Genomic DNA, 56,002 nt, shown 5'->3' with positions numbered 1-56,002 from the left:
GTCCCTGCGACTATCTACGTGCCGCATGGCAATTCGGTCGAGAAGAACCGCGCCATGCGCGCCTTCGGCGCCGAACTGGTCGAACACGGCGAGGATTTTCAGGCGGCGCGGGAGGAGGCGGTGCGGCGCGCCGAGAGCGCGGGCCTGCACATGGTGCCGGCGTTCCATTCCGACCTGGTGCTGGGCGTTGCGACCTATGCGTTGGAGCTGTTCAAGGCCGCACCGGACCTCGACCTGCTCTATGTGCCGATCGGGCAGGGCTCCGGCATCTGCGGCTGCATCCGTGTCCGCGATCTCCTCGGCCTGAAGACCGAGATCGTCGGCGTGCAGTCGACGGAGGCGCCGTCCTATGCGCTGTCGTTCGCCGCCGGCGCCCTCGTCACCACCGAGACCGCCAACACCCGCGCCGACGGTATGGCGACCCGGATTCCCGAGGCCGATGCGCTCGCGATGATCCGCAAGGGTGCCTCCCGCATCGTGCAGGTTAGCGACGACGAGGTCGGCGCCGCCATCCGCTGCTACTGGACCGATACGCACAACCTCGCCGAAGGCGCCGGCGCCGCGCCGCTCGCGGCCGCGCTGCAGGAGCGGGACAAGATTCAAGGCAAGCGCGTCGGCCTGGTCCTGAGCGGCGGCAATATCGATTTCGACCTGTTCCGCCGGTGGGTCGGGACGGACGCCGCCATCGCCGAGCGGGCGATGGCGTGACAGAGCAATCCTTGAGGGGACGACCATGAACCAGCCCGCATCCGCCTACTTCCTCGAAGAGCGCCACGATCCGAACGAGTCGCACACGCTCTCTGTGCTCGTGCAGAACGAGCCGGGCGTGCTCGCGCGCGTGATCGGGCTGTTCTCCGGCCGCGGCTACAACATCGAAAGCCTCACCGTCTCCGAGACCGAGAGCCAGAAACATCTTTCGCGCATCACCATCGTGACCACGGGCACGCCGATGGTGATCGAGCAGATCAAGCATCAGCTCGACCGCATGATCCCCGTCTACCGCGTCGTCGACATGACGCTGTCGGGACGCTCGATCGAGCGCGAGCTCGCAATGGTGAAGGTGCGCGGTACCGGCGACCACCGCGTCGAGGCGCTGCGGCTCGCGGATGCGTTCCGGGCACGGGTCATTGATGCCACCACCGAGAGTTTTGTGTTCGAGATCACAGGCAATACCGCCAAGATCAATCAGTTCATCGACCTGATGCGCCCGCTCGGCCTGGTCGAGGTGTCACGCACGGGCGTCGCCGCGATCGGACGCGGGCCGGAAGGGATGTGAACCATGTTGGCGCGCGACTGGTACTACACGCAAAGACGTAGGGTCGGCATCGATACCGCGGTCGCCTCGATCTATGGCCGCGATGACGACAGCGACGTCCGCGCCCGCCAGACGCTCAACATGCTCGGCGTCAAGCCGGGCTGGCGCGTCGCCGATATCGGTTGCGGCAACGGTGTGCTCGCCTGCGAAGCGGCGCTGATGGGCGCCGACGTCGATGCGATCGACATCTCGCCGGCGATGCTGACGCTCGCCAATATCTATGCACGCGAACGCAGGGCGCGCATCCGCACCCAGCCGGCGGGACTTCTCAGCTTCGCCTATCAGCCGAGTTCCTATGACCTGATCGTCAGCGAATTCACGCTGCATCATTTGCCGGATTTCTGGAAAGCGGTGGCGCTGTCGCGGATCTTCAACGCGCTGAAGCCGGGCTGCGAGTTCTATCTGCGCGACATCGTGTTCGTCAGCATGCCCGACGGCGTCGAGCGCGACGTCGAGGGCTGGGCCGATTTTTCCATCAAGAACCATGATTTCGAGCGCGAGGGCGTGGTGACGCACATGCGCGACGAATATTCGACCTTCGGTTGGGTGATGGAACGCATGCTGACCGAGGTCGGCTTCACCTTGGTCTCCGCCGACTACCACGCGCCGCTGCACGGCACCTATCTCCTGCGCAAGCCGAAGCCGGAACAGAAGAGCTAGCGCGTGATGAATTTGGATCGAACTCTGTCCGCGACCGAACTGCGCCCCCTCTCCCGCTTGCGGGGGAGGGCTGGGGTGGGGGTGTCTCCGCGATTGACACTCTTTGAGTGGAGAGAGCCCTCACCCGGCGCGTACGCGCCGACCTCTCCCGCAAGCGGGAGAGGTGAACGAGTTCGACAATGAAACCGGCCGACGTCTGCATCGCCGTCATGGTCGCGGTGATCTGGGGGCTTGCCTTCGTCGCCAGCCGGATCGCGCTCGACGAATTGCCGCCGGAACTGATGACGGCGCTGCGTTTTGGGATCGCGGCGGTGCCGTGCCTGTTCCTGCGCAAGCCGAAAGTGTCCTGGCCGCTTCTGATCGCGATCAGCCTGAACCTGTTCCTCGGCCAGTTCCTGGCGCAGTCGATCGCCATTGCGCATGGCATGCCGGTCGGGCTCACCAGCGTGATCGTGCAGAGCCAGGCGCTGTTCACGATCGCCTTCGCCGCCGTCATTTTCGGCGAATGGCCGAGCCGGATGCAGATGGTCGGCATCGGCATTGCCGCGATCGGCCTCTTGATGATCTCCGGCACCGTCGGCCATGATTTCAGTGCCGGCGCGTTCGCGATCCTGATGATCTCCCCGATCTGTTTCGCAGTCGGCAATCTCCTGCTGCGGCCCGCGCAGGGTGCGCGCATGTTCGATCTGTTCGCATGGCTGTGCCTCTGCGCCGCCGTTCCCCTGTTCGCGCTGTCGCTGGTCACCCTCGGGGTGAAGCCGACCTGGCAGGCGCTGTCGCAGATGTCGATGGCCGGTATCGCCTGCATGCTGTTCGTCGGCGCCGTCTCAACCAGCATCGCCTATTGGCTGTGGGGTCGGCTCTTGCGCGACTATCCGGCGGCGCAGGTGGTGCCGTTCGCGCTCCTGGTGCCGTTCGTCGGCTCCGCCGCCTCCAGCATCGTGTTCGGCGAACGGTTCGGGCCGCTGCGGCTAGCGGGCATGGCCGCCGTCATCGGCGGCATCGCCATCATGCTGCTCTCGCGACGTCCGCAACCCCAGACGAAGATCGCATGAGTGGTGTCATGTCGCAGTCGGTTCTGATCGCCTTCGTGATGTTCGCCGTGGTGATGTTCTTCACGCCGGGGCCGAACAACATCATGCTGCTGTCCTCGGGATTGACTTACGGCTTCCGCCGCACGGTGCCGCATATGGCGGGCATCACGGTCGGATTTGCGTTCATGGTCGGCGCCGTCGGGCTTGGCCTCGGCACCGTCTTCATCGCCTATCCCGTGCTGCAGACCATCCTGAAATATATCGGCGTCGCCTATTTGATCTATCTTGCCGCCGCGATCGCGATGGCCGAGCCATCCTCGCCGGAGTCCGGTGACGGAAGCGGCCGCCCGATGACCTTCTGGGGCGCGGCCATGTTCCAATGGGTCAACGCCAAAGGCTGGGTGATGGTGATCGGTACCATCACCGCCTATGCGGCGATTGCCGCATTCCCCTGGAATATCGCGATCCAGGTCGGCTTGAGCCTGATCCTCGGCACCTTGTCCTGCATCGCCTGGGCGCTGTTCGGCACCGCGCTGCGGCCGATCCTGACCTCGCGCCAGGCGGTCCGCGCTTTCAATATCGTGATGGCGATCCTGTTGCTCGCCTCGCTCTACCCGGTCTTCATGGACGCATGATGCCGCACCGCGCCATGCGAGAACAGGGTTTCCCCTGACGGGAAAAATGCTCTAGACCACGCCGGAAATTCGCGGGCGCCGGCGGTCTTGATCCACCTGCAAGCCCAAATCCATCGGCCGATGTTCGGCCCCCTCAAGAGGAAACTACGATGCGAGTTTATTACGATCGCGATGCCGACCTGAACCTGATCAAGGGCAAGAAGGTCGCCATCGTCGGCTATGGCAGCCAGGGCCACGCCCATGCGCTCAACCTGAAGGATTCCGGCGTCAAGGAAGTGTCGATCGCGCTGCGTCCGGGCTCGGCCTCGGCCAAGAAGGCTGAGGCTGCCGGCTTCAAGGTGCTGAGCGTTGCGGATGCCGCCAAATGGGCCGACCTCGTGATGATGCTCACTCCCGACGAATTGCAGGGCGACATCTATCGCGAGCACCTGCACGACAACATGAAGAAGGGCGCCGCGCTGGTGTTCGCGCACGGCCTCAACGTCCACTTCAACCTGCTCGACCCGCGTGCCGATCTCGACGTCCTGATGATTGCCCCCAAGGGCCCCGGCCACACCGTGCGCTCCGAATATCAGCGTGGCGGCGGCGTGCCCTGCCTGATCGCGATCGCCAAGGACGTCTCCGGCAACGCGCATGATCTCGGCCTGAGCTACGCCTCCGCGATCGGCGGCGGTCGCGCCGGCATCATCGAGACCACATTCAAAGAGGAATGCGAGACCGATTTGTTCGGCGAGCAGGTGGTGCTCTGCGGCGGCCTGGTCGAGCTGATCAAGGGCGGCTACGAGACGCTGGTCGAAGCCGGCTATGCGCCGGAGATGGCCTATTTCGAGTGCCTGCACGAAGTGAAGCTGATCGTCGACCTGATCTATGAAGGCGGCATCGCCAACATGAACTACTCGATCTCAAACACTGCCGAATACGGCGAATACGTCACCGGTCCGCGCATCGTGACGGCCGAGACCAAGGCCGAGATGAAGCGCGTTCTCGCCGACATCCAGGGCGGCAAGTTCGCCCGCGACTGGATGCTGGAGAACAAGGTCAACCAGACCTCGTTCAAGGCCACCCGCGCCAAGCTCGCACAGCACCCGATTGAGGAAGTCGGCGCCAAGCTGCGCGACATGATGCCCTGGATCAAGAAGGGCGCGCTGGTCGACAAGACGAAGAACTAAGCCGCGATCAAGAAGTAAGGTGGGCAGAACGCAAGTATGCCCACCTTCAGCACTCCGCTCGTGATGGTGGGCACGCTGTGCTTTGCCCACCCTACGGCTTCTGCGAGTGCTCTGTGCCCTCTCCACGTCATTGGGAGCGCAGCGAAGCAATCCATGCCTCCACAAGCGGTGAGATGGATTGCTTCGCTGCGGTCGCAATGACGGCGCCGTTGCGGTTTACGGCGCAGCACGCCCTTCCGCCGGCTTCTCGATCCGGTTGTGGAGCTGCCAGAAGCGCACGGTGCGCTGGGCCGTCTCGATCGACAGACGGCGGAAATCGCGCTGGGCCTGCTCCATGGTTTGCGCCGAGATCGGTTGCGCGGCCGGCCGGTTGCTCAGGATCGTCTCCACCGTCGGCCAGTTCAGCCTGGCTGCGCGGCAGGGGATCAGGATCAGGTCGGAGCGGTGCCCCTCCATCAGCCGCGCGATCATCTCGGGCTCGACGTCGTTGAGCAGGGCGATCGCGACGATCACCTCGTCGAACTTGCCCGCTTCGGCAAACTTGAATACCGCCGCATCATCAAGCTCGTTCAGCTCCTTCATCAGCTTGACGAGCTGTTCGGCAATGCCAAAGCTGCGTCGCGCCGCAGGCTCCTCGCGCGCGATCTCGTCGAGCACCTCGCGGATCTCCTCCTGCAGCGCCGGCGGCGCGATCGAGAGTAGGCGGGCGCGCACGGCATCCTTGGCGCGGTGCAAGAGCTCGCGCAGGAACTTGGTCGGAAGATCGATGCGCAGTCCCAGGATTTCGACCAGCTCGTCGTCGCTTTCCGCGCGCGCGACGATGCCGGAATAGCCGGCCTCCGAGAAGCGCGCGCCGGCATTGTTGGCGAGCCGGCGGATCACGCGCACCTCGCCGCGATCGACGATCACGTCGGTGACCTCCTCGGGGAGGCTCGCGCGGCCGGAGATCGCAAGCAGGTGGTCCTGCCCCTTGGTGCTGGCAACCTCGACCAGGGTCTCCGTCGAGACGCGGATCGAATGCGCCAGCACTTCGCCGGCGACCTCGATCTTGTCGTCCTTTGCCAGGTGCTGGATGACCTCGAACGGCGCGTAGTCGATCGGCGCGAGGCGCTTGCTGAGCTCGGCTTTGGCCCGGCTCTCGACGCGCGTGATCAGGAGGCACAGGACGTCGTCGAACACCTTGACCTGTTCGTCGCTCAAGCGTTCGCCGTCGTGCAGGAAGAGATCGGTCACCCGCCGAAGGGTCTTGATCCGCTTCGCCGACGAGCCGTCTCTCACGGCTTCCTCGAGTTCGGCGATGATCGAGTGGGCCGGCTGTTGCGCCATCATTGGAATTGTTCTTGTTGCAGGTTCTCTGGTTGGTCCGGAAGATGGCAAGCGCGACCTTACGCCTGCGTTAAGCTGGAACCCGGTCCTGGGCGGTGCTCGCGGAGAAGGTTAGCAAGACGTAACCAATTCAACTCAAGATCGCCGGATCGTGCCAGCCGCTCGGCTGGATCAAGCATGCAGCGTTTTCTTCACGCGAAGCCGGCATCCACTTCGCTCGAAAACGCTGTAGGTGTCCCCGGGAACATCAGGGGAGACCAGGTCATGAGATCGGTCGTGATCACCGGCGTGTCTACCGGCATCGGCTGGGCGACGGCCAGGTTTCTGCTCGACCGCGGCTTCCGCGTGTTCGGCAGCGTGCGCAAGCAGGCCGATGCCGACCGGCTCACAGCCGAGTTCGGGGCCAATTTCACGCCGTTGATCTTCGACGTCACCGATGAGGCTGCGGTATTTGCTTCCGCGCGCCAGGTTCGCGACGCGCTGAATGGCGAGACGCTTGCGGGCCTCGTCAACAATGCCGGCATTGCCGCCGGCGAAGATCGCTGAGACCATCTTCAATGCGCTGACGGCGCCGAACCCAAAGGTGCGTTACCAGATCGCGCCGGACCGGATGCTGCATATCGTGGCGTCAATCCTGCCGAAGCGTACGCTCGACCGGATCATCGCCAAGCGCCTCGGCCTCATGCCATCAACGTGAGCATGCTGGCGACATGCCCTTGCCGCATTCGCCCGTCACGAGAGCTTGCATGTCCACCATCGGCAAGACCCCTGCGGAACTGACCGCAATCGCCAATGATGCGCTGCGCAGCCAGCCCGGCTGCGAGACAGCGCAGGTTGTCGCCGTCTCCAATCGGCCGCATGCGAGTGCGGGCCGCAATTGGGAAATTCCGACCGTCGTCCTCGGCGACAGCCTGATCAGCGACGTCGACCGCGCCGTCATCACCGTGCATCACCAGCTCGGCCGCAGATTCCATCTCGTTGGGGGCGAGTGAATCCCGGAGGGGACATCAGCCAGCAGACTACCTCCGCTCAATCGGTCGAAAATGCCCCCAAAGCTGCCTAACCGACGAGTCGGCTCTCCGAGCTAGTTTGGACAGCCATGCTTTGGCGGATAGCCATCGCCGCACCGGGATTAGGTTGCACTCACGACAGCTGGTTGCTTGGCAACGTCTGGCGCGGCGGGAAGGCTGAACTCAAAAATCGCGCCGCGAGGCACATTGGCCTTCGCGGACAATCGGCCCCCATGCGCTTCGATGATCGAGCGACAAATCGACAGTCCCAGTCCAAGACCGCCGGGCTTCGTCGTGTAGAAGGCGTCGAAAAGCTGATTGAGAGTCGCTGGTGCCAGCCCTGGTCCCGTATCTCGCACCTCGACAAGAACGACGTCACGTTCCGTTTGCCGGGTGCTGATGAGCAACTCTCTCGCGTCCTCGCTGGTAGCATTCATAGCTTCGACTGCATTCATCACGAGATTCAGCATCACTTGTTGGAGTTGCACCCGGTCGCCTTCCAACGGTGGTGTGCCTTCTGTTAGAAATGTGTGCACCGAAATGCCATTCTTCATCGTCTCGCCGCGAACGAGCTCGATGACCTCGCGGACTGCATCATTGATGTTCAGGAGTTGCTTCCTCGGTTGCGCTTTCTTGATCATGTCCCGGATCCGGTCGACGACATCGCGCGCCCGCATACCATCGCTAACGATATAACCGAACGTCTGCCAGGCTTTTTCCAGATTTGGCGGTTGAGCGCTCAGCCAGCTCAGTCCGGCCTGCGCGTTGGTCACCATCGCGGCGACCGGTTGCTTCACTTCATGTGCGATAGAAGCTGCGAGTTGGCCCATGGTGGCGACGCGATTGGCGTGCGCCAACTCTGTCTGCATCTCGCGGTATTTCTGTTCACTTTGTCGCGCTTCTGCTTCGGCCTGCTTGCGCTCGGTCAGATCGAGTACGAAAGCGACGCCATGGCCTCGTTGTTCGTCGAACGCGGCCGAGCCAATCAGTATCGGCACTCGGCTGCCGTCCTTTCGGAAATACTCCCTCTCGTACGGTTGGACCGTTCCGGTCTTCTTTAGCTCGGTCACCGCCTGCTCATCGCGGTCGCGCCATTCCGGTGGCGTGAGGTCCGCCCAGCGAACGCTACCCGCGACGAAATCCTCCTGGTCGTATCCCACCATCTGTAGGAATGCGTCGTTGGCCTCCACAATGCGACCTTCAAGATCAAAAATGAAGATGCCAATGATATTGGCGTCGACCAGACGCCGTACCTTCGCTTCGCGTTGTGCGAGATCGCGGTTGGCGTGCGCAAGCGCCAGCGCGCGTTGCTTCTCGGCTTCGAGCAGGCGCACGTTTTCGATCGCGATCGCCGCCTGGTCGGCGAAGGTCTCGAGAAGCGCGATCTGGTTGTCGGAGAATGGTCGGACCTCCCATCGCCGGAACAGAATTACTCCAATGGGGGTGCGCTCGCGCAGCAACGGTGTTCCGAGCGTGGTGCGATGGCCCTGGCGTTTTGCGTCACTGCTGCCCAACGGGTACTCGCTATCCTCGGCGGCGAGATCGTGGACATGGACCGACCGCCGATCACATACAGCTCGTCCTATCACCCTGTCGCGATTTGCGGGAAATCCGCCACGGGCTTGAATATGCACCGGAAGTTCTCCGTATGAAGCCACCAACCGGAGAACGTTGTTATCCAGGCGATAGATCTCGGCATTATTCGAGTCGCACAGGCGTGCGGCATGTTCGGCCACCGCGTCCAGCACCGACTGAAGCGGCGAATCCGAGATGATGCGCAGCATCTCGGAGGTGGCAGTTTGCTGCTTCGTAGCCTCGACTAGGCGCTCCCGCGCGTTAGCGATCTCCTGTTTGCATGTTTTAAGCTGTCGTTCGAGATCGGCGCGGCTTTTGCTAGCTCGACCAGCGCGCGCCTTCGCGCCGGTCGAACGAAGCTTGCGACCTCGCGTTCGACTCTTTGCCCAGTTGCGCACCAAGATCACCTCCCGTGCCAGACGCCGTCCAATGCTGGTCGTCGCAGCCGGGGACGGGCCTGCGCTGAGAATATCAGATAGCCCAGAGTGCGCATCACCATATATGACCGCCTTCGACAAACGGTGTCACCGCCCTTCTGGTGGCGCAGGTAAGAAGGCCAGCCCCTCCGGCCATGTCGCCTTCTGGCCCATCGCGTCATTTCGCTGTTGCGCAGTAACTGCGTCGCTTTTAGTGGCAAGCGGACATTAGCTTCGTTGCGTCACGCTTTATGAGCGTGGTTTAAGCTATCGGGCCTCGATGGCGCGCGGCGTCCGCCTTGATGCCATCGCGATCATTCGCAAGCCGAACACCGCTATGAGCGGGATCAGGAACAGCGCATAAAGCGGCATCTCCGGAATCCGCTTGCCGAATGAGACCGTGAACTGCACCAGAAGATAATAGCCGCCGACCAGGTGCAGCGTCCGCCAGGCGCGTGCGCCGAGTGCAGCCGCGGTGCGGTCGAATGAGGTTGCTGTCATCGCGATGATGAAGGCGTAACCGATGCCGCCGAAGATGTAGGACGCGGCCGAGGTCGCAGCCGCATAGCCGGCTGGGTCCATCAGCGCGAAGCAGCCGATCGCCGCAGCATGGATGGCGTGCGACGCCGCGAAGCTGACGCCGAGCGCGCGGCGGTTGCGGCGCTGCCAGCGCGTCCATGCGTTCGGCCAGAGCTGGGCCAGTGCGGACGCCGAGAAGGCAAGGCAGAACAACAGCAGCGAAGTCCGCGCCGTGAAGCGGATCACCATCCTGACGCCGTCGACCTCGAACTGTCGCATGCCAGCGATCCAGAGGCTGAGCGCGACCAGGATCGATGTGAGGATGGCGAACAGCCGCCACCCTTCGAACCAGCGTGGCCCCATCGGCATGTTTCGCCTCCCTGCTGTTGTTTAATGTAATCACTGGTTACATTTCCTGCCGAGATGTGGTCAATCTGTGTAATCACCGCTTACATTCACGAGCCGGTGATGTTAGGGAAAGGCATGCGCCGCGCCACGAAATCCTCAGCCGCAAAGCCGCGCCGTCGCAATCCGTCCGCGGCCGTCGCGAAGCCCTATCACCACGGCGACCTCCGGCACGCGCTGGTCGACGCCGCGCTGCAATTGGTGGACGAGGGCGGGCCGGACGCCGTCAGCGTGCGCGAGGCTGCGCGCCGCGCCAAGGTTTCGCCGGGCGCCCCGTTCCGGCATTTCGCGAGCCGCGACGCACTGATGAGCGCGGTGGCGGAAGAGGCGCAGCGGCGTTTCCGGGCCGAGATCCAGGCGGCGCTGGATACTGTTTCGGCCGGCGACCCCTTGGCGCGGTTTCGCGCGCTCGGATTGGCCTATGTGCGCTGGGCGATGAAGAACCCAGCCCATTTCGAGATCATCTCCAGCCGCCGCTTTTTTGATCATGACCGGTCGGGCGGGGTTTCGCGCGACAATGCCGAGCTGATTGCGCTGACTGAACGGACGTTGGCGGAAGCCTTTGTCCAAGGCCAGCTCCGCGCGTCCGACCTGAAGCAGGTTCAGATCGCCGGCCGCGCGCTGGTCTATGGCTTTGCCCGCATGAACATCGACGGTCATTTCCCGCGCTGGGGCGTCGCGGATGACGATGCCGAACGTACCGCGGAGGCGATCATCGATCTCTTCATCGACGGGATCGCGAAGCGCTGAACCGCGCGGCGTCACGCCGTCGCCGCAAATTCATTGCGCATTCATGACGCTTACATTACGGTTTTGTGACACGACGCGGGTTCCGGCTGCGTCGTCCCGCCTCCTGGTCACCTCCAGCCAAGGCGGACTACCGCGCCGGGGAATGTTGCGTCGTCACCCATGGCGCCCGCGCCAAATCAAGGCTCTTCGATTGCTGCGATCGCGGGCGGCCTGGCCGCGATCGGCATCTGGCGGCTGCTCGCCGTCGCTGCGCCACAGATGGCGGCGCTCGGGATCATGGTGCAGACCGAGACCGATTTCGGCTCGCGACTCTGCTTCCTGTTGTCCTGGGGCATCCTGAACTTCTTCTTCATCGCGCTGCTGCGGCGGCCGGCGCTATCGGGGGCGCTGTCGCTGACGCTGGTGGTGGCGCTGGTGCTGCTCTCGCGGTTCAAGCACGAAGTCGTGCAGATGACTGCGAACTTCGTCGACCTGATGGTGGTCGACCACGACACCGCGTCCTTCCTGCTGACAATCTTCCCGAACCTGCGCTGGTCGTTGATCGGCGCAGGCGCCGTCACGCTGCCCTTGATGTACGCGCTGTGGTGGCTCGATCCGTTCCGCGTCCGCCGCCTGCCGGCGCTGGCCTGCAAATTGGCGTGCCTTGCCGCACTGGCAGGATATGCCGTCACCTGGCCGGACGAGGATTGGCGCGGCTATTACGACGACGGCTATCTCTCGAAATTCGCCCGCTCCGCGGTCACGGCGGTTTCCGATTTCATCAACTATGGCTTCATGGAGTCGGACGCGGTCGCGAGCGAGCACCTCAAGATTCCGCTGGTGGACTCCTGCCATCCGGCCGGCCGCCGGCCGAACATCATCCTGATCCACGATGAATCGAGCTTCGATATCCGCGCGGCCGAAGGCGTCAAGGTGCCGCCGGGCTACGGCGCGCAGTTCAGGTCCTATGACGGCGTCGAGCGAAAATTCCTGGCCGAGAGCAATGGCGGGCCGAGCTGGTTCACCGAATACAACGTGCTCGCCGGGCTCTCCTCGCGCTCCTTCGGCCGTTTCGCCTATTTCGTCACCCGCATCGCCTCCGGCCGCGTCGAGCGCGGGCTGCCGCTTGCGCTCCGCCGCTGCGGCTACAACACGCTTTCGCTCTATCCGGCGTTCGGCGCGTTCATGAGCGCGCGCAGCTTCCAGGCCACGACCGGCATCCAGCGCTTCTACGATGCGCGCGATCTCCGCGCCAAGGATGTCGAGCCCGACCGCTTTTTCTACGACAAGGCGCTGCGGCTGATGGCCGAGCAGCCGCCCGGCGCGCCGCAGTTCACCTTCGTCTATCTCGCCGCCAACCATTTCCCGTGGAAGACGGCGTTGCGCCCCGACCTGACGCCGTTCTGGCGCCCGCTCGGCAACGCGCCCGTCATTGATGAATATCTGCGCCGGCAGGCGATGAGCGCGACTGACTACGCCGCCTTTGTCGCGGGACTGAAGAAGAAGTTTCCGGCGCAGCCGTTCCTGATCGTTCGCTACGGCGATCACCAGCCGGAATTCGCGCCGCATCTTCTCGACCCGAGCCTCGATGCGGCCGGCATCGGCAAGAAGCTCGAGACGTATGACCCGCGCTATTTCGCGACCTATTACGCGATCGACGCCATCAATTTCGAACCGGTGAAATCAGCGGCCGTGATGGACACGATCGATGCGGCCTATCTGCCGCTGGTGATCCAGGAAGCCGCCGGCATTCCGCTCGATCCCTCGTTCGAGGAGCAAAAGCACATCATGCTCCGCTGCAACGGCCTGTTCTATGCCTGCAAGGACGGCGCCGAGGCCCGCCGCTTCAACCGCCTCCTGATCGACGCGGGTGTGATCAAGGGGTTGTAGGGCACGCAGCCGCGTAGGGTGGGCAAAGCGAAGCGTGCCCACCACTCCTAGCGGAGTGCTTGATGGTGGGCACGCTGCGCTTTGCCCACCCTACAATGCTACAGATCCTCACTTCCCCCCGATCCGCTCCCACAGCCAGCGCGCGACGGCGTCCGGCGAGGACGAGCCATCATTGCCGGCGGCGCGCAGATTCGCTTCCCGCATCGTCGCGATGTCGATCCGCCCGAGCAGTGGTTGCAATGCCGCGCGCAGCTTCGCATCATCCTTGCGCTTCGGAGCCAGCAGCATCACTGCGTCATAGGGCGGGATCGCGTGTTTGGGATCGCCGAGCACCGTGAGATCGTATTTCGCGATCAGCCCGTCGCTGGTATAGCCCGCGATCACATCGACCTCGCCGGAGGCGACGGCGGCATACATGAAGTCCGGCTGCATCTGTCGTTGCGTGCGGAACGATAATCCATAGGCCGCTTTGATACCGGCCCATTCCGGCCGCGAGAAGAATTCGTAGTCGCCGGCGATCGACAGTGACGGCGCGAGCGCGGCGAGATCAGCGATGGTATGGATGCCGAGCGCTTCCGCGCGCTGCTTCGGCATGATGAGAGCGTAGGCGTTCGCAAAGCCGAGGTCGCCGAGCAGGGTGATGTCCTGTTTCGCCAGGATCGACTTCAAGTCGGCGAGCAGCTCTTCGCGCGGCCGGATGTCGGTGTGGTGGAACTGGTTGGCCCATAGCGTGCCGGAATAGTCGACATAGACGTCGATATCGCCGGCTTTCAGCGCATCGAAGATCACGCTGGAGCCGAGGCCTGCGCGCGTGGTCGCGGAAAGCCCGTCCGCGTTCAGCCGCTGCGCGATCAGCGCCGCCAGCACATATTGCTCGGTGAAGGTCTTCGCGCCGACGACATAGCTCGATGCCGAGCGCGCCATCGCAGGCACCAGCGTCGCTGCGACAAGCGCCGCGATGCCCACGCCGCCGAGCGCGGCACGCAGCCGGCTGCGGTGGCGCAGGCCGTTCTCGATCAGCGCCAGCAGCTGGTCGACGGCGAGCGCCAGCGCCGCGGCGGCGAGGCAGCCGAACACGACGAACACCCAGTTCTGGGTCTGCAGTCCCGCAAAGATGTAATTGCCGAGGCTGGTCTGCCCGATCGGCGTCGACAGCGTCGCGGTGCCGATCACCCACACCGCCGCGGTGCGGATGCCCGCCATCATCACCGGTAGCGCCAGCGGCAGCTCCACCATGAACAGCGATTGCCGTTCCGTCATGCCGACGCCCTGCGCCGCCTCCGTCAGCGCCGGGTCGACGCCCGACAGGCCGGTGATGGTATTGCGGAGTACCGGCAGCATCGAATAGAGCGCGAGCGCCAGCACCGCGGGCAGAAATCCGAAGGCGGAGAAATCGAAGCCGAACCAGGACAGCGTCAGCGCCGCGAGCACCAGTAGCAGCGGATAGAACAGCGCCAGCAGCGCCAGCCCCGGCACGGTCTGCACGATAGAGGCAAAGCCGAGCAGCGCGCCGCGCAGCACCGGCCGGTTGCGTGCGAGGATCGCCAGCGGCAGGCTGACGATCAGCCCGAGCGCGAGCGCGGCGAGGCTTACGCGCACATGGTTGCCGAGATAATCGGGCAGATGCGCGAGCGCTTCGCTCCAGCGCGGATCGGAAAACAGGTTCATGCGGCGCCGTCCCGCGGCAGCAATTTGCCGAGCCGTTCCGCCTGCCGCCGCGGCGTGTGCAGGAGTTTTTCGACGTAAGGATCGTTGCTTTCGGAAAGCTCCGCCGGGGTGCCCTGCGCCAGCAGCCTGCCCTCGTGCATGACAGCGACGCGGTCGGCGAGCAGCAGCGCTTCCGTCATGTCATGGGTGATCATGATCGTGGTCAATTTGAGCCTGCGATGCAATTCGCGGAAATCATCGCCGAGCGCGTCGCGGGTGAGGGGGTCGAGCGCCCCGAACGGCTCGTCCATCAGCACGATGCGGGGCCGTGCGGCCAGCGCCCGCGCGACGCCGACGCGCTGCCGCTGCCCGCCGGAGAGCTCGCTCGGCAGCCGCTCCCGATATTGCCCGCCGTCGAGTTGCACCAGTTCGAGCAGTTCGTCGACGCGTGCTGCGGTCTCCGCCGCCGGCCAGCCGAGCAGCTTCGGCGTGATGCCGATATTGGCGCCGACGGAAAGATGCGGAAACAGCCCGCCGCTCTGGAAGACATAGCCGATGCGCCGCCGCAGGCCGATCGGATCGACATTGCGCACGTCCTCGCCCTCGACCGTGACGCTGCCGCGGTCGGCCTCGATCAGCCGGTTGGCGAGCCGCAGCAGGGTGGTCTTGCCCGAGCCGGAGCCGCCGACGATGGCGAGGAACTCGCCCTCGGCGACATCAAGCGAGACGTCGTCGACCGCGACCACGCCGCCATTGGCGAAGGTCTTGCCGACCTTGGTGTAGGCAATGAGTGGTCCGTTGGACAATGCCGGTCAAACCTCGCGCTGCGCCCTGCCTTAAGAGATCACAGATCAACTAGCATGTCGCGATGCTGCGTTGAACTTGTCCGCACGAGAGGCTAAGGCATCCTCCCGAACAGGGAGGGAACGTGGTGGACACGGCCAGGCCAACAGCGGTGGCGCTTCAGGACGCGACGGTGGCGTTTCGCCTCGCCGATGCCCGCGTCTATACCGCGGTCGAGAAGGCGCGCCTTGCGGTCGCCCATGGCGAATTCGTCGCGATAGTAGGTCCCACCGGCTGCGGCAAGTCGACCTTGCTGAACGTGGCCGCCGGCCTGCTCAAGCCGGCCGCGGGCGCGGTCAGGATCTTCGACCAGCCGCTCACAGGATTGAACCGCGACGCCGGCTACCTGTTCCAGGCCGATTCGCTATTCCCCTGGAAGACCGCGATCGACAATGTCGCGATCGGGCTCGAGATCAAGGGCACGCCGCGGGCGAAGGCGCTGGAACAGGCGCAGGCCTGGCTGACCTCGGTCGGGCTTGGCGCATTCGCAAACCGCTATCCGCACATGCTCTCGGGCGGCCAGCGCAAGCGCGTCGGCCTTGCGCAGGTGCTGATCCGCGATCCAAAGATCCTCCTGATGGACGAGCCGTTCGGCCCGCTCGATGCCCAGACCCGGCAGGTGATGGGCAATCTGCTGCTCGAACTCTGGACTGCCGACCGCAAGGCGGTGCTGTTCGTCACCCATGACCTGGAGGAGGCGATCGCGCTCGCCGACCGCGTCGTCATCATGTCGGCCGGCCCTTCCTCGCGCATCATCGGCGACTGGCGCGTGGAGCTGCCGCGCCCGCGCGACATCTTCGAGGTGCGGCTGGACAAGCAGTTTCACGAACTGCATCGCGAAATCTGGGGCGTGCTGAAGGAAGAGGTGATGAAGGGTTACGCGCAATCATCGCAAGCTGCGGGAGCCGAGTGATGTCCCGCGCTGCGCTCCTGCTCTGCCAGGTCCTGGTCGCCGTCGTCGCGCTGGCGCTGTGGCAGGTCTTTACCACAGTCCCGCTGTTCGGCCGCATCCTGCTGCCGCCGTTCTTCTTCTCCAATCCCATCGACGTCTTCGATCAGATCGTCAAATGGTTCTCGACCGGCGTGATCTGGAAGCATCTAGCGATCACGCTGTGGGAATCGATCCTCGCTTTCGTGATCGGCTCGTCCCTCGGCGTTCTGGTCGGCTTCTGGTTCGCGCGCCAGCCGCGCGTCGCCGCGGTATTCGATCCTTACGTGAAGATGACGAACGCTCTGCCGCGCGTCGTGCTGGCGCCGATCTTCGCGCTATGGTTCGGCCTCGGCATCTGGTCCAAGGTCGCGCTCGGCGTCACCCTCGTTTTCTTCATCGTGTTCTTCAACGTCTATCAGGGCGTCAAGGAAGTGAGCACAACCGTGCTCGACAATGGCCGCATGCTCGGCATGAGCGAGCGGCAATTGATGCGGCATGTATATTGGCCGTCGGCGCTGTCGTGGATGTTCTCCTCGCTGCATACGTCCGTCGGCTTTGCGGTGGTCGGCGCCGTCGTCGGCGAATATCTCGGCGCCGCTGCCGGCCTCGGCTATCTGATCCAGCAGGCCGAGGGCGTGTTCGACGTCGCCGGCGTCTTCGCGGGCATGTTCGTGCTGTCGGCCTTCGTGATCCTGATCGACATGGCCGTGACGCTGGTCGAACGACGCCTGCTGGTCTGGCGACCGACGGCGGCAGAGGGTAGGGGATAACCCTGCCGCCTTCTCAATGCCCGCCTGCTGCTTTATCCTGCACCCGACGGAACGGAGACAATCATGAGGAAACTGTTCGCCCGCCTCACCGGCGCGCTGCTGGCGCTGGTGCTGACGTCAACTCTTGCCGCAGCGCAAAGCAAGGTCACGATCGCGGTCGGCGGCGGCGCCTGCCTGTGCTATCTGCCGACGGTGCTGGCCAAGCAGCTCGGCGAATATGAGAAGGCGGGGCTTGCGGTCGAGCTGGTCGATCTCAAGGGCGGTTCGGATGCGCTGAAAGCCGTGCTCGGCGGCAGCGCCGACGTCGTCTCGGGCTATTTCGATCACTGCGTCAATCTCGCCGCCAAGCGGCAGGAATTGCAGGCTTTCGTGGTCTATGACCGCTATCCCGGCCTGGTGCTGGTGGTGTCGCCCAAGCACACCTCAGAGATCAATTCGATCAAGGATCTCGCCGGCAAGAAGATCGGCGTCAGCGCGCCCGGCTCCTCGACTGATTTCTTCCTGAAATATCTGCTCAAGAAGAACGGGCTTGATCCCACCAGCGCCTCCGTGATCGGCGTCGGCCTGGGCGCGACGGCGGTCGCGGCGATGGAGCAGGGCCAGATCGATGCCGCCGTGATGCTCGATCCCTCCGTCACCGTGCTGCAGGGCAGCCATGCCGACCTGAAGATCCTGAGCGATACCCGCACCCAGCACGATACGCTCGCGGTGTTCGGCGGCGAATATCCGGGCGGCGCGCTCTATTCGACCGCGGCCTGGGTCAAGTCGCATGAGAAGGAAGCGCAGGCGCTCACCAACGCGATCCTTGCCACGCTCGCCTGGATCCATTCGCATTCGGCGGAAGACATCATGGCCAAGATGCCCGACGAGATCGTCGGCAAGAACAAGGCGCTCTATCTCGCCGCGCTGAAGAACACGATCCCGATGTATTCGGAGACCGGCAAGATGGATCCGAAGGGCGCCGACGCGGTGCTGGCGGTGTTCAGCGAGGGTTCGCCGGAAGTCGCCAAGGCCAATATCGACGTCAGCAAGACCTACACCAACCGACTGGTCGAGCAGGCGAAGACCACAGGGCAGGGTGCGAAGTAAGCCCTCGTCAATGACGCCACCTTCCATTCATCGCGTTACCGCGCTCGATCTCCAGGTGCAGCCATGGGCGTGGCCGTTCGCACAAGAACGCCGCGCCGAGATCGATGCGCATTTCGCCGAGGCGCAGCGCGAGCGGCCAAACCTCTGGAACGGCCGTGTTCTGCTGGGCCGCAGTGCCACGTTCGAAGGCGAGCGCCTGAGCGCGAGCTATTTCGAGACCGATTTTGCGAGCTTCCTCGCCTGGCGCGACTGGGGCTTTCCCGATAGGGGCGTGTTCAACGGCTTTGGCATGGGCGCGCTGCTGGCAAGCGACGGCGCGTTCGTGCTTGGCGAAATGGGTCATCACACCTCCAACCCCGGACGGGTCTACTTCCCGTCGGGCACGCCTGATCTCGATGACATCAGGGGCGAGACGCTCGATATTGCCAGCAGCGTCGCACGCGAGGTGGAGGAGGAGACGGGGCTCACCGCTGCCGACTATCGTCCGGATGCGCATTGGGATTGCGTCTTCACCGGCGTCGCCATCGCCATGATGCGGATCCTGTATGTCGACATGTCCGGCGATGCCTTGCGCGCGCGGATCGAAAACAATCTCGCCTCGCAGGAAGACCCCGAATTGGCGGCGATCCATCTGGTGCGGGATTTTAGCGACCTCACTGCCGCGATGCCGCGCTTCGTCACCGCTTTCATCGAGATGCATCTGAGCAGGTAAGAAAGGGCCCATGGGCAAGAAATCGAAGCTGCTGGCTGACGAGCTGAAACCTTTTGTGTCACCGTTCCGCATCGACGGGTCGGAGCAGTTTCACCTCAAATCGCTCAAGACCAATGAGAAGGGCGGCATCGACAAGGCAGCGGGTGAAGAGATCATCGAGGCCAATCGCAGGCGGCTGAACGATTTCCAGGAGAAGCTCTACGCCCAGGACCGCTGGTCGCTGCTTCTGATCTTCCAGGGTATGGATGCCGCGGGCAAGGATTCCGCAATCAAGAGTGTGTTCGAGGGCGTCAATCCGCAGGGCTGCGAGGTCACCTCGTTCAAGGAGCCGTCGTCCAAGGAGCTCGACCACGATTTCATGTGGCGTTCGATGATCGCGTTGCCAGAGCGCGGCCGCATCGGCATCTTCAACCGCTCCTATTATGAGGAATGCCTGGTGGTGCGCGTGCATTCCGAAATCCTCGCCAAGCAGAAGATTCCGCCGCGGCTGGTGACCAAGAACATCTGGCGCGAACGCTTCGAGGACATCTCGGCGATCGAGCGCTACCTCTCGCGCAACGGCATCGTGGTCCTGAAGTTCTTCCTCAACGTCTCCCGGCAGGAACAGCGCGCGCGCTTCCTGGAGCGGCTGGAGGAGCCGTCGAAGAACTGGAAGTTCTCGATGGCCGACATCACTGAGCGCGCGCTGTGGCCGCGCTATATGGCCGCCTACCAGGACATGATCCGCCACACCGCAACCCGCGCCGCGCCCTGGCATGTCGTGCCGGCCGACCACAAATGGTTCGCCCGCGTGGTGATCGGCTCCACCATCGTCAGCGCACTCGAGAAGCTCGATCTGCATTTCCCGAAGGTCGACGAGTCCGAGCGCAGCGAATTCAAGCGCGTCCGCGACGCCCTGCTGGCGGAAGGCAAGGGCGGGGCGGGGAAGAAGGCGAAGGCAGGAAACAGGGCGAAGTAGGTCTCAGCCGTCATGGCCGGGCTTGTCCCGGCCATCCACGTCCTTGCCGTGGCAGCAAAGAACGTGGATGCCCGGCACAAGGCCGGGCATGACGGAGTACGATGGCTTGACGGCTACGAAGCCGCGTGGCGGCGGAGCCCGGGCATTTAGGTCAGCCCCACTGACCATCTTTTTACCGTTGCGGCCGGCCGCTCTCTTCGTCTAGAAACGGCCCGCGGAGGTGGCCTCGGCAACCAACCATCAATGGTTTTGACCGAGGATTTGGGCCTCCAAAGGGTACTGGCAATGCTGATTCGCAGCGAAATCGATGGAATTCTGACGGGAACGGCGCAGGTCGCCCCCGCGATTCCGGCTGCGTCGCTGCCGACCCTCCTTCTTGGCGGGCTTCTGCTTCTTATCGGCCCCTGAGGGCCGTCTGGGCGGTTGCGCCTGGGCACTCAGGGGTTGCGTGAGAACGACAGAAACCCTTTAGCGCTCAGTGATAAGATAGCGCGATCGACCCAAAGGAACTTTGCAGATGACCACCGCCAACAAGTCCGAGAAGGACCGCGTAATCATTTTCGACACCACGCTGCGTGACGGCGAGCAGTGCCCCGGCGCCACCATGACCTTCGAGGAAAAGCTCGAGGTCGCCGAACTGCTCGACGATATGGGCGTCGACGTCATCGAGGCCGGCTTCCCCATCACCTCGGAGGGCGACTTCCAGGCGGTCAGCGAGATCGCTCGCCGCTCCAAGAATGCCGTCATCGCCGGCCTGTCCCGCGCCCATCCGAAGGACATCGACCGCTGCGCGGAAGCGGTGAAATTTGCCAGGCGCGGCCGCGTCCACACTGTCATCGCGACCTCGCCGCTGCACATGCGGGTCAAGCTGAACATGACGCCGGAGCAGGTGATCGAGACCTCGATCGCCAATGTCAGCCGCGCCCGCAACCAGATCGACGATGTCGAATGGTCGGCCGAGGACGGCACCCGCAGCGAGATGGATTTCCTCTGCCGCATCGTCGAAGTCGTCATCAAGGCCGGCGCCACCACGGTGAACATCCCCGACACCGTCGGCTATACGACGCCCGACGAGTACACCCACTTCATGCGCACGCTGATCGAGCGGGTGCCGAACTCCGACAAGGCGATCTTCTCGGTCCACTGCCATAACGATCTCGGCATGGCGGTGGCCAACTCGCTGGCCGGCATCGTCGGCGGTGCGCGCCAGGTCGAATGCACCGTCAACGGCATCGGCGAGCGCGCCGGCAACGCGGCGCTCGAAGAGATCGTGATGGCGATCAATGTACGCAACGACAAGTTTCCGTACTGGAACAGGATCGACACCACGCAACTGACGCGCGCCTCCAAGCTGGTGTCGGCGGCGACCTCGTTCCCGGTGCAGTACAACAAGGCCATCGTCGGCCGTAACGCGTTCGCGCATGAGAGCGGCATCCACCAGGACGGTGTGCTGAAGGACGCCTCCACCTACGAGATCATGCGGCCCGAGATGGTCGGCCTGAAGCAGTCGTCGCTGGTGCTCGGCAAGCACTCCGGCCGCCATGCCTTCGTCCACAAGCTGGAGGAGATGGGCTATAAGTTGGGCCCGAACCAGCTCGAGGATGCGTTCGCGCGGATGAAGGCGCTGGCCGACCGCAAGAAGGACATCTACGACGAGGACATCGAGGCGCTGCTCGACGAGGAGATCGCGGCCGCCCACGACCGTATCAAGCTGACCTCGCTGACCGTGATCGCCGGCACCCATGGCCCGCAGCGCGCGACCATGAAGCTGGATGTCGACGGCCAGACCCGGATCGAGGAAGCCGAGGGCAACGGCCCGGTCGATGCCGTCTTCAACTGCATCAAGCGCCTGGTGCCGCACGACGCCAAGCTGGAGCTCTACCAGGTGCACGCGGTGACCGAAGGCACCGACGCGCAAGCCGAAGTCTCGGTGCGCCTTGCCCACGACGGCCGCTCCATGACCGCCCGCGCCGCCGACCCGGACACGCTGGTGGCCTCGGCGAAGGCCTATCTCGGCGCCCTCAACAAGATTGTCATGAAGCGCCAGCGCGACATCCCGGCGGCGGTTGCGGGCTAAGAGAATCGTAGGGCGGATTAGCTTTGCGTCTTCGCTCGAAGAGCGAATGCGCAAGGCGTAGTCCGCCATCCCTTCCGCCACGCCCACCGCCGTCATTCCGGGGCGCGCGTCAGCGCGAGCTATGATGTGCAATTGCACATCAGAGAATCCATCGGGCCTCAAGCGCAGGCGGAGGAATGGATTCCGGGCTCGATGCGGAGCCTGTCATCGGGCCGCGCTTCGCGCGGACCCGGTGGCATCGCCCCGGAATGACAGAATTCAGAACCGAAAATGCGCGGCGCATAAGCCGATATCCCGCGGCCGGGAACTTGTGGTAATCTCCACCAGGTACCTCCTGAGGAGGACTAGGCGTGGAGCGGGAGCGAGTCCGACGAAGACTCGCGGCGATCCTGGCTACAGACGTCGCGGGTTATAGCCGTCTGGTCGGCGCCGACGAGGAGGGCACCCTTGCCCACTTCAAGCTCCTCCACCGTGAGCTTGTGGCCCCCAAGATTGCTAAGCATCGTGGCCGGGTCGTGAAGACCACCGGGGACGGCCTGCTGGCCGAGTTCGCAAGCGTAATCGACGCACTCCGCTGCGCTGTTGAGGTCCAACGGTGCGTTGCTGAGCGAAATGCCGGGCTACCCCAAGACAAGCGCATCGAGTTCCGGATCGGTATTCATCAGGGAGATATCGTCATCGAGAGAGGCGACATCTTCGGTGATGGGGTCAACGTGGCTGCACGCTTGCAAACGCTCGCCGAGCCTGGAGGCATCTGTGTGTCCGCCCGCGTGCAGGAGGATGCGCGGGGCAAGTTCGACATTCCATTGGAGGACACCGGCGAGCAGCAGCTCAAGAATATCGCTCGGCCCGTGCGCGTCTATCGAATACGGCCGAGCGATCCAGCGACGAGCTCACCGTGTTCGTCGCCGCTCTCCGACACGCCGCCGATGGTTTCGTCTCCGATTGCTGTCTTTCCGTTACGCCTGCGGCGGATGCTTGGTGCACGGCACGTTCGAGCGGCTCTGATGACAGCACTGGTCCTTCTCATGACCAGCGGCGGTGCGGCTTATTGGTATCTTCGGCGAGGCGAGCCGCAGCCGCAGGAGCATCGCTTGTCCATTGTCGTGCTGCCATTCACAAATTTAAGCAACGAGCCCGAGCAGGATTACTTTGCGGAAGCCCTCACTGACGATCTGAGCGCCGATCTCTCACGGATCCAGGACAGTTTCGTGATCGCACCCAACACAGCCCGCGCCTACAAGAACGTCGACCCAAAGCGCGCTGGCCGCGAACTTGGCGTTCGTTATGTTCTCGACGGCAGCCTGCGCAGGACCGAGACGATGGTTCGAATCCATGCCCGGCTGATCGATGCCCGGACCGGCGCCGAGGTCTGGTCGGAGCGCGTCGACGGCGACTGGTCAAAGTCGATGCAACTTCAGGACATCATCACCGGACGGCTGGCCCGGCGGTTTGATCTTGAACTGATTAACCAGGAAAGCCGCGACGCGGAGCTTGCGCGACCGAACAGGCCGGACGCAGTCGATCTCACGATGCGGGGGTGGGCTGTGCTGAATCAACCCTATTCGCGCGAGCAGTTGGCGCAGTCTCGCACCCTTTTCGAGCGCGCGCTTCAGATCGATTTCGGCTTCCCCAAGGCGTTGGTGGGTCTGGCAGATGCTCTGGCCATGGAGGTCAACTATCGCTGGAGCAATGCGCCGGCGGACCAACTGCAACGTGCCGAGAACGCTGTGGGGCAGGTCCTGTCAAAGTTTCCCAGTGACGCAATGGCACATTTTGTAAAGGGAGAAATCCTGCGGGCCAGAGGTCGGAACGTCGAGTCCGCCGTCAGTGAGTACGAAGAGGCAATCGCAATCAATCCCAGCCTCGCCCCGGCCCATGGTGCGCTCGGTGCCGCCAAGATCCGCGTCGGGCGTTCCGCGGAGGCCTTTGCTCCGCTTCAAATGGCAATTCAACTCAGCCCCCGTGATCCGCTGCTGAGCACGTGGTACTTCTACATCTGTCATGCGCACAGCCATCTCGGGCAATATGAAGAGGCGATTGATTGGTGCCGCCGCTCCATCGCGGTGAGCGCCCTCTGGATTGCCTATGCAGACCTCGCTGCCGCCAGTGCGCTGACTGGACACGAGCGCGAAGCTCGAGCTGCCGTCACCGAGCTCCGTCGGCTCAGGCCGAATTACACTGTTGCCCTTTGGTTGCAGGATGGGAACGGGTGGTCCGACAATGTCACCTTCCTTGCCGAGTTTCAGCGCATTGCCGAGGGTTTGCGCAAAGCGGGCCTGCCGGAGTGAGAGGTATGGCTGCGATCCTTGCGTGACGACCCTCACCGCAAGTTAAGGGATCTTTATTCTTTGTGGCAGGCCATTGTTCCAACAGGCTACCTCCCAGACCTGCGTTAACCCTACTCCAGATCTTTTCCGATCAAGGTCCCGGCTGGGTTCACGTCCGCCGCCAAGCCGCCTCATTGGACCCTAGCAATTGCACTTGCATTCTCGGGACCCATTCCTACCCGGCGTGATCGAGGACTTTCGTTCGGAAAGCGCGAGATCAGATGAGGGCGGCTCTCATCCTTGTTGGCCTCGGTACGCTTGCGGTGATGGAGATCCAGACTCCGCCGCGCGCGACAAAGTCTGTCGCGACGGAGCTTGCTCAGGCAACCCTGAGCTTCGCCGCCCCTGGCGATACGCTGACCGCAGCAGATCGGCTCGAAATCCCGCACGCGCAACAGCAGGCATCGGCTCAGCAGATATTCTCGCCCGAACCAATCGCGCCGCCGGTTCAATCCGCCGCGGCGGCGCCGGAACCCGCGCCGATCGTTGAGCCGCCTGCGCGCGCGGTCCCAGCCGCAAAACCCGTTGTCGTGCTGCCGAAACCTCGACCCAAGCAACTGTCCAAGCACGAGATTGCCAAAGAGACGGCAAAGACCACGCGTTCGAAACCAACTGTCGAGGCCAAGTCCTGTCAGCCCGGCGCCTTCGACGGGCTGTTCAAAGCATTGAGCCTGCCACTGGGATGTCAAACCTAGCGCAACAATCCTTTGCCTTCGAAGGGGTGGCTGATACCGGGCCGCGGCGCCCCATGCTCAGATCCATGCCTACGTCCATGCCCATGTCGAAGCCGGAAGGCCGTGCTGACGAAATCAGGCCGCCTGATCCGGATGAACGTCGGACCATCGTGCCGGCGCGGCAGTGGTGGTCAGTGGAAGCCATTGCCATCCTGCTGGCGGTCGCGATCGCATTCGCGGTCACGGCAAGCCTGTTGTTGTTTCGCGACGTTCCGTTGAGGGACGAACCGATCGACCAGGCCGCGATCAGGGCGCTGGTCGAGCGCATCATCACGGCTGAATCAAACGGCGATGCGAATGCGAAGAACAAACGCTCGAGCGCGACCGGAGCCGCTCAGTTTCTCGACGACACCTGGCTTGAAGCCGTTCGAAGACACCGACGCGATCTGGTCCAGGGACGCAGTGACAAGGAAGTGCTGGAGCTGCGTCGGGATACCGGGCTTGCCCGGGAAATCACCGCACGCACGATCGAGCGAAATGCCGCAATGCTGAGCAAGCGGGGCCTGCCGATCACGCCGGGTTCTCTCTACCTCGTGCATTTCGCCGGACCGGCAGGTGCGGTGGCGTTGCTGACCGCAGCAGAAAACGCCGACGCGGCTTCGCTGATGGCCGCCGCCGACGTGACAGGCCGCACCACCCGCGAGAAGCTGGTCACCGCCAATCCGTTCCTGAAGATGTTGACGGTGGGCGATCTCAAGCTTTGGGCCGATCGCAAGATGGCAGTGAGTGGTTCACCCGGGCGCTCGTGAGACTTGAATAAAACGGCGCTCGGCCTCCAAACACCTACCGCTGTCATTCCGGGGCGCGACGAAGTCGCGAACCCGGAATCCATTTGCCCACTTACGCAAGCGGCAAAATGGATTCTCTGATGTGCAATTGCACATCATAGCTCGATGCTATCGCATCGCCCCGGAATGACTGAGGGACGCATTGCGCAATCCTCTCCTCCGTCATGGCCGGGCTTGACCCGGCCATCCACGTTCTCTCCCGCGCACGGAGGCAAAGGACGTGGATGCCCGGGACATCTGCGCGAAGACGCGCTTCGCGCTTTTGCCCGAGCATGACGGCGTCGTATCGTTCGCGCGATTTTCCTTAAGCCAATCAACGTGATTTGCCCCGTCCAGCCCTCGCGCGAAAAACATTCCGCTTTCGCCGTCGGGCAAATCAGTGATTTAACTCCGCGCGTCTCACGGCGGATGAGGGGCGGGTCGCGATCGTCACGAACGTTGCGGTGAGATGCGGTGGACGCGATGCGTGCGACTGACGAGCGCAGGTAACGCGGACGGCGAAGTCGTGTGGTCCTGGCGCCCCGACGCTGGCGCTAAGTTTTTCGCGTGAACACGTTCGCGCGAGAGATGACGGTGGCAAAAAAGCCCGGTCACCGGGGAGAGCACGAAGGAAACCGTAACACCATCGCGCAGGGAAAGCCGGAATGCTTCGGTTGAACCTGTGGTCCTACCCCCGTGCTTTTTGTTGCACGGGACCCACGGGTGCAACCAGCACCCGGCTTTCCCTGCGCCCTCTGTTCAATGAGAGGGTGAAACGAGACGCAAAGCTCGGGCAATACATGCCGCGAGAATGCCGACTCACATCCTCTCTGCTGTTTGAAATTTGAATCGTGATCTCTCCTCTCGTCGTCCCGGGCTTGACCCGGGACCCATAACCACAGGCAGATGTGATGTGCTCCGCTGCAGCCGCTTGCTCGCGCCACAACAACTCCCTGTGGTTATGGGTCCCCGCCTTCGCGGGGACGACACCGATGCGAGGTTCGGTGAAATCGTAAGATGGGTAGAGCGAAGCGAAACCCATCATTCGTGAGGCTTGCTTCATCGCGATGGGTTTCGCTGCGCTCTACCCATCCTACGACCGTCTTTCGACGGACGACGGTGGGCAAGACGCGACAGCACGATGGCCAATGAGCGCATGCCGGACAGAACGTCGCATTTTTGCGGCGCAGCATGCGCCCATCATCGGGCCCCTGCTAACGGGCAATGGCAATTTGGCCGGCTTCTCTGTATTGGTGGCATACAAGAACTTGGGGCGGGTGATTGGCGCGCCCCGCAATGAAGCGGGAGGAACCATGCGTAAGTGGATGTTGGCTGCGGCATCGGTCGTGGCGATTGCTTTTGCCGGGCCGGCGGCGGCGGACGATCCGATCGTCATCAAGTTCAGTCACGTCGTTGCAACCAACACGCCGAAGGGGCAGGCGGCCGAGAAGTTCAAGGAACTCGCCGAGAAATCCACCAATGGCAAGGTGAAGGTTGAGGTCTACCCGAACTCGCAGCTTTACAAAGACAAGGAAGAACTCGAGGCCCTGCAACTCGGCGCGGTCCAGATGCTGGCGCCGTCGAACTCCAAGTTCGGCCCGATCGGGGTCAAGGAGTTCGAGGTGTTCGATCTGCCCTACATCCTTCCCGACCTCGCCACGCTGCGCAAAGTCACCGACGGTCCGCTTGGCGCGAAACTTCTGAAATTGCTCGAGCCGAAGGGCATGATCGGTCTCGCTTACTGGGACAACGGCTTCAAGCAGATGAGCGCCAACAAGAAGCTGATCGAGCCGGCGGACTACAAGGGCCTGAAGTTCCGAATCCAGTCGTCCAAGGTGCTGGAGGCGCAGTTCCGAAGCCTCGGCGCGATCCCCCAGGTGATGGCGTTCTCCGAGGTCTACCAGGCACTGCAGACCGGCGTGGTCGACGGCCAGGAGAATACCTGGTCGAACATCTACACCCAGAAAATGCACGAGGTGCAGAAGTACATCACCACCACCAATCACGGCTATATCGGCTACATCGTGGTCGTGAACAAGAAGTTCTGGGAGGGCCTGCCGCCCGACATCCGCGAGCAGTGCGACAAGGCGATGAAGGAAGCCACCGCCTACGGCAACGGCCAGTCGCAGAAGGAGAACGACGACGCGCTCGCCGAGATGAAGAAGACCGGCAAGAGCGAGATCATCGCGCTGACGCCGGAGCAGGATGCGGCGATGCGCAAGGCGATGGAGCCGGTCTACAAGGACGTCGCCAAGCGCGTCGGCCAGGGCTTGATCGACGAATTCGTCAAGGAGACCAAGGGGGCGACGAACTGAGACGTGTTGATTGGGGCGTACTCTTCCGTCATGGCCGGGCTTGACCCGGCCATCCACGTCTTTGTGGATGCCCGGGCGGCCTGCGCGAAGACGCCTTTCGCGCCTTAGCCCACCATGACGAATTCACTGTAGACGGGGGGAACATTGATACTGCTCCGCATCCTCGACCGGCTGGAGGAGATATTGATCGCGACGCTGATGGCGGCCGCGACTCTCATCATCTTCGTGGCGGTGTGCCATCGCTATCTGATCGGCATTCCCTTGCTTTATCCGATCCTGTTCCCGATCAACCTGTCCTGGGCGCAGGAATTATGCATCTACATGTTCGTGTGGATGGCGAAGTTCGGCGCGGCCTATGGCGTGCGCACCGGCATCCATGTCGGCGTCGACGTCGTCGTCAACCAGCTCAGATCGCCGTGGCGCAACATCGTGGTGCTGTTCGGTCTGCTCTGCGGCGCCTTCTTCACTGCCGTGATCGGCACCATGGGCGCAAAGTTCGTCTACGGCCTGATGCAGACCGACCAGGTCTCGCCTGATCTCGAGATACCGAGCTGGTTCGTCTATCTCTGCATTCCGCTCGGTTCCTATTTGATGTGCTTCCGCTTCCTGCAGGTTGCCTGGGCTTATTTCCGCACCGGTGAACTTCCGCATCACGATCATGCCCGCGTCGAGGGCGTCGAGGTCGATGCGCCCGCGATCGGTGCCGGCGAGGTGACGCGATGACGAGCCTCTTCATCTTCGGCCTGCTGATTGTCCTGATGCTGACGGGCATGCCGATCTCGATCGCGCTCGGTCTGACCGTGCTCACCTTCATCTTCACCATGACCAACGTGCCGACGGAATCGGTGGCGCTGAAATTGTTCACGGGCATCGACAATTTCGAGATCATGGCGATCCCGTTCTTCATCCTGGCTGGCAATTTCCTGACCCATGGCGGCGTCGCCCGCCGCATGATCGCTTTTGCGACCGCGATGGTCGGACATTGGTATGGCGGGCTGGGGCTCGCCGGCGTCATGGCCTGCGCGCTGTTTGCGGCGGTGTCGGGCTCGTCACCGGCGACCGTGATCGCGATCGGCTCGATCATGATGCCGGCGATGGTGAGCCATGGATTTCCGAAGCGCTTCGGCGCGGGCGTGATCACGACTTCCGGCGCGCTTGGCATCCTGATCCCGCCGTCGATCGTGATGGTGATCTATTGCGTGGCGACCGGCGGCAGCATCGCGCTCGATCCGGCCGGCCATCGCGTCTCCTCTGCGTCCGTCGGGCAGATGTTCATCGCCGGTGTGATCCCCGGCTTGATGCTCGCCGCGCTATTGGGGATGACGACATTCTATCGCGCCTGGCGCAACGACTATCCGCGGCTGCCGCGCGCAAGCTGGGCGGAGCGGTTCACCGCGTTCCGTCGCTGCGTCTGGGGATTGCTGCTGATCGTGATCGTGCTCGGCGGCATCTACGCCGGGATGTTCACGCCAACGGAGGCCGCCGCCGTCAGCGCGGTGTACGCCTTCGTCATCGCGGTCTTCGTCTATCGCGATATGTCGCTGAAGGACGTGCCCAGGGTGCTGCTCGGCTCGGCTAACATGAGCGCGATGATCCTCTACATCATCACCAATGCCGTTCTGTTCTCCTTCCTGATGGCGAACGAGAACATCCCGCAGCAGATCGCGGCGTGGATCACCGGAGCGGGCGTCGACTGGATCATGTTCCTGCTGGTGGTCAACCTGCTGCTGCTGCTCGCCGGCAATGTAATGGAGGCGTCCTCGATCGTGCTGATCATGGCGCCGATCCTGTTTCCGGTGGCGGTCAAGCTCGGCATCCATCCGGTGCATTTGGGCATCCTGATGGTGGTCAACATGGAGGTCGGCATGTGCCATCCGCCTGTCGGCCTCAACCTCTATGTCGCGTCCGGCATCGCCAAGATGGGCATCACGGAACTGACGATCGCGGTGTGGCCGTGGCTTTTGACCATGCTGATCTTCCTCGGCATCGTCACCTACGTTCCCGAGATCTCGCTGTGGCTGCCGCGTGCGCTCGGCATGTTGTGAACGCTTAACGATGGCGGATTACATCTTGGTAAGGGAACGCTCCCTGTCCAAACTGTAAGTTGCGGGGCGGGCAGGGCGGTCTCATCTTCAGGCAACCTTCAAAGGAGGTTCGCATGAAGAAAGTTCTGCTCGCCGGCGCCGCGGCGCTCGCCATCGCCGGCTCCACCGTCGCCTACGCCCAGCATCGTCCGTGGATGCATGGCCAAATGCAGATGAACCCGGAGGACCGCGCGGCCTTCCTCGATGCACGGATCGCCGCGGTTCATGCCGGGCTGAAGCTCACCGCCGACCAGGAGAAGCTGTGGCCGCCGGTCGAGGCCGCGGTGCGCGATTTCGCCAAGCTTCGGGTCGACCGGGCCAATGCGCGGATGGAGGCGGAGAAGAACGCGGATGCGCAGCAGAAGCCGGATCTGGTTGCCCGGCTCCGCGAGCGCGCCGACAACATGGCAGCCAGCGCCACCGCGCTGAAGAAGATCGCAGACGCCGCCGATCCGCTCTACAAGACGCTGGACGACAATCAGAAGCGCCGGCTCACCCTCCTGACCCACATGGACCGCCGCTTTGGGGGTGAAGGCTGGCGCCGCCACCGCTTCGACCGCGGCTTTGACCGCGACGATCGGGGTGACCGCGACGGCTCCGGCCGGCTCTGACCCCGCCGGTTGGTGACCTAACCATCGGGAAAACCGCCGGAATCCGGCGGTTTTTCATGTTCCCGGGCGGCCCACCAAAGCACGGGAAAACCTCATCCAGCTTGCTGGACATCGCGGGGGCGCTTTGCTAAACGACGGCCCTCGCAACGAGGTCTTCCGGACCCGTTCCGGGCGCATAGCTCAGTTGGTAGAGCAGCTGACTCTTAATCAGCGGGTCCCAGGTTCGAGCCCTGGTGCGCCCACCAAGCTTTTCAAAGACTTGGCCAGACCTCGCGCAGAACGGACCTTTCGGTTGGGAGGTCAGTTGGGAGTTTTTGTTCGGTTTCCGTGCTCATGGGCACCGCCGATCTGCTCGACGCATGGCGGGATGGCTGCGCGTTACCGCAGCCGCTATCTCGTCTCCGGCGGCGTGGAGCGCTCTCTCACAGTAGCCTTGGCGACCGGTGAACGCTTTCACCTGGAATCCATCCACATCCCCAAATCCTATTTCTGCTCCTAATCGTAGACCACGCTAAGCTTCTTGATTGCTGACTCCGCAAGTTCAACACGCCCGCCAAGGTAGTGTGCATCGAGTATCTGCTGCACCGTGGCCATCGAGTGTCCGGTAATCGCAGCGATTTCAGGGGGATACCGAGAGCGGGAGCGGCGGCGCGCGCCGCGTCCATATCCTCGTCAAGCCGACCCGCGCATCGATCGAGACCAACCTCGTCGTCAATACCGACCGGCGCACCTACCTGATCGAGCTCCGCTCCCGCGAGCGGCCATACATGCCATCCGTCGCTTGGTACTATCCGGAAACAGTACGTGACCGTTCCCGTGCAGTCGCGCTGAAACCCTTTCTTCCGGATCCGGCGCAACGTATCTCTCCCGCTATGCCATCGAAGGGGACAGTCCTCCTTGGCGGCCGCTCGCCGCATATGACGATGGCCGCAAGGTCTATGTCGAATTCCCGCAAGGCATCGTGCAAGGCGAGATGCCACCGCTCTTTGTCATCGGCTGTGATGGCAAGACCGAACTCGTCAACTATCGCGCCTACGGCAACGTGTTGATCGTCGATCGGTTGTTTGCGGCCGCCGAGCTCCGGCTCGGCGGTGAGCACCAGCAGAAGGTGAGGATTGTCAGGACCGACGGGAGGCCGTCGTCATGAATACCCAAAATGGAAACGATCACGATCAAGCGATACCGCAACAGACCCGAGACGAGCAGTCTCAAAACTTCCGCCTGAGAGCAGAGCATCCACGCGTGACAAGATTGTCGCGGAAGGTCTTGGCCGGCGGGAGCGCGTTTGCCCTGCTTGTCATTGGCGGAGCGGTGCTGTGGTCGCTGCAAAACGACCGCCCCCGAAATTAGGCGGCCGATGAGCTTTACAGCACCGACCATCACAATGTTGCCGACAGCATTACGGCCCTGCCGAAGGACTATGCTGGCGTTCCACAACAGGCAATCCCGCACCTTGGTCCGCCGCTCCCCGGGGATCTCGGCCGACTGATCCTTGCCGCTCAGGGCCAGTCGCTAACGACCGGAGCTGATCCGGACCAGCAGCGCCGGGATCAAGAGACCGAGGCAGCCCGCATCAGCCATCTGTTCGCTGCAACCAGTGGAGGAGAAATGCGTCCGCCCGCTGCTGCAGCTGTTGGAAGCTATCGCGTCGTCTCACCGAACGCAACGAGCACTGGGGTCGACGGATTTACGCAGAACGGCCAGGACCGAAAGCTTGCCTTCGTGAACGCCTCTGTGGACCATCGCACGGTCAGCCCTGACCGCGTCACCAAGCCGGCTTCACCATACATCGTGCAGGCTGGGACGGTGATTCCAGGGGCGCTGATTACCGGGATCCGATCGGACCTGCCAGGCCAAATCACCGCCCAGGTAACCGAGAATGTCTTTGACACGCCGACCGGCCGCTTTCTGCTCGTGCCTCAGGGAGCGCGTCTGATCGGGATCTACGATAGCCAGGTTACTTTCGGCCAGTCCCGTGTCCTGCTCGTCTGGACGCGCCTGATCACGCCGAATGGACGTTCTATCGTTCTCGAGAGATAGCCAGGCGCTGACAGCGCTGGGTATGCAGGCCTCGAAGACCAGGTCGACAATCACTGGGGTGAGCTATTCAAGGCTGCGGCTCTTTCGATGTTTCTGGCTGTCGGGACCGAACTGGGGGCTGGCTCGGACACCAACAGCAACGACAGCGCAATCATCCAGGCATTGCGGCACGGCGCCTCGGATTCACTGAACCAGACCGGACAGCAGGCGGTTCGGCGCAGTCTCAATATCCAGCCCACGCTAACCGTGCGACCTGGTTTCCCAGTCCGCATTCTCGTCAATCGCGACCTCGTACTTGTGCCTTACGGAGGATAGGGAATGCCCAAGCTGAGAATAGGAGTGCTGCCAGACGATAAGCCGGTCAAGGTCAGCACGAGCTTCCAGCATCAGTTCATCGCGACCTGGTTGCCTACGCAGAGGCTTTGACACGCGAAAGTGGGCAGCCCATCGATCCGGCGAGGCTAATCGCGCCTATGGTGGCGCGTTTCATGGCCACGGACCGTGGATTTGCAAAGGCGAGACGAGCCGGTCGCACTCCGAGAGCCGGCGGAGGTGAGGGATAGCGTTCTGCCAAGAGCCTGAGGAAACGCTTCAGAGCCGGATTCTCATTGTCGCCGCGCCAATGCGCGTAAAAGTCCACCCGGCTTGGCCCCCTTTCATCGTGCAACTCCCGGTACACCAGACCAGCGAAACTTGCGCCGATATCCGATTCCATCACCAGACTGACGCCCAGGCCCATTGTGTGTACCGAAAACCTCATTCGAGTTGATGACGTGATGGAATCGCCTAAGTTGGCGGAATGATCGGGCTGTTTTGCTTCGTTCTTTCCGCCCTGGCCTCGCCATTCAAGTCGAAGTTGCGGCTTGAAGCCGAGAACGCGGTGCGGCTTCGACATCAGTTGATGGTCTTGAGGCGTAGGCTGCATGGTCGCGTCCGGCTCACGAACTATGATCGCTGGTTCTTTATCCAGCTGTATCGCTGGTTTCCATCAATCCTGAAAGTTCTTACCATCATCCGGCCCGAGACGCTTGTGCGGTGGCATCGTGCCGGCTTTCGCTGCTACTGGCGTTGGAAGTCGTGCGCACGGGGAGGGCGACCGAAGATCGACACGGAGCTCCGCGCGTTGATCCGGCGGATGAGGGCGACAATCCGCTCTGGGGCGCACCACGTATTCACGGTGAACTGCTCAAGCTCGGGTTTCAAGTCGCACAGTCAAGTGTCGCGAAGTACATGGTCAAGCGGCGTGGGCCGCCACATCAGGGATGGCAGGCCTTTCTGCGAAACCACGCTCCGGACATTGCCGCCATGGATCTGTTCGTGGTCCCGACCATTGGCTTCAAACCGCTGTACGGCTTCGTGATCGTACGGATTGACCGTCGAGAGCTGATCTGGATCAACGTCACAACCAACCCCACGGCGGAATGGATCGCACACCAGATCACCGAGGCTTTTCCTTGGGATGGGGCTCCTGGTTATATGATCCGTGATCGCGATCGGATCTATGGCGCCGTCGTCACACGGCGATTGCGCGCCATGGGCATTCGAGACAAACCGATTGCACCGGCTTCACCTTGGCAGAATGGCTTCGCCGAACGGCTGATCGGATCGATTCGGCGGGAATCTCTAGACCATATCATTGTCCTGGGCGAGGTGCATCTGCGCCGCATTCTGAAATCTTACGCCCATTGCTATAATGGCACGCGCACTCACCTATCCTTGAACAAGGACGCGCCGATGTCACGTTCCGCCGAGGCAGCAGGACGCATTCTGTGCCGTCCGATCCTGGGTGGACTGCATCACCGATATGCTCGCGTTTGATTTGCGGTAGGCACAGGCCGTTTCGATCATGCTAGGGGCTGGCGTTGGGCACGCCCAGGACGGCACGTCGGCGCAGCGCAACGCCTGCAAGCCGGACGTGTTTCGTTTGTGCGCCGAGTTCATCCCAAATCGCGACACAATTACAGCTTGTCTCCAGCGCAAAGTATCAAAGCTCAGTCCAGCGTGCCGTGCCGTCTTCGAAGGCAAGAAGTAGGTCGATGAGTGCGTAAGTGTTCAGCCTTGGCGAATTTCGTGCTCGAACGTCAAACAGCTTGAGTGCCGTCGCTCATTGGAAGGCGATTCTCAGAGCGTGCGGGCTTGCAGTAGCATTGGTGGTCCACAGTGCACCTGCACAGCAGGCCTGCGCCGCCGCCCCCAATCAGCAGATCTCTGTGCCCGCTAAAGCTCATCCGCAGCTCTGCAGCAGCATCAGAGTGCAAGATCTGAAGGATGAACTCGCGGCATTTCGCGCTTCGAGAGCATCTCTCGGCGAAGCACTAATTGCAGCGCAAAGGCTTCATCCCGGTGGGAGAGTGGTGGACATCTCATTTGATCAGGATAAAGGCGTTCCCGCCTATCTTGTGAAAACGCTCCAAAGTGATCGCCTCTGGGAAGATGCCATAGACGCAAACGCGGGCGACCGTTTTAGGTCAGACAATCGGAACGCCCCTCAGCGAGCTCGACAAGGGGTACAGACGCGACCTTGCTGCATTCAAGCGCGTTCGCTAAGAGATCATTGATGCGGTGCTTGTTGCCGAGAAAAGTGCATCGGAAAAGGCGATCAGCGGAGGACTGGTGAACGATAATGGCGGGCTAAGCTTCTCGATCGTCGTGATTTCCGGAGATGATCTCAAGCAGGTCATTCTTGAGCCGCTGTCAGCAAGAGATGCACGGCCTCGCCGGCGAAAGCAGCGATGACCTAATATCCCAGCTGGGTGTCGGCACTCGCGCGCGGGCTACTTGGCGGCGCCAAGCGTCCGCTGCTCAAATGGCTGCCATCAGCGAATGTTGGTATCTGTAGCTACGCGTCCGGGATTCGGACCCATGAGCGAACTATCTCGAGCGGCGATGAATAGTGCAGGAACGGCGGCTCTTGTCGGTCTTTCGACGCGCCGCCTCGCGAGTTAAGCTACCCTCCGGTAGGAAAACAGGGCTTCCGAAATAGTGGGTTTAGCGACGTGGCGGACCCCCGCTGCCACGAGCTACGATTTTTCTACGCAAACAACGATTTTCCGCAACACGTGCGGCAACGACGTAGTCGGAACGGCCAATACTGGTAACAGCATTCTGCAAAAACTGGGGCCCTTGTGATGAGAGACGCCGCGAATACCGGAGGCACGCGCCCCTCGCAAGATCTGGACGCGAGGCATCCCATATAGAAATTTGGATGCCTTTCAGAGGCGAAGGCTCATCAGCTCACTCTAGATCGCATCGCTTGCTCATGTGCGGCTCGGAACGGCGAGACGATGCTTGGCAGTGTCTTCACATAGGAGGTGGCGCGGGGGTGCCCGAGAACACATGTGAATCGCACGCCGCCTTACGACTAGGCCGCCGCAAGCGCGCTCCCATTCGAGCTTCTGCGATATTGGTTGCTCACCGCCGATACCGAAGGTCGCGGCCTTCCAAGATTTGCGCTGCGCGCTTAGAGCGGTTCACGGATTTATTGAATCGGAAGGGATTCCGGATCTGGAGCGAGTATGATTCAAGATGCTGGCTGGGCTGGAGGCCAGCATCCGATGGTGCGACCAATTTCCAATGATCTGCGCAAGCGTGCGGTAGCGGCTGTTGCGAAGGGTGAGAGCTGCCGCTCGGTGGCAGTGCGGTTTGGGGTTGCGGTGTCGTCAGTGGTGAAGTGGTCGCAATGTTATCGAGCGACCGGCTCGGTGGCGCCCGGCAAGATGGGCGGTCATCGCAAGCCCGTCCTCGAGCCGCATCGCGCCTTCATCAAGGAACGGATCAGCCAGACGCCGCATTTGACGCTTCACGCCCTCAAGGACGAACTCGCCGCGCGCGGGATCAAGGTCTCCCACAATGCCGTTTGGCTGTTTCTACGCCGCGAAGGGCTGAGGTTCAAAAAAACGCTGCTCGCTCTCGAGCGAGCCCGCTCCGACATCGCGCGTAGACGCCAGCGCTGGCGTTCATGGCAGGCCAAGCTCGATCCCCGACGCCTGGTCTTTATCGACGAGACCTGGATCAAGACCAACATGGCCCCACTGCGCGGATGGGGGCCAAAAGGCCAGCGGGTGCGGAGTTTCACGCCACACGGTCATTGGAAGACGTTGACATTCCTTGGCGCCTTGCGCTGCGACCGCCTCACTGCACCTTGCCTGTTCGACGGCCCAATCAACGGAGAATGCTTCCGCGCCTATGTTCAGCAGGTTCTCGTCCCGCAGCTTCAGCCGGGCGATATCGTCATCATGGACAATCTCGGCAGCCACAAGTCTGCTGCCCTGCGCAGCTTGATTAAAGCCGCCGGCGCAAGGCTCTGGTACCTGCCGCCATATTCCCCCGACCTCAATCCGATCGAACAGACCTTCGCCAAGATCAAGCACCGGATGCGCTCCGCCCAGAAGCGCACCATCGACGACATTTGCCGCCATATCGGCGGCCTCGTCACAACCATCCACCCCAACGAATGCAGCAACTACTTCGGAAACGCCGGATACGCTTCTATCAAAACGTGAAACGCTCTAGAACCTTCGCTAGAGTCGTTTGCGCGCCGCTCAAGCGGATGCTTGAAGAAGGTAGCGCAAGTTGGTCGAGTGTGGGGAAAGGCGGTAACGCTCCCCCGCGACCAAGGAAAATAGGGTCTCTTTCGCCCTTCCCCCTCCGGCGCGTCCAATTTCCGGCTCGGTCTGGCGGGACGTCCAGCGATGGTTGCGTAAACGATGGTTGCTTGGTCTGGCAATCGCGGCCGCTTCCGCTTGTTTCAGCCAGCAACCCGTCGAAGGCTTCGGGGTTATGATGTTGCTATAGCCCACCCAAGATCACGAAGTCCGACCGACACTGGCGAGCTCCCTCCCAAACTAGCGGCGGAGCGCGTGATAGAGGCTTCGATTGGGGCATCCATGGATACGAAGAGGATCTCATCCGCGTCACCAGCATCGAGCTGGGCGCTGTGAATGCCGGACTCATTGCGAGGATGTGCGCGACAGCGCTCAGCGCCGGCTCGGCGACATGGAGCAACTCGAAGCCGCAGATGTCGCCAATGCCGTCCTCTATGTAGTGACACAGCCGCGGCACGTGAACGTTAACATACAGCAAGCGTAGTACCTGACCACCCTCGACATTGAATCAGTTTGAGGCCTCTGTCAGTGTCTCAAGGCGCGTGTTCGTGTCACATCATACGCTTGGGCAAAGCGGCCGCCAATGCATCCACTGCGAGACGTACCTTGAGGGGTAGGTGTGGCGTTTGTAGCCACAGAGCATGGCAGTCGTAAGGAAATGAAGGCTGATCCACCAATAGTGGGACTAGCGTGCCTGCCCGAATGCGTTCGCGGATCAGCCAGTAGGGAAGCCAGGCCAAGCCCATACCGCTGACCGCTGCATCGGCTATCGCGTCGAGGTCATCCAGTCTCAACCGATTAACGGGAGTAATCTCCACCGGGGCTCCGTGCTTCCTCGGCAAGATCCACGGGCGAATGCGGCCTGACCGACGATAGATGATGGCATTGTGCTTGCCGAGATCCTCGATCTGCTGCGGCGGACCGTTCATCTCAAGATAGGACGGCGATGCGCAGACGATCATGCGCTGGCGCGCGATACGCCGGGCAATCATCCCGGCTTTGTTGTCTAAGTCGCCGGTCACGGATGGCAAGATCATAACCATCTTCGGCGAGGTCGACGAGGCGGTCGCTGAAGGATATGTCAAGCTCCAGAGCGGGATACTTCTGCGCAAGCGTCAGTAGAATTGGAGTCACGCACCGTCGGCCAAATAGCACGGGCATAGTGACACGTAGCTTTCCACAGGGTTGGGATAGCTGATCCGCCGCCAGTGCGTCCGCAGCCTCTGCTTCGGCCAGAATCGTCCGGCAGCGTTCATAGTAGGCGCGCCCGAATTCGGTCAGGCTCTGGCGGCGTGTAGTCCGGTTGATGAGGCGTACACCCAGACGTTCTTCGAGAAATCGGACGTGTTTGCCGACCATCGGCCCAGATAGGTCAAGCGCAGCTGCTGCAGCCGCGAACGTTCCTAACTCAACGGCTTTTACAAACGCGGCCATGCTAGCAAGACGGTCCATTTCGAAACTCTCAGTTTCTACTGTTTTGCCCAGCATCCTATTTATTTGCGCTGGGTCTGCTGGCAAGTCTCAGTTGACTCAACAATCTTGGGGTACGCTAGAATGGCGCGCGTTATTCGATTCCACGAGCATGGGGGTCCTGAGGTTCTTCGCATCGAGAACGTCGATGTTCAGCCGCCAGGTCGGGGTGAGGTCCAAATTCGCGTTAAAGCACTGGGCCTTAACCGGGCTGAAGCGAACCTGCGCAAGGGAGCATACATTGAAGCGGCAACATTACCGTCCAGCCTTGGGCTAGAAGCGGCTGGTATCGTCGAACGGCTCGGAGAAGGCGTAGACGGCTTCGTGGTCGGTGACGCGGTTAGTATCATCCCTCCAATTTCAATGGTTCGCTGGCCCACTTACAGCGAGGTCGCGACGTTTCCCGCGGATATCGTAGTCAAGCACCCGGCCTCGCTCGGCTTCGCCTCGGCGGCCGCCGTGTGGATGCAGTACCTAACTGCCTATGGTGCCCTTATCGAAGTGGCCAAGCTGACCAAGAGCGATCATCTCGTCATTACGGCCGCTTCGAGTAGCGTTGGAATTGCCGCGATCCAGGTCGCGAAGACCGTTGGGGCGAATACAATAGCTATCACGAGGACTTCTCGAAAGAAGCCAGCTCTGCTCGAGTTGGGCGCATCGGAGGTGATTGCTTCAGAAGACGAGGATCTGGAGCAGAGACTGAAGGATATCGCTGGCCCCGGAGGGGTACGCGTTGTTCTCGATGCCGTCGGAGGGCCGATATTGAATCCTCTAACCGCAGCAATGTCGCGGGGAGGTATCCTCCTCGAGTACGGCGGACTCAGTGCCGAGCCGACCCCGTTTCCATTGCCTGCCGTGCTGGGCAAAATGCTCACGCTCCGCGGCTACCTCGTCCATGAGATCACCGGCAATAAGGCGCGATTGGAGGCGGCAAAGAAGTTCGTCCTAGACGGCCTCGTCTCAAGCTCGCTAAAGCCGGTGATCGCCAAGACCTTTCCGTTTGATCAGATCGTCGAAGCGCATCGCTTTCTGGAGTCAAATGATCAATTGGGCAAGGTCGTCGTGACGGTTTGAGCAAGCACTGATTAGACTGCGGGTCGCCATCCGGCATTTCGTGCCAACTCGACTGGCAATCGCAAATTTGCGAGCCGTGGTGGATCGAAGCAGGCGAGCGAGCTTACTTTGAAGGCTTTGTGCGTCGATCATGCCTGCGGGTGAGATTTGAAGTGGTAGCATGCTCGGCAAGCCGCGCGTTGGCTAACGAGACGATCGCCTCGCGGATCCAGCGGTGACCGCTATGCCCATGGGTGCGTTCGTGCCAGACCATGCCGACCGAGAATCCCTCGACAGGAAATGGACTTTCAATCAATCGCAACATCTCGGTCCGTTCGTACACCAAGCGTTCCGGCACCAAAGCAACGAAATCGGAACGTGCCACAATGTCCGGGACAAACAGAAAGGATGCCGCGGACAGTACGACGTTACGTCGAAGTCCCAAGGCTGCTAACGAGATATCCACGGGAGTAACAAAGTCTCCCCGGCGAAGGGATACAATTACGTGCTCGAGTTCCGTGAACTGCTTGATCGATAGTCGGTTCGAAAGGCGAGGGTGATCTTTCCGTCCAATAAGTATGTATCGGTCATGGAATAAGTGTCTGGTGCGGAGGTTGGCGGGCGCGTCTGTCGGAGTCATCAGAGCGAGATCGACATCGCCCCGCGCCATCTGCACTTCCAGTTGCGGAAGATCGAGGTTGCGGATAGCGATCCGCACCCGGGGCGCCGTTTTCCTTAATTCGAGGACGAGCGGCTCGACCAAAGCATATTGCAAGTAGTCTGTACAAGTGACCGTGATGGTCATCTCAGCTCTGGCGGGATCGAAGTTTCTGTGGCGTGAAACGGTGGATCGAACCTGGTCGAGCGCTTGGCGCACGGGTTCAAGCAATTCGAGCGCCTTGACGGTCGGTGTCATCCCGCGCTGTGCCGGGATCAGCAAGGGGTCGTCAAATACCTTCCTGAGGCGGTTAAGTTGAGCGCTGACCGCAGGCTGACTCAGGTGCAGCCTGGCGGCAGCCCTCGTCACGTTCTGTTCGATTAGAAGCGCTTCGAGGGTAACCAGAAGGTTGAGATCAAGCCGCTTGCTATCCATGACATGAATAGTAGCCGAGCAATTACCCGATTTCAAATATAGCTAAAACCGGTGTTCTCTGTCGGACGAAGATTCGCTGTTAATGCCTCGGAGTTCGATCTATGAAAGTGGTGCTGGTTTTTGCCCATCCTGAACCGAAGTCGCTCAGCGCGTCCCTCCGGGACGTTGCAGTACAGGAGCTGATTGGGCAAGGTCACGAAGTTCGGGTGTCTGATCTTTACGCCCAGGAGTGGAAGTCTGAAGTCGATCGTGCAGACTTTCCGAACTGGCCGGTCGAAAAGCGTCTCGTTGCGGGCGCGGCATCAAGCGATGCCTTCCACGGCGACGCGCTCACATCGGATGTCAAGCGCGAGATCGATAACCTTGTCTGGGCAGACATGCTGATCCTGCAATTTCCACTCTGGTGGTACGGCATGCCCGCGATCCTTAAGGGTTGGGTCGATCGCGTCTACGCGAATGGCTTTGCCTACGGCGTCGGGGAACATAGCGACAAGCGATGGGGCGACCGCTTCGGAGAGGGAAATCTCGCGGGTAAGCGAGCGATGTTGATCGTAACAGCCGGCGGTTGGGAGGAGCACTATTCGGATCGAGGAGTGAACGGTCCAATTGATGATTTGCTGTTCCCGATCAATCACGGGGTTCTATTTTATCCAGGGTATGAAGTCCTGCCGCCCTTCGTTGCCTACCGGGTTGATCGCTTCAGCGAGGCCGATTTCGAAGCAGTCGCGACGCAGCTCCGGGACAGGATGCGTGCTATCGAAACAACTGCGCCGATAGCCTATAGAAAGCAGAATGGTGGCGACTATTTCATCCCCAGCATGAAGCTGAAGCCTGGGCTAGAAGGTGCTGGCGCGTCCGGCTTCTCGCTGCACGTGAGCAAATCTAAAGCAGCCCCGTTTTGACGACCGGGGTCTGCGGCGCGCAAGAAGATCAAGCCAGCCGACAATTCCATCACTTGTGATCCAGCAGTGTTTCTTGGATCATTATTTCGAGGCTGCTTGCTGTGACGCCGAGAAGTTGCTCGGTGTCGCTTGCGTCGACGACAAGTGGGTTATCAAACAAGTAGCGCATCTCCACGGCTTCGTGGAAACCGATGGCCTGCAATTCCTCCGTTGTGAGCTCACGTAATTTAGGCGTCTCAAACTCGAGAGCTGCGGCGAATTTTTCGGTGAGTTCGCGGACTGACACATGCTGGCTTGGAACGTGAAACGCACGATTCCACTCTCCTGTATAGTGCGCCGCGGACACAAGTGTCTTTGCCGTGTCTTTGGTGAATGACCAAGCGTGGATAGCATCCAGATTACCTGGAAATGAAACCGTCTCCTGCTTCAGAAGGGAGGGAAGGGCAAGTAGCGAAAAATAGGTAATAGCTCCGTTGCCCAGGTAATCGCTTGCACGGACTTCGATCGCGGGAACCTTCGATCTGGCCGCACGCTCCCACATAATGCCCCTCACTGTGCCTTTTCTGCTGGTCGGATTGAGCGGCGCCAATGGCGAAAGTGGGCTTGTGGCACTTTCGCCGTATCCATATAGGTTGCCGAGCACGACGATCTTGGCGCCAGTCTCCTCAGCGGCCTTGACCGTGCCGTCCATGATTGGAAAGAAGTCAGTCGGCCATCTGTCATAGGCCGCCATGGCGCACATGAAGATCGCTTCAGCGCCCTTGCTGATCTCAGCCAGCTGAACGGCGTTGGTCGCATCTGCCGAAATGGTGCGTACCGCTCGCGCTTCGATCATGCCAGGATTTCTGCTCGTCAGGACTACGCTATGTCCCTCTTCTGCCAGAAGGCGAGCCGTTTCGCGTCCGACTGGGCCTGCTCCCACCACGACATAGTAACTCATGTGCCGATCTTCATTTGCTGTTCGGAGTATTAGCTTTTTGGATTTCGAGCAGTTGAAAGTCGAGCACAATTGGCCAAATCTTGAGTACGTTCCGCCAAAGTTCGAGATTGCCAAATGCATTTTCAGATCGGTTCGGCGCTGCCCCTCGAGGCCACGTTAAGGCTTGTTGAACCAGGCGCCTGCGTACTCCCCCCCTATTGATGCCCACAGAATTGTCGTACACCTAAGCCGTGTCACCCGCACTTTTTGTCGAGAGACTGGATTTGCCGCTTTGCGGGAAATCGGCGACATCGATCTCATTCCCTCTGGAGACACCGGAGGCTTCGACGCAGAAACGGCTTATCAGTCCCTTGAAATCCGTCTCGCTCCGGTGGTGCTGGACCGTGTAAGGGCCGAGATCGGGCGAACCACAACCGCAAACGGATTTGAAAAACGCCATATGCTTCGTCACGATCGGATCTTTAATCTGGCTCGATCTATCGAGCACGATCTTTCAGTGAAATCAGTAAGCGATCTCCTATATGCCGAGAGCATCGGGATCGCGCTAGCAATTCAATTGCTCGGGCTGCGTGACGAGCCGCTCGACCCGCAGGCTCGTCTCTCGCCAATTCAGCTCAAGCGAGTGTTGACCTATATCGATGAGAAACTGGATCAGCCCCTTACGCTCGAAATATTGAGCCGGGAGGCGGGCGTCAGTAATTCGCATCTGCGAACATGGTTCAAGGTCGCCATGGGATTGACGGTTCATCGCTACGTATTGCGGAGGAGGGTGGAACGAGCGCGTTTCCTTCTGCTGCAGGGAAAGTTGGGCCCAAGCGAGGTCGCGTTGGAGGTCGGCTTTGCCCACCAGTCACATATGGCGCGATGGATGCGTCGAGAGCTTGGTTGTAGTCCAGGGGACCTACGTCGAACGGCTATCAATCGATAGTTTCGACTTTGCTCCGCGCCCGATTGTCGAGCCCGCGAGCCTCCAATTCAATTTGATCGGCCGTGATCGATAAGCAAGCCTTTCCCAGGCTTTGTAGACAGATCGATGTGTTTGCGGGATCGGAGCCTATATGCAGCAATTCAATTTTCTGAATTGATTTTGCCGATTTGAGTTTGCGCGGCTCAACTGTCACTAACTCCTCGACACCAGCTCCCAAGCTCTCGTGAGGAAGTTCCTTGACAAAAGTCGCGCAAGTCCAGGCGCCCGGCCTGAACAGAAGGCAAATTGGCGATTACACCGTAACCGCGGTTGTGGATGGTATCATTGATGTGCCGTTCGAACTGCTGACCGGGATCAAGCCGACCGAAGCTGAAGAAATGATACTGGCGGCAGGGCGTCCGCGCTCATCTGCAATGACGGTTTCGGCTTACATCATCGAAGGCGGCGGCAGGACGATTCTCATAGACGGAGGGGCCGGCGGTATCAACGGTTGGGGTGGGCGGCTCCAGGTTGCGCTCGCTGCTGCCAACATTGATCCGCGTCAAATTGATCACGTGTTTCTTACGCACGCGCATCCGGATCACGTCGGAGGCCTGGTTGGGGCGGCGCCGTCGGCCGTCCAATTTTCCAATGCAGAGCTCGTCCTCCACGAGGAGGAATACAAATTCTGGAGTGATGATGGCAATTTGAGCCGTGCGCCGGAGGCTGCGCAGCCATTTTTCCATCTCGCCAGAAGTGTCTTTGCCGCTTACGGAAATCGGCGGCGGACCGTCACTGCGGGTGATGTGATACCCGGTATCGATCTCGTGCATCTACCTGGCCACACGCCGGGACACAGCGGTTACAGAATAAGTTCAGGGGCGGAGACCCTTCTCATTTGGGGTGACATCGTTCATTACCCCAATATACAGGTTCAAAAGCCGGCAGTAACGATAGCCTTCGATGTGGACTCCGCCGCCGCCTCGACGACGCGCCGTGCGGTATTGGCTATGGCGGCCGCCGAGAATCCTCTTATTGCTGGCATGCACCTGAATTTCCCCGGCTTTGCCCGTGTGCGAGCATTGGGCGAGTCCTACGCCATCTTCGATGAACCGTGGAGCCCGAGCTTGATCTAACTGAGCCGCGCTTCGGTGCCGGTATATCCTCTGCATTCTTCGCGCGACCTGTAGTCGGTGCTTAGCGTTGGAGTCCAGAGTTGGCGGTCCCGGACACGTCTCGACGGACTAGCAGTTGTCGGGATCGAGCAGGTCGTTGCGGGGCCGCTTTGTACGCCAGCTTGTTGACGACGCTGCTGCGGGGTCTTCAAAGTGAACGATAGAACGTGATTCCACTCGCATTCTGAGAATGGAGTGTGCGGCAAAGCAGCTACCTTTTCTGGTACACCGGGATGAGAAATCAGTCCGCGCAGATCAGGCGACGTTTGCTCGGGGGATTTACGGCAGAGATCGCGCAACGTCAGCAATTGCTCCCCGAAACCAGATCATGCCTGGGTCCATATGACTGGAGGCATGCCACACCACAGAAATCTGAAAAGGCGCTACCTGAAACGGCAGCGGGCTCACTGCGAGACCGTGCGCTTTGGCTGCACTCCTCCCGAATAGCCGTGGAACCGTCGCTACTGCCGCAAGAGATTCGAGTAGCTCTGGAAGAGCGTGAGCGTGCGGAGTGGACACTACGATCTTCCGGCTCAGTTTCTTCTGTTCGAGCGTATCGTCGACCAGTCTGCAAGCTCTTTCCTTCAAGTCGACTGCTACGTGTGGAAGCTCGAAGTAGGTTTCAAAGGTAATTGACGGGACTTTTTCGAGGAGGGCCAAGCTGTGTAGGCAAACATAGTTATCGTCGAACAAGACCTTGCGTTTGTGCAAAAGACCCCCATCCGAAACATTTCCGACGGCGACATCAATTTCACCTCTATCCAACATGTCCGTTGCCTTCTGATGCTCGAGCGAATGAAGTTACAGCCGCGCATGAGGCGCCGCCTCTAGGCAAAATCTTGCCAAGGGCGGGACAAGTACACTTTCCAGATAGTCCGGAATGCCAAGCTTGAATACCCGGCTGGTCTCGGCAGGAGAGAAGGCGATCGCATTGAGCAGATCTCGATCGATATGGCGCAGTATCTCCGATGCAGTCTTGGCGATTACGGCCCCGCGGGGTGTCGGAGACATGCCTGCGCCGTTTCGGACAAAAAGCTCGTCACCGAAAAGTTCGCGCAACCGGCCGAGTTGATGGCTGAGTGATGACTGGTTTATGCGGAGCTTGCCTGCTGCTTTCGTAACGCTACCGGAAGAGCTGATAGCATCCAGCGCGACCAAAAGATTCAAGTCGATCTCAGCAAGCCGGGCATGATTGATTGTGGTTTCCTGCATAGATATTTCCGCGGTCAAGACTTGCTTGGTAGGGGCAATCTAGGAGCCGTATTGCCGAGCGCACTGAGATCCAAGAAACTCGACGCAGGCGCCCTTGTTCGAAACGAACGGCGAGTGCGCGATCGATACGATCATTCCAAGGTTTACACGTTGGGCGCGAACAATCTTCACCTTATCTTTGAATTCTGCGGTGATTTTGCCTCGCGGCAGAATGCCTATACCTGCTCCCTTGTGGATCAGCGATACCTGAAGTTCGACGTCGTAGACTTCGGCCGCCAGGCGAAACCGACCTCCATCGCGCTCGATCAAAGTCTGCAGAGCGCGTCGCGCGCCGCATGATTTGTCGGGGAGCAGAACCCAGGGATATTGAGAAAGTTGCTTTAGATTCGAATGTCTCGGCAAGGGGAGATCTTTTGGAGCGACGATCACGATCTCCTCCTTACCGACGACTTGTCCAACGGGAGTCGGAAGATCCGGGTCGTTGCCGGCGAACACCAAAATAGCCGCGTCGAGACGGCCGCCTTCGACTTGATCTACAAGCTCCGGGGTCCACCCGCTGGCCAATGACAGCTCGAGCCTCGGATAACGAAGGCGCAGTTGGTGCATCATTTCGGCCAGACCAGCATCGGCAAGCGAATGTGACACCCCGACTCGAAAGGGACCGGAAGGATCGGCGTCAGCGGCCACGGTTTGCTTGAGGTCGTCAATCGAAGCGAGCACGGCGCGAGCGCGATTTAGAACCACTAGCCCTGAGGCAGTTAGCGCTGGAGGCTTTACGCGTCGATCCAGAAGATCCGTCCGGAGCAAATGCTCGAGCCGCTGTATCTGCCGCGTTACGGCCGGTTGGGTGAGCCGAAGGCGTTCGGCGGATCGTTTAACCGACCCCGTGTCCGCCAGAAGAACAAAAGCTCTCATTTCGTCGAGCATATAAATTCTCGGCATTATCATCGTACAGATTATGCATTTGCATACAGAAGGGGCACGGTCAATGTAGTCGCCGGCGCCGCTTTGTGCGCAGGCAGAACCGGGAGCGATCAATGAAGGCGATTACCATCCAACGTCACGGCTTGCAGGGGTTGGCTCCAGTCGAGCGCGAATATCGCGCGCCTCTCCGACGCGAGGTCCGGTTGCGGATGCGCGCCGTCAGTTTGAACTATCGTGATCTGGAAATCGTCTCCGGGACGTTTGCAACAGCTTACAATTTGCCATTGATACCGATCTCGGACGGCGTCGGAGAGGTCGTCGAGGTCGGTCAGGACGTCGCGCGCCTCAAGCCGGGAGATCGTGTCTGCTCGGCTTTCTGGGGCGAATGGAACGACGGCGGCTTCGATATCGCGAAGGCGGGGAAGTCTTTGGGCGGTCCCGGAGATGGCTTGCTGCAAGAACAAGTCACACTGGACGAGCAGCGATTGGTGAAGGTTCCCGACGCGTTATCGACGGCGAGGCTGCCGCCTTTCCATGTGCCGGCTCCGCCGCTTGGCAGGCGCTCGTTTCGTTCGGCCAGATCCGGCCGGGAGATGTAGTTGTCGTTCAAGGCACGGGAGGGGTCGCACTATTCGGCCTTCAAGTGGAGTTGATGGTCGGTGCGAAGGTGATCGTTTTGTCGAGCAGCGACAAAAAGTTGGAGCGAGCAAAGGCTCTAGGTGCTTTTGCGGGAGTTAACTACCGCGGAACGCCAGCCTGGTCGGACGAGGTCCTTGAGTTGACGGCGGGGCAGGGGGCCGACCATATTCTCGAAACTGGCGGACCTAGCAGCTTTGCCCAATCGCTCAAGGCAGTCCGTTCCGGGGGACGAATTAGCGCGATTGGATATCTGGGAGGGGCGCAGGGCAGTATCAATCCGCTGGATATCTTTCGTAAGCAAGCTGCGGTCCAGGGCATTCCGGTCGGTTCTCGTTCGTCGCTTGAAAGCCTGCTGAACGCCATGGCCGCGAGTTCGAGGCGGCCCGTCCTCGACAGCACGTTCGACTGGAACGATGTTGTCCCTGCGCTCGAACGCCTGCATTCAGGTGATCATTTCGGAAAAATCGTCCTTACCTTTTGAGCGCCGCCCACCAAATCTGGCAGGGCGGAGCCATATGTACCGCTGCCAATGGTCATATGGCGTCAAAAATACTTTCGATCACCGATGAATTTTGCTCGCCACCCCGCTCCTCCGAGCGGAGCAAATTTCACCAGAACCGAGAACATCAAGGTTTCGAATGTTCCTTAGCGGCGGCAAACAGACCGGGGATGCTGCCGCTTGAGAGACTGCGCTCGCGATTGTTTGGTCGCCATCGCCCCTTCGCCCATGAAGCGGATCACAAAATAATCGTGCGGCACCGATGAGTTTTGCCTGCCACTCCGGTCTTACGCACGAGGTCGCTCGGGATCACGGGCGAACAAGAGAACGAGCAGGAACACAGAGATGATGCTGAAGGACAAGGTTGCAGTGATCTACGGGGCTGGAGGCGCGGTTGGGGGCGCTGTCGCGCGCGCTTTTGCACGCGAAGGAGCCAAGCTATTTCTCACCGGCCGCAATCGCGCTTCGGTTGAAGCCGTCGCAAAGGAAATCGCTTTTGATGGCGTCGCGGTCCAAACGGCAGAAGTTGATGCTCTCAAGGAGGGGGCGATCAGCCGTCATCTCCAGTCGGTCATTGACGAGGCCGGTCGTATTGACATCTCTTTCAATGCCGTCGGGATCCCGAATACCAATTTGCAGGGGCTGCCTCTGGTCGATCTCGCGCTGGACCAGTTCTCGCGGCCAATCGTGACTTACACGGAAACGTACCTTTTGACCGCGCGGCAGGCTGCCCGCTGGATGGTTAAAAGAAAATCAGGTGTGATCATGACGGTCACCTCAACCCCCTCGCGAACCGGCATTCCGATGATGGGCGGGGTCGGTCCGGCCATGGCCGCCGTAGAAGCGCTCACCCGGAACTTTTCTGCCGAACTTGCGCGCGATGGCGTTCGAGTGGTTGGTCTTCGACCGCTCGGCATGCCGGACTCTGGTACGATTAGAGAAGTCTACGGCCTTCATGCCAAAGCATGGGGAATTTCCTGGGACCAGTTCCACGATTTGATCGCGAGCAGAACCCACACGCGTCGGCTGACGACCCTTGCTGAGATGGCAAACGCGGCTGCTTTCATCGCCTCCGATCAGGCGAGCGCGATGACTGGTACTATCGTTAACATGAGTCTGGGAGCCCTCGACGACTAGCGTCCTGCTTCGAATCTGCCAGCGTGGTCGTGCCGTTCGACCGCTCAATCCGGGCGGTCGGTGGACGATGGTTGATCTGTTCTCGACTGCGATTTGTCGTATCGCGCCCCTCCGATCGGGGCACAGTTTACTGAGGGGTATCCATGAAACTCACTGGTCGCACAATCCTCATCACCGGAGGTTCTGCCGGCATTGGTCTTGCGTTCGCGCTTAAGTTCGTCGAGCTCGGTAACCAGGTTATCGTGACGGGTCGGCGCAAGGCCGTGCTCGACCAAGTGAAGCTACAGTATCCGAAATTACAAACGATCCAGAGCGATGTCGCCGATCCAGCTCAGATTGCTGCACTTGCTGCACGCGTGAAGGAGGATTTCCCGCAGCTTGACGTGCTAATGAACAACGCCGGTAATAGCCTTTATAAGAACCTCAAGGGCACAGCGGCCGACATTGCTGGTTTGACGGTGGAGCTAAACGTCAACGCGGGTGGCGTGATCAGGATGACTTCCGCCTTCATCGACATGCTAAAGGCTAACAAAGGTACGCTCATCAACGTGTCGTCTGCCTTGGCATTCGTGCCCCTGCCATGCTTGCCGATATATTGCGCGACCAAGGCGGCGATCCACTCGTACACCCACCGCTTCGCTTCCAGTTGGAGGAGACTGGTGTGGAGGTCATCGAACTCATGCCTCCGGCGGTCAAGACCGAGATGACGGCTGACCTTCGGGAAGACGATGGCATCACCATGATCACAACCGAACAGCTCGTGAAACAATCATTTGACGGGTTCAAAGCAGGCGTTCCCGAGATCCGGCCGGGGCAGTCGAAGCAACTCGCATTCATGCGCCGGCTCGCGCCGAATTTTATCAACGGACAGCTCTGGAAGGCTTCCAGAAAACTGGTGCCTGCGGGAGTTAATGACTCCAAGCCAACGCGTCTATCTTACACTTGACGCATGCGTGGCCGCCGGCGGGTAATCTAAAGCGCGCCTGAGCCGAAGTTCTCCTGCGAGCTGTTTGGAAGGCTCCCAAAGGCGTGGTGGCTTGGAGATGCGTATCACTCAGTAGGCCCACCTGCGAAAAAAGATGACGTCACCGATGAATTTCGGTCGTCGAGCCGGTCTTACTTATCGTCAGGCAGACATAAACGCCCAACGCTAGGAGAGTAGCATGCATGCATTGACGGGCAAGGACGTCGTGGTGATCGGAGGTAGCCGAGGCGTGGGGCGCCGTATCGTGGAGGCAGCTCACGGCAACGGCGCGCGCGTGCTTGCTGTTGCTCGGCAGGAGGAGCCCCTCAAGCAGTTGCAACAAGAACTGTCTGACGTCCAGATCATGTCGCTCGACGCAACGGACGAGGATGCGCCCCGCAAAATATTCGACGTCCGCCAGCCGAGCGTCCTTGCCATTTGCGCCGGGGCTTTCCCGCCCGCCGCCCCAGTCCATGAGCAGAGCTGGCAGGAGTTCGGGAGAAATTGGGAGGCTGATGTCCGGATAGCTTTTAACTTCTGTAAAGCAGCGATATTGCGCCCGTTGCCCTTAGGGACCAAGATCATTCTGGTGTCGAGCGGCGCTGCTCTCGCAGGATCCCCAAACTCGGGAGGATACGCTGGCGCCAAGCGAACGCAGATGTTTATCGCAAACTATGCACAGAAGGAATCGGACCGTCTCGGGCTTGAGTTGCGGTTCATATCGTTAGCGCCGCGCATCATGCCGGATACGGACTTAGGAAGGCATGCGATCGCTGGTTATTCTCGCTATCTCGGCATATCGCCCGCGGACTTCGTGCGGAGTATGGCCTCTCCGCCGACGTCATCGCACGTGGCGACCGCATTTATCGAGTTAGCCGCAAATCCTGGGCCTATCGAGGGAAATACATTCATCGTGTCAGGCCGGGGGCTCGAAGCAGTGCCTCAATGACCCGGCTGGCGCTCGATATCAGCTTTTCATTGCGCAGGCACAGTCTTCGAAAAGTGTATTCCGGTTGTCAGGACTTGAAGGATGTTGTCCGAATGCAAATATCGAGCTGAAATGACAGCAGCTGAAGGACCAAACTCAAGAGGAGATTCGAATCGCCCCAACGATGCGTTTGGACGGCGCGTTGGGCCCTTTCGCCGTGAGCTTAAATTGCATTGCTATCGGATGCTTGGGTCCGTCCACGAAGCCGAGGACGCAGTCCAGGATACACTCTTGCGGGCTTGGCGCGGCTTTGATCGATTTGAGGGGCGAGGATCTTTCCGGGCGTGGCTGTATCAAATTGCAACGAACGTATGCCTGAATACTCTCGCAGCTCGAAAGAATGCTCCGCGCCTCCTCCCTAACGAATTGCTGCCTGCGGCGGGCATGCGCATGCCGGACGGTACGTCGGTTACGGACGTGCCGTGGCTAGAACCGTATCCGGACTCGTTCCTTGAGGGCATTGATGAGACGGCAAATCCCGAGGCGCGATATCTATCGCGGGAAGCTGTCCAACTCGCCTTCGTTGCCGTAATACAGGGCTTGCCTCCCCGTCAGCGAGCTGCGCTTCTGTTGTGTGACGTGCTGGGTTGGTCTGCGAATGAGGCTGCTACTCTCCTTGGAGGCTCAACAGCTTCGATCAACAGTATCTTGCAGCGGGCGCGCGAGACGCTTTCTAAGCGCTACCCCGATGGTCGCCCAGCAGCGTCGCGCTCGCCAAATCCGTTTGAGCAAGAACTTCTAAGTCGTTACTTGCGCGCCTGGGAGCGGCTCGACGTCGACGGTCTTGTGGCTCTGCTTAAAGAGGACGCGACTTACACGATGCCGCCGAAAGCACAATGGTACGCCGGTCGCACGGCTATCGGTAATTTCTTCGAATGGGCATGGAGAGCTTACGAGAGCTTTCGCCTAGTTCCAACGGGCGCTAACAATCAGCCCGCGTTCGCAGCATACTCTCGTGCCAGCAGTGAAACGCTTTGGACCGCACATTCGATCCATGTTCTTACGGTCGAGAACGGCGCCATTTCCACATTGACGCTCTTTGCAAAGCCCCTAGCGCAAAGTTTGTTTTCGGTCTTCGATCTTCCTCACATCATCCCCATCGTGACCGATGATTTTCCGAATCGAGACCAGAACCCGTATTAGGCGGCCGACGAGATCAGCCGGGCGGTCAGAGCAAGAAGGTGGCGCTTGGACGAGCGCTGATCCTCGGCACGCTACGTGTTATATTGGATGAACCGTTCCAACGGCTCGCGCCCGCACTGGCGCGGCGATGCGCTGAGGCACTTCGCCGGCGTCGCTCGCGAGACAAACCTGTTCGCTGCGCTGACGAAGGAGGCCGGTATACCCGACGGCATCTTCAACGTGGTTACAGGTTTTGGGCCTGAGATCGGCAGCGAATTGATCGCGCATCCAGGCGTCGCCAGTATCACGTTTACCGGCTCGGATGCGACAGGTGCGAAAGTCTACGAGAGGGCGGCGCGCAGTCTGAAGCGCATCGGTGCCATTAATTAGCATTGACTAATGAATCAGTCTTCGCTAATGATTTCTTTATGCAAGTTGCCACCCCCATCGATACCGTGATGCGCGCCCTTGCTGATCCAACCCGGCGAGCCGTGTTCGAGCGGGTGATCAGCACCGGTGAGATTAGCGTAGTCGAACTGACGCGGGAGAGCGGGGTAACGCAAGGCGCCGTCTCCCAACATCTGAAAGCCTTGAAGCAGGCTGGTCTGGTCGCCGAACGACCCGAGGGTCGAAAGGTCTATTATCGCGCCCAACCGGAAGGCCTCGCCCCACTTTTCGATTGGATGAGCCATTACGGCGTCTTCTGGCGCAATCGGTTTGCCAATCTTCGTACCCTCCTGAAGGAGATTGATCCATGACTGGCGCCGAGTTGAAACCCGACACGCATGAGATTGTGGTCGACCAGGTTTTCCCGCATGCGCCTGAGACAATCTGGAAGACGCTGACAAATGGCGAGCTGATGAGCCGCTGGATAATGGCGCCGACGGGATTCGAGCCGGTAGAGGGCAAGCATTTTACATTCCAGACAAAACCGGCCGGTGCCTGGGATGGTACCATTCATTGTCAGGTGCTGGAGGTGAAGCGCAACGAACGCCTCACCTATGCTTGGAAGGGCGGGCACGAGGGGAATGTCGGATACGGCTCACTGCTGAATACAGTGGTCACATGGACGCTTTCGAGGGTCGAGAACGGAACGCGCCTTCGACTTGTCCATTCCGGCTTCGTCCTGCCAAGGAATGATACGGCTTACAAGAACATGGGCGAAGGCTGGAAAAAAGTTCTCAAGAACATCGGCAGCACTGCCGACGAGCAGGCTTGAGTGCGCAGAAGGCAATCGTCCTCGCGCACCCAGAACGGATGAGGAGGTTTGATGCTGCTTAAATTTTGTTTGCGCTAACGGCCATCCTATGAAGGTGAGAAGACATGAACGAGCCCTATACCGGTGGGTGCGCCTGCGGCGCGATCCGCTACAAAATGTTCGCCGAACCCGTAATGATGACCGATTGCCAGTGTCGTCAATGCCAGCGTGAAAGCGGCACGGGGCACTTATCGCACCTGATCTTTCCGCGCTCGGCTACGAGCATCCAAGGAGAAGCGACGCATTGGGAGTTGGTCGGTGATAGTGGCACCGTCAAAATACGCGCCTTCTGCCCCACCTGCGGATCACCGGTCTACGCGACGTTTCGCGACATACCGGATTACGTAGTTGTGCGCGCCGGGAGTCTTGATGATCCTAGTCGGTATAGGCCGCAACAGGTCACATGGACGGCAGCTGGCTATGCTTGGGACCATCTCGATTCAGCTCTTCCGAAATTCGAAAAAATGCCCCCAGCGTGACACATGGGGTGCCTGCCTATGATCCCAGGGGAGCCGTTCGAATACTGGGCGTCGGTCCATTGACTGATGAGGAGAAACGCTCCCTGAATGACGAAGCAAGGCAGAAACTGTGAAGTTAGACGAGATCGACTACCAGATCGGCCTGTACTGGTCCTTCGATGCTTCTCATTGCTGACGAAGAAATTTCTGACCTCTGCCTAGCCCTGTGGCTCATCGGGCGCAAAATCGGTCGAGAACAACCTTTCCCAGCATGCGGCCGCTCTCAACCAGCGCGTGTGCCTCCCGAAGTGAGGTGGGCGTGAGCGGGCCGAGCTCCGTCGTTGCCGTCGAGCGCAGGACGCCGGCTTCGGCGAGCGAGGAGATTTCATCAAGGATCTTATGGTGGGCAATCATGTCGGCGCCACCGAAATGCTGCCGCGTCACCACATCCTCCCAATGCAACGATGCGCTCTTGGGCCGCAGTGGCGCGGCGTCGAGGGATGCGTGATTGGTGATCACGCCGATCTTGCCCCCCGGTGCAATGATCTTGGTGATCGCAGTCCAGTGCAGCTCCGTCTGATTGAGGGCGGCGATGTAGGTGATGTCCGGCGCGTTAATTCTAGCGAGCTCGTCTGTCATCGACTGTGAGTGATCGATCACGTAGTGGGCGCCAAGCGAGAGGCACCAGTCACGGCTCTCGGGACGTGAGGCGGTGGCGATCACGGTTAGTCCGGAGAGGCGCCGTGCGAGTTGGATCAGCATCGAGCCGACGCCACCGGCGCCACCAATGATCAGCAATCCGCCCGCATCGTGTTGCTTTCCCAAGCCAACGCCAAGACGGTGAAACAGCAATTCCCACGCCGTGAGCGACGTGAGGGGCAGAGCCGCCGCCTGCGCAAAGCTGAGCCGCGCCGGCTTGCGGCCGACGAGGCGTTCGTCGACGGCGTGGAGCTCGGCATTACCGCCGGGCCGGCTCAGACTGCCGGAATAGAAGACCTCGTCGCCAGGGCGAAAAATTGTGACCTCGCTTCCGACATCGACGACGATACCAGCAACGTCCCAACCAAGGATATCGGCGGCATCGCCCATCAAGACCTGACCGAGACGGATCTTGGTGTCGACAGGGTTGACGGAGACGCCGCGTACTGAGACCAGGAGGTCACGAGGACCCGGGACAGGATCCTTCTTGTCGGCGATCGTGAAGCACTGAGGATCGGACAGGGCGGCGCCTGGACGGTAAGTGATAGCTTGCATGTAATTTTCCCTCGACGCTGATCTGTCGGAGAAATCGTTACGTAGCTCGTCTTTGCTAGTACGGTCATTTGGCGTACTAGGTTTCCGAAAAGGAACTATCGGTATGAAGATCAAGCACTATTCAGACGTGCCGGGGTGCCCGGTGGAGGTGACCCTCGATCTCATCGACGGGCGCTGGAAAGGCGTCATGCTCTTCCATCTGCTTGATGCGGGATGCCTGCGGTTCAACGCGCTTCATCGTCGCCTGCCCGGCATTACGCAGCGGCTCCTGACCAAGCAGCTTCGTGAGCTCGAGGAGGTCGGGCTGGTTCTACGGACCGTCTATGCCGAGGTCCCTCCACGAGTAGAGTATCGCTTGACTGAGGAAGGCGAAAGCCTGAGGCCCCTCGTCGAAATGCTCTCGAAATGGGGACAAGAAAGACTGACCCGGCAGCGCGCGAAACAAGCCCGCGCGCCGCTACTTTGCTCGAGCAAAGCTCGCTCGAAGTAGATGCAGGGCATAGGTCCCGAGCGTGGGTCAATCTTTGAGCATGGATTGCGTCAATCAGTCACTTACCACACGAATCAGCGCTAGCGGGATTTGCTTTGAGGTCATCGCAGAACTGGCGCGCGCGAGATCAGCGGGTCATCCGCCCGGCTTCTTCCACCCGCGACGATACGCTCCGGGCGAAATCACGCCTCAAATCGCGTCATGATCGAATGTCGGTGGCGGTGGTTGCCTGTCCGGGATTCGGAGGTAGTGTGCGGAAGGTTCTGCAAAAGCCTGAGAGGCTGGAGCGGTCATGGTAAGTCCGGTGATTGCGAAGATCACC

Annotated in this window: 53 protein-coding genes, 1 tRNA gene and 7 pseudogenes (1 of these 61 cut by a window edge); 48 read left to right on the top strand and 13 right to left on the bottom strand. The window is 60.8% G+C overall.

The window, feature by feature from the left end; all coding sequences use genetic code 11:
- The 6 genes from ACZXDY_RS05815 to ilvC all read left to right on the top strand — a co-directional run.
- A protein-coding gene (locus tag ACZXDY_RS05815) for a threonine dehydratase (protein ID WP_464344829.1) crosses the window boundary here: on the top strand, window positions 1-708 show its 3' portion. 276 nt of this gene lie to the left of the window's left edge; only the last 708 of its 984 coding nucleotides appear in the window; the start codon falls outside the window, past its left edge; it ends in the stop codon at window positions 706-708.
- Between the two features lie 25 nt (window positions 709-733).
- The gene (gene ilvN / locus ACZXDY_RS05810) at window positions 734-1,276 is read left to right on the top strand and encodes an acetolactate synthase small subunit (protein ID WP_028161804.1); all 543 of its coding nucleotides are present in this window, start codon (window positions 734-736) and stop codon (window positions 1,274-1,276) included.
- Between the two features lie 3 nt (window positions 1,277-1,279).
- On the top strand, window positions 1,280-1,975 hold the full coding sequence (locus tag ACZXDY_RS05805) for a class I SAM-dependent methyltransferase (RefSeq protein WP_464344828.1): 696 nt from the start codon (window positions 1,280-1,282) through the stop codon (window positions 1,973-1,975).
- A gap of 179 nt (window positions 1,976-2,154) precedes the next feature.
- The gene (locus ACZXDY_RS05800) at window positions 2,155-3,030 is read left to right on the top strand and encodes an EamA family transporter (protein ID WP_464344827.1); all 876 of its coding nucleotides are present in this window, start codon (window positions 2,155-2,157) and stop codon (window positions 3,028-3,030) included.
- Between the two features lie 8 nt (window positions 3,031-3,038).
- On the top strand, window positions 3,039-3,644 hold the full coding sequence (locus ACZXDY_RS05795) for a LysE family translocator (RefSeq protein WP_208828394.1): 606 nt from the start codon (window positions 3,039-3,041) through the stop codon (window positions 3,642-3,644).
- A gap of 149 nt (window positions 3,645-3,793) precedes the next feature.
- Complete coding sequence (gene ilvC / locus ACZXDY_RS05790; RefSeq protein WP_028161808.1) at window positions 3,794-4,813, top strand: ketol-acid reductoisomerase; 1,020 nt, start codon at window positions 3,794-3,796, stop codon at window positions 4,811-4,813.
- A gap of 216 nt (window positions 4,814-5,029) precedes the next feature.
- Here ilvC and ACZXDY_RS05785 read toward each other — a convergent pair whose 3' ends face one another.
- Window positions 5,030-6,142, bottom strand: coding sequence for a DUF2336 domain-containing protein (locus tag ACZXDY_RS05785; protein WP_464344826.1), 1,113 nt, complete (start codon window positions 6,140-6,142; stop codon window positions 5,030-5,032).
- Between the two features lie 261 nt (window positions 6,143-6,403).
- Between ACZXDY_RS05785 and ACZXDY_RS05780 the strand changes: the two are divergent.
- The 3 genes and pseudogenes from ACZXDY_RS05780 to ACZXDY_RS05770 form a co-directional block, all read left to right on the top strand.
- A pseudogene (locus ACZXDY_RS05780) lies at window positions 6,404-6,667 on the top strand (SDR family oxidoreductase); the annotation flags it as partial.
- Window positions 6,654-6,836, top strand: a complete 183-nt coding sequence (locus ACZXDY_RS05775; protein WP_464344825.1) for a hypothetical protein — start codon at window positions 6,654-6,656, stop codon at window positions 6,834-6,836. The pseudogene ACZXDY_RS05780 and the gene ACZXDY_RS05775, both read left to right, overlap by 14 nt.
- A 49-nt stretch (window positions 6,837-6,885) precedes the next feature.
- Window positions 6,886-7,131, top strand: a complete 246-nt coding sequence (locus ACZXDY_RS05770) for a hypothetical protein (protein WP_464344824.1) — start codon at window positions 6,886-6,888, stop codon at window positions 7,129-7,131.
- Window positions 7,132-7,271: 140 nt separating this feature from the next.
- On the opposite strand, the gene ACZXDY_RS05765 is transcribed toward ACZXDY_RS05770, so the two are convergent.
- Window positions 7,272-9,122 carry an ATP-binding protein gene (locus ACZXDY_RS05765; protein ID WP_464344900.1) on the bottom strand — a complete coding sequence of 617 codons (1,851 nt, stop codon included), beginning with the start codon at window positions 9,120-9,122 and terminating at the stop codon, window positions 7,272-7,274.
- A gap of 285 nt (window positions 9,123-9,407) precedes the next feature.
- A complete protein-coding gene (locus ACZXDY_RS05760) occupies window positions 9,408-10,028 on the bottom strand; it encodes a hypothetical protein (protein WP_464344823.1) in 621 nt (206 codons plus the stop codon).
- Between the two features lie 99 nt (window positions 10,029-10,127).
- Between ACZXDY_RS05760 and ACZXDY_RS05755 the strand changes: the two genes are divergently transcribed.
- Both ACZXDY_RS05755 and ACZXDY_RS05750 read left to right on the top strand, forming a co-directional pair.
- Entirely contained in the window at window positions 10,128-10,814 is a 687-nt protein-coding gene (locus ACZXDY_RS05755) for a TetR/AcrR family transcriptional regulator (RefSeq protein ID WP_464344822.1), read from the top strand.
- Between the two features lie 159 nt (window positions 10,815-10,973).
- Window positions 10,974-12,683: a sulfatase-like hydrolase/transferase gene (locus ACZXDY_RS05750; RefSeq protein WP_464344821.1), complete on the top strand. Its 1,710-nt coding sequence runs from the start codon at window positions 10,974-10,976 to the stop codon at window positions 12,681-12,683.
- Window positions 12,684-12,791: 108 nt separating this feature from the next.
- Here the strand turns inward: ACZXDY_RS05750 and ACZXDY_RS05745 are convergent, their stop codons facing one another.
- Complete coding sequence (locus tag ACZXDY_RS05745) at window positions 12,792-14,351, bottom strand: ABC transporter permease/substrate-binding protein (protein ID WP_464344820.1); 1,560 nt, start codon at window positions 14,349-14,351, stop codon at window positions 12,792-12,794.
- Window positions 14,348-15,136 (bottom strand): ATP-binding cassette domain-containing protein, encoded by a 789-nt coding sequence (locus ACZXDY_RS05740; protein ID WP_464344819.1) that lies wholly within the window; start codon window positions 15,134-15,136, stop codon window positions 14,348-14,350. Before ACZXDY_RS05740 ends, ACZXDY_RS05745 begins: the two co-directional genes overlap by 4 nt.
- Window positions 15,137-15,261: 125 nt before the next feature.
- Here ACZXDY_RS05740 and ACZXDY_RS05735 point away from each other — a divergent pair, with 125 nt between their 5' ends.
- The 18 genes and pseudogenes from ACZXDY_RS05735 (at window position 15,262) to ACZXDY_RS05650 (ending at window position 33,154) form a co-directional block, all read left to right on the top strand.
- A complete protein-coding gene (locus tag ACZXDY_RS05735; protein WP_464344899.1) occupies window positions 15,262-16,086 on the top strand; it encodes an ABC transporter ATP-binding protein in 825 nt (274 codons plus the stop codon).
- Window positions 16,086-16,874: an ABC transporter permease gene (locus ACZXDY_RS05730; protein ID WP_464344818.1), complete on the top strand. Its 789-nt coding sequence runs from the start codon at window positions 16,086-16,088 to the stop codon at window positions 16,872-16,874. Before ACZXDY_RS05735 ends, ACZXDY_RS05730 begins: the two co-directional genes overlap by 1 nt.
- A gap of 63 nt (window positions 16,875-16,937) precedes the next feature.
- Window positions 16,938-17,963, top strand: coding sequence for an ABC transporter substrate-binding protein (locus ACZXDY_RS05725; protein WP_464344817.1), 1,026 nt, complete (start codon window positions 16,938-16,940; stop codon window positions 17,961-17,963).
- Window positions 17,964-17,973: 10 nt separating this feature from the next.
- Window positions 17,974-18,675, top strand: coding sequence for an NUDIX hydrolase (locus tag ACZXDY_RS05720; RefSeq protein ID WP_464344816.1), 702 nt, complete (start codon window positions 17,974-17,976; stop codon window positions 18,673-18,675).
- Window positions 18,676-18,685: 10 nt separating this feature from the next.
- Entirely contained in the window at window positions 18,686-19,633 is a 948-nt protein-coding gene (locus tag ACZXDY_RS05715) for a polyphosphate kinase 2 family protein (protein ID WP_464344815.1), read from the top strand.
- Window positions 19,634-19,918: 285 nt separating this feature from the next.
- Window positions 19,919-20,041, top strand: coding sequence for a hypothetical protein (locus ACZXDY_RS05710; protein ID WP_283806980.1), 123 nt, complete (start codon window positions 19,919-19,921; stop codon window positions 20,039-20,041).
- A gap of 109 nt (window positions 20,042-20,150) precedes the next feature.
- Window positions 20,151-21,710 (top strand): 2-isopropylmalate synthase, encoded by a 1,560-nt coding sequence (locus ACZXDY_RS05705; RefSeq protein WP_464344814.1) that lies wholly within the window; start codon window positions 20,151-20,153, stop codon window positions 21,708-21,710.
- A 350-nt stretch (window positions 21,711-22,060) separates the two neighbouring features.
- Window positions 22,061-24,001 carry an adenylate/guanylate cyclase domain-containing protein gene (locus tag ACZXDY_RS05700; protein ID WP_464344813.1) on the top strand — a complete coding sequence of 647 codons (1,941 nt, stop codon included), beginning with the start codon at window positions 22,061-22,063 and terminating at the stop codon, window positions 23,999-24,001.
- A 260-nt stretch (window positions 24,002-24,261) separates the two neighbouring features.
- Complete coding sequence (locus tag ACZXDY_RS05695) at window positions 24,262-24,735, top strand: hypothetical protein (RefSeq protein WP_464344812.1); 474 nt, start codon at window positions 24,262-24,264, stop codon at window positions 24,733-24,735.
- A 149-nt stretch (window positions 24,736-24,884) separates the two neighbouring features.
- Window positions 24,885-25,523 (top strand): lytic transglycosylase domain-containing protein, encoded by a 639-nt coding sequence (locus ACZXDY_RS05690; RefSeq protein WP_464344811.1) that lies wholly within the window; start codon window positions 24,885-24,887, stop codon window positions 25,521-25,523.
- Window positions 25,524-26,854: 1,331 nt separating this feature from the next.
- On the top strand, window positions 26,855-27,856 hold the full coding sequence (locus tag ACZXDY_RS05685) for a TRAP transporter substrate-binding protein (RefSeq protein ID WP_464344810.1): 1,002 nt from the start codon (window positions 26,855-26,857) through the stop codon (window positions 27,854-27,856).
- A gap of 147 nt (window positions 27,857-28,003) precedes the next feature.
- A complete protein-coding gene (locus tag ACZXDY_RS05680; RefSeq protein ID WP_035689066.1) occupies window positions 28,004-28,579 on the top strand; it encodes a TRAP transporter small permease in 576 nt (191 codons plus the stop codon).
- Window positions 28,576-29,901 (top strand): TRAP transporter large permease, encoded by a 1,326-nt coding sequence (locus tag ACZXDY_RS05675; RefSeq protein WP_028161828.1) that lies wholly within the window; start codon window positions 28,576-28,578, stop codon window positions 29,899-29,901. Before ACZXDY_RS05680 ends, ACZXDY_RS05675 begins: the two co-directional genes overlap by 4 nt.
- A gap of 113 nt (window positions 29,902-30,014) precedes the next feature.
- Window positions 30,015-30,551, top strand: a complete 537-nt coding sequence (locus ACZXDY_RS05670; RefSeq protein WP_464344809.1) for a Spy/CpxP family protein refolding chaperone — start codon at window positions 30,015-30,017, stop codon at window positions 30,549-30,551.
- A 169-nt stretch (window positions 30,552-30,720) separates the two neighbouring features.
- Window positions 30,721-30,796 (top strand) — tRNA-Lys (locus ACZXDY_RS05665).
- Between the two features lie 378 nt (window positions 30,797-31,174).
- Window positions 31,175-31,698 (top strand): annotated as a pseudogene (gene trbG / locus ACZXDY_RS05660) (P-type conjugative transfer protein TrbG); the annotation flags it as partial.
- Window positions 31,695-32,906: pseudogene (locus tag ACZXDY_RS05655) on the top strand (TraB/TrbI/VirB10 family type IV secretion system protein). The pseudogenes trbG and ACZXDY_RS05655, both read left to right, overlap by 4 nt.
- 3 nt (window positions 32,907-32,909) lie before the next feature.
- Window positions 32,910-33,154: pseudogene (locus ACZXDY_RS05650) on the top strand (DUF2274 domain-containing protein).
- Here the strand turns inward: ACZXDY_RS05650 and ACZXDY_RS05645 are convergent.
- A pseudogene (locus ACZXDY_RS05645) lies at window positions 33,133-33,342 on the bottom strand (LysR family transcriptional regulator); the annotation flags it as partial. The pseudogenes ACZXDY_RS05650 and ACZXDY_RS05645 overlap by 22 nt on opposite strands.
- 326 nt (window positions 33,343-33,668) lie before the next feature.
- On the opposite strand from ACZXDY_RS05645, the gene ACZXDY_RS05640 reads away from it, so the two are divergent.
- From ACZXDY_RS05640 to ACZXDY_RS05630, 3 genes are all read left to right on the top strand, one after another.
- Complete coding sequence (locus tag ACZXDY_RS05640; protein WP_464344898.1) at window positions 33,669-34,409, top strand: integrase core domain-containing protein; 741 nt, start codon at window positions 33,669-33,671, stop codon at window positions 34,407-34,409.
- 744 nt (window positions 34,410-35,153) lie between these two features.
- On the top strand, window positions 35,154-35,327 hold the full coding sequence (locus ACZXDY_RS05635; protein ID WP_464344808.1) for a hypothetical protein: 174 nt from the start codon (window positions 35,154-35,156) through the stop codon (window positions 35,325-35,327).
- A gap of 818 nt (window positions 35,328-36,145) precedes the next feature.
- Window positions 36,146-37,093, top strand: coding sequence for an IS630 family transposase (locus ACZXDY_RS05630; RefSeq protein WP_464344807.1), 948 nt, complete (start codon window positions 36,146-36,148; stop codon window positions 37,091-37,093).
- Between the two features lie 653 nt (window positions 37,094-37,746).
- Here ACZXDY_RS05630 and ACZXDY_RS05625 read toward each other — a convergent pair.
- A pseudogene (locus tag ACZXDY_RS05625) lies at window positions 37,747-38,647 on the bottom strand (LysR family transcriptional regulator).
- Window positions 38,648-38,749: 102 nt separating this feature from the next.
- On the opposite strand from ACZXDY_RS05625, the gene ACZXDY_RS05620 reads away from it, so the two are divergent.
- A complete protein-coding gene (locus ACZXDY_RS05620) occupies window positions 38,750-39,739 on the top strand; it encodes a zinc-dependent alcohol dehydrogenase family protein (protein WP_464344806.1) in 990 nt (329 codons plus the stop codon).
- Window positions 39,740-39,842: 103 nt separating this feature from the next.
- Here ACZXDY_RS05620 and ACZXDY_RS05615 read toward each other — a convergent pair whose 3' ends face one another.
- A complete protein-coding gene (locus ACZXDY_RS05615) occupies window positions 39,843-40,811 on the bottom strand; it encodes a LysR family transcriptional regulator (RefSeq protein WP_464344805.1) in 969 nt (322 codons plus the stop codon).
- A 101-nt stretch (window positions 40,812-40,912) separates the two neighbouring features.
- Here ACZXDY_RS05615 and ACZXDY_RS05610 point away from each other — a divergent pair, with 101 nt between their 5' ends.
- Complete coding sequence (locus ACZXDY_RS05610) at window positions 40,913-41,713, top strand: NAD(P)H-dependent oxidoreductase (RefSeq protein ID WP_464344804.1); 801 nt, start codon at window positions 40,913-40,915, stop codon at window positions 41,711-41,713.
- A 49-nt stretch (window positions 41,714-41,762) separates the two neighbouring features.
- On the opposite strand, the gene ACZXDY_RS05605 is transcribed toward ACZXDY_RS05610, so the two are convergent.
- Window positions 41,763-42,653, bottom strand: a complete 891-nt coding sequence (locus tag ACZXDY_RS05605; RefSeq protein WP_464344803.1) for an NAD(P)H-binding protein — start codon at window positions 42,651-42,653, stop codon at window positions 41,763-41,765.
- A gap of 271 nt (window positions 42,654-42,924) precedes the next feature.
- Between ACZXDY_RS05605 and ACZXDY_RS05600 the strand changes: the two genes are divergently transcribed.
- Window positions 42,925-43,581, top strand: a complete 657-nt coding sequence (locus ACZXDY_RS05600) for a helix-turn-helix transcriptional regulator (RefSeq protein ID WP_464344802.1) — start codon at window positions 42,925-42,927, stop codon at window positions 43,579-43,581.
- 236 nt (window positions 43,582-43,817) lie between these two features.
- Window positions 43,818-44,696: an MBL fold metallo-hydrolase gene (locus tag ACZXDY_RS05595; RefSeq protein WP_464344801.1), complete on the top strand. Its 879-nt coding sequence runs from the start codon at window positions 43,818-43,820 to the stop codon at window positions 44,694-44,696.
- Window positions 44,697-45,014: 318 nt separating this feature from the next.
- On the opposite strand, the pseudogene ACZXDY_RS05590 reads toward ACZXDY_RS05595, so the two are convergent.
- From ACZXDY_RS05590 to ACZXDY_RS05580, 3 genes and pseudogenes are all read right to left on the bottom strand, one after another.
- Window positions 45,015-45,521, bottom strand: a pseudogene (locus tag ACZXDY_RS05590) (LysR substrate-binding domain-containing protein); the annotation flags it as partial.
- A 15-nt stretch (window positions 45,522-45,536) separates the two neighbouring features.
- On the bottom strand, window positions 45,537-45,947 hold the full coding sequence (locus tag ACZXDY_RS05585; RefSeq protein ID WP_464344800.1) for a LysR family transcriptional regulator: 411 nt from the start codon (window positions 45,945-45,947) through the stop codon (window positions 45,537-45,539).
- Window positions 45,948-45,986: 39 nt separating this feature from the next.
- Window positions 45,987-46,874, bottom strand: coding sequence for a LysR family transcriptional regulator (locus ACZXDY_RS05580; protein ID WP_464344799.1), 888 nt, complete (start codon window positions 46,872-46,874; stop codon window positions 45,987-45,989).
- 206 nt (window positions 46,875-47,080) lie between these two features.
- Here ACZXDY_RS05580 and ACZXDY_RS05575 point away from each other — a divergent pair, with 206 nt between their 5' ends.
- From ACZXDY_RS05575 to ACZXDY_RS05525, 11 genes are all read left to right on the top strand, one after another.
- Complete coding sequence (locus ACZXDY_RS05575; RefSeq protein WP_464344897.1) at window positions 47,081-47,470, top strand: alcohol dehydrogenase catalytic domain-containing protein; 390 nt, start codon at window positions 47,081-47,083, stop codon at window positions 47,468-47,470.
- Window positions 47,471-47,523: 53 nt separating this feature from the next.
- Entirely contained in the window at window positions 47,524-47,991 is a 468-nt protein-coding gene (locus ACZXDY_RS05570; protein ID WP_464344798.1) for a zinc-binding dehydrogenase, read from the top strand.
- Between the two features lie 363 nt (window positions 47,992-48,354).
- Window positions 48,355-49,146, top strand: coding sequence for an SDR family NAD(P)-dependent oxidoreductase (locus ACZXDY_RS05565; RefSeq protein ID WP_464344797.1), 792 nt, complete (start codon window positions 48,355-48,357; stop codon window positions 49,144-49,146).
- 143 nt (window positions 49,147-49,289) lie between these two features.
- Window positions 49,290-49,853 carry an SDR family oxidoreductase gene (locus ACZXDY_RS05560; RefSeq protein WP_464344796.1) on the top strand — a complete coding sequence of 188 codons (564 nt, stop codon included), beginning with the start codon at window positions 49,290-49,292 and terminating at the stop codon, window positions 49,851-49,853.
- Window positions 49,808-50,092, top strand: coding sequence for a hypothetical protein (locus ACZXDY_RS05555; RefSeq protein ID WP_464344795.1), 285 nt, complete (start codon window positions 49,808-49,810; stop codon window positions 50,090-50,092). The genes ACZXDY_RS05560 and ACZXDY_RS05555 overlap by 46 nt, the downstream gene beginning before the upstream one ends.
- 217 nt (window positions 50,093-50,309) lie before the next feature.
- Window positions 50,310-51,059 (top strand): SDR family NAD(P)-dependent oxidoreductase, encoded by a 750-nt coding sequence (locus ACZXDY_RS05550; RefSeq protein WP_464344794.1) that lies wholly within the window; start codon window positions 50,310-50,312, stop codon window positions 51,057-51,059.
- An 81-nt stretch (window positions 51,060-51,140) separates the two neighbouring features.
- Window positions 51,141-52,241 carry a sigma-70 family RNA polymerase sigma factor gene (locus ACZXDY_RS05545; protein WP_464344793.1) on the top strand — a complete coding sequence of 367 codons (1,101 nt, stop codon included), beginning with the start codon at window positions 51,141-51,143 and terminating at the stop codon, window positions 52,239-52,241.
- Between the two features lie 87 nt (window positions 52,242-52,328).
- A complete protein-coding gene (locus tag ACZXDY_RS05540) occupies window positions 52,329-52,610 on the top strand; it encodes an aldehyde dehydrogenase family protein (protein ID WP_464344792.1) in 282 nt (93 codons plus the stop codon).
- Window positions 52,611-52,648: 38 nt separating this feature from the next.
- Complete coding sequence (locus ACZXDY_RS05535; protein ID WP_464344791.1) at window positions 52,649-52,978, top strand: ArsR/SmtB family transcription factor; 330 nt, start codon at window positions 52,649-52,651, stop codon at window positions 52,976-52,978.
- Window positions 52,975-53,439 carry an SRPBCC family protein gene (locus tag ACZXDY_RS05530; RefSeq protein WP_464344790.1) on the top strand — a complete coding sequence of 155 codons (465 nt, stop codon included), beginning with the start codon at window positions 52,975-52,977 and terminating at the stop codon, window positions 53,437-53,439. The genes ACZXDY_RS05535 and ACZXDY_RS05530 overlap by 4 nt, the downstream gene beginning before the upstream one ends.
- Window positions 53,440-53,543: 104 nt before the next feature.
- Window positions 53,544-53,957 carry a GFA family protein gene (locus ACZXDY_RS05525; protein ID WP_456641298.1) on the top strand — a complete coding sequence of 138 codons (414 nt, stop codon included), beginning with the start codon at window positions 53,544-53,546 and terminating at the stop codon, window positions 53,955-53,957.
- A gap of 210 nt (window positions 53,958-54,167) precedes the next feature.
- On the opposite strand, the gene ACZXDY_RS05520 is transcribed toward ACZXDY_RS05525, so the two are convergent.
- The gene (locus ACZXDY_RS05520) at window positions 54,168-55,190 is read right to left on the bottom strand and encodes a zinc-binding alcohol dehydrogenase family protein (RefSeq protein ID WP_464344896.1); all 1,023 of its coding nucleotides are present in this window, start codon (window positions 55,188-55,190) and stop codon (window positions 54,168-54,170) included.
- Window positions 55,191-55,293: 103 nt separating this feature from the next.
- Here ACZXDY_RS05520 and ACZXDY_RS05515 point away from each other — a divergent pair, with 103 nt between their 5' ends.
- Window positions 55,294-55,680 (top strand): winged helix-turn-helix transcriptional regulator, encoded by a 387-nt coding sequence (locus ACZXDY_RS05515; RefSeq protein ID WP_464344789.1) that lies wholly within the window; start codon window positions 55,294-55,296, stop codon window positions 55,678-55,680.
- The last annotated feature ends 322 nt before the right edge of the window (window positions 55,681-56,002 follow it).

Source organism: Bradyrhizobium sp. LeoB3 (genome assembly GCF_055456055.1).
The sequence above is the reverse complement of the archived record's forward strand: the minus strand, read 5'-3'. Positions and strand labels throughout refer to the sequence as shown.

What these genes read in the sequence shown, in the direction of transcription:
- ilvN (WP_028161804.1), top strand. Translation starts at nt 734, where the DNA reads ATGAACCAGCCCGCATCCGCCTACTTCCTCGAAGAGCGCCACGATCCG.
- ACZXDY_RS05805 (WP_464344828.1), top strand. Translation starts at nt 1,280, where the DNA reads ATGTTGGCGCGCGACTGGTACTACACGCAAAGACGTAGGGTCGGCATC.
- ACZXDY_RS05800 (WP_464344827.1), top strand. Translation starts at nt 2,155, where the DNA reads ATGAAACCGGCCGACGTCTGCATCGCCGTCATGGTCGCGGTGATCTGG.
- ACZXDY_RS05795 (WP_208828394.1), top strand. Translation starts at nt 3,039, where the DNA reads ATGTCGCAGTCGGTTCTGATCGCCTTCGTGATGTTCGCCGTGGTGATG.
- ilvC (WP_028161808.1), top strand. Translation starts at nt 3,794, where the DNA reads ATGCGAGTTTATTACGATCGCGATGCCGACCTGAACCTGATCAAGGGC.
- ACZXDY_RS05785 (WP_464344826.1), bottom strand. Translation starts at nt 6,142, where the DNA reads ATGATGGCGCAACAGCCGGCCCACTCGATCATCGCCGAACTCGAGGAA.
- ACZXDY_RS05775 (WP_464344825.1), top strand. Translation starts at nt 6,654, where the DNA reads ATGCCGGCATTGCCGCCGGCGAAGATCGCTGAGACCATCTTCAATGCG.
- ACZXDY_RS05770 (WP_464344824.1), top strand. Translation starts at nt 6,886, where the DNA reads ATGTCCACCATCGGCAAGACCCCTGCGGAACTGACCGCAATCGCCAAT.
- ACZXDY_RS05760 (WP_464344823.1), bottom strand. Translation starts at nt 10,028, where the DNA reads ATGCCGATGGGGCCACGCTGGTTCGAAGGGTGGCGGCTGTTCGCCATC.
- ACZXDY_RS05755 (WP_464344822.1), top strand. Translation starts at nt 10,128, where the DNA reads ATGTTAGGGAAAGGCATGCGCCGCGCCACGAAATCCTCAGCCGCAAAG.
- ACZXDY_RS05750 (WP_464344821.1), top strand. Translation starts at nt 10,974, where the DNA reads ATGGCGCCCGCGCCAAATCAAGGCTCTTCGATTGCTGCGATCGCGGGC.
- ACZXDY_RS05745 (WP_464344820.1), bottom strand. Translation starts at nt 14,351, where the DNA reads ATGAACCTGTTTTCCGATCCGCGCTGGAGCGAAGCGCTCGCGCATCTG.
- ACZXDY_RS05730 (WP_464344818.1), top strand. Translation starts at nt 16,086, where the DNA reads ATGTCCCGCGCTGCGCTCCTGCTCTGCCAGGTCCTGGTCGCCGTCGTC.
- ACZXDY_RS05725 (WP_464344817.1), top strand. Translation starts at nt 16,938, where the DNA reads ATGAGGAAACTGTTCGCCCGCCTCACCGGCGCGCTGCTGGCGCTGGTG.
- ACZXDY_RS05720 (WP_464344816.1), top strand. Translation starts at nt 17,974, where the DNA reads ATGACGCCACCTTCCATTCATCGCGTTACCGCGCTCGATCTCCAGGTG.
- ACZXDY_RS05715 (WP_464344815.1), top strand. Translation starts at nt 18,686, where the DNA reads ATGGGCAAGAAATCGAAGCTGCTGGCTGACGAGCTGAAACCTTTTGTG.
- ACZXDY_RS05710 (WP_283806980.1), top strand. Translation starts at nt 19,919, where the DNA reads ATGCTGATTCGCAGCGAAATCGATGGAATTCTGACGGGAACGGCGCAG.
- ACZXDY_RS05705 (WP_464344814.1), top strand. Translation starts at nt 20,151, where the DNA reads ATGACCACCGCCAACAAGTCCGAGAAGGACCGCGTAATCATTTTCGAC.
- ACZXDY_RS05695 (WP_464344812.1), top strand. Translation starts at nt 24,262, where the DNA reads ATGAGGGCGGCTCTCATCCTTGTTGGCCTCGGTACGCTTGCGGTGATG.
- ACZXDY_RS05685 (WP_464344810.1), top strand. Translation starts at nt 26,855, where the DNA reads ATGCGTAAGTGGATGTTGGCTGCGGCATCGGTCGTGGCGATTGCTTTT.
- ACZXDY_RS05675 (WP_028161828.1), top strand. Translation starts at nt 28,576, where the DNA reads ATGACGAGCCTCTTCATCTTCGGCCTGCTGATTGTCCTGATGCTGACG.
- ACZXDY_RS05670 (WP_464344809.1), top strand. Translation starts at nt 30,015, where the DNA reads ATGAAGAAAGTTCTGCTCGCCGGCGCCGCGGCGCTCGCCATCGCCGGC.
- ACZXDY_RS05630 (WP_464344807.1), top strand. Translation starts at nt 36,146, where the DNA reads ATGGTGCGACCAATTTCCAATGATCTGCGCAAGCGTGCGGTAGCGGCT.
- ACZXDY_RS05620 (WP_464344806.1), top strand. Translation starts at nt 38,750, where the DNA reads ATGGCGCGCGTTATTCGATTCCACGAGCATGGGGGTCCTGAGGTTCTT.
- ACZXDY_RS05615 (WP_464344805.1), bottom strand. Translation starts at nt 40,811, where the DNA reads ATGGATAGCAAGCGGCTTGATCTCAACCTTCTGGTTACCCTCGAAGCG.
- ACZXDY_RS05610 (WP_464344804.1), top strand. Translation starts at nt 40,913, where the DNA reads ATGAAAGTGGTGCTGGTTTTTGCCCATCCTGAACCGAAGTCGCTCAGC.
- ACZXDY_RS05605 (WP_464344803.1), bottom strand. Translation starts at nt 42,653, where the DNA reads ATGAGTTACTATGTCGTGGTGGGAGCAGGCCCAGTCGGACGCGAAACG.
- ACZXDY_RS05585 (WP_464344800.1), bottom strand. Translation starts at nt 45,947, where the DNA reads ATGCAGGAAACCACAATCAATCATGCCCGGCTTGCTGAGATCGACTTG.
- ACZXDY_RS05580 (WP_464344799.1), bottom strand. Translation starts at nt 46,874, where the DNA reads ATGCTCGACGAAATGAGAGCTTTTGTTCTTCTGGCGGACACGGGGTCG.
- ACZXDY_RS05575 (WP_464344897.1), top strand. Translation starts at nt 47,081, where the DNA reads ATGCGCGCCGTCAGTTTGAACTATCGTGATCTGGAAATCGTCTCCGGG.
- ACZXDY_RS05570 (WP_464344798.1), top strand. Translation starts at nt 47,524, where the DNA reads ATGGTCGGTGCGAAGGTGATCGTTTTGTCGAGCAGCGACAAAAAGTTG.
- ACZXDY_RS05565 (WP_464344797.1), top strand. Translation starts at nt 48,355, where the DNA reads ATGATGCTGAAGGACAAGGTTGCAGTGATCTACGGGGCTGGAGGCGCG.
- ACZXDY_RS05560 (WP_464344796.1), top strand. Translation starts at nt 49,290, where the DNA reads ATGAAACTCACTGGTCGCACAATCCTCATCACCGGAGGTTCTGCCGGC.
- ACZXDY_RS05550 (WP_464344794.1), top strand. Translation starts at nt 50,310, where the DNA reads ATGCATGCATTGACGGGCAAGGACGTCGTGGTGATCGGAGGTAGCCGA.
- ACZXDY_RS05545 (WP_464344793.1), top strand. Translation starts at nt 51,141, where the DNA reads ATGTTGTCCGAATGCAAATATCGAGCTGAAATGACAGCAGCTGAAGGA.
- ACZXDY_RS05540 (WP_464344792.1), top strand. Translation starts at nt 52,329, where the DNA reads ATGAACCGTTCCAACGGCTCGCGCCCGCACTGGCGCGGCGATGCGCTG.
- ACZXDY_RS05535 (WP_464344791.1), top strand. Translation starts at nt 52,649, where the DNA reads ATGCAAGTTGCCACCCCCATCGATACCGTGATGCGCGCCCTTGCTGAT.
- ACZXDY_RS05530 (WP_464344790.1), top strand. Translation starts at nt 52,975, where the DNA reads ATGACTGGCGCCGAGTTGAAACCCGACACGCATGAGATTGTGGTCGAC.
- ACZXDY_RS05525 (WP_456641298.1), top strand. Translation starts at nt 53,544, where the DNA reads ATGAACGAGCCCTATACCGGTGGGTGCGCCTGCGGCGCGATCCGCTAC.
- ACZXDY_RS05520 (WP_464344896.1), bottom strand. Translation starts at nt 55,190, where the DNA reads ATGCAAGCTATCACTTACCGTCCAGGCGCCGCCCTGTCCGATCCTCAG.
- ACZXDY_RS05515 (WP_464344789.1), top strand. Translation starts at nt 55,294, where the DNA reads ATGAAGATCAAGCACTATTCAGACGTGCCGGGGTGCCCGGTGGAGGTG.